Origin of the sequence: Pseudalkalibacillus sp. SCS-8 (assembly GCF_040126055.1) — a bacterium.
GTDB lineage: Bacteria > Bacillota > Bacilli > Bacillales > Fictibacillaceae > Pseudalkalibacillus > Pseudalkalibacillus nanhaiensis.
In genome coordinates, this window is sequence record NZ_CP143541.1 from 2,823,034 (window position 1) to 2,880,704 (window position 57,671).

The following is a 57,671-nucleotide window of genomic DNA, read 5'->3' on the forward strand; positions in this document are numbered from 1 at the left end:
AGCAAGAACAGACATCGGGAGGCATAACGCGCTTGATAAACTATATGGTCATTGCTTGAAGCATCGGATAAATGTCCAAGATAAAATTCTCGTATTCAGTGGACGCATTTCTTCAGAAATATTATTGAAAGCAGCCAAAATAGGTGTTGGCATCCTCCTATCCAAATCAGCTCCTACTGAGCTTGCCCTTCAAGCAGCCGAGGAATTGAACATAACGACAGTCGGTTTCATCAGAGGAGACCGCCTGAACGTCTATACACATCCAGATCGTATCATTCTTTAAGCAATCTTATTAAGGAGGTGAACCCCATGAATGTCTATGATGTTCATCAACGCCCTCTTCGTGATCTAAGAATATCTGTGACGGACCGTTGCAATTTCCGTTGTCACTATTGTATGCCTGCGGAGATATTCGGGCCAGATTACGAGTTTTTAAAGAAAAACATGCTCTTAAGCTTTGAAGAGATCACGAGATTGGCTCGCCTTTTTCGTCAAACGTCAGGGATTAAGAAACTGAGAATTACTGGTGGCGAACCTCTTATGCGAAGAGACCTGCCTACCTTGATTCAAATGCTTTCTACTATTGATGGCATTGATGACATTGCCATGACGACAAATGGTTCGCTCTTGCCTAAATTTGCAGAAGAATTAAAGGAAGCTGGATTGAACCGTGTCACCATCAGTCTAGATACACTGGATAATGATCGTTTCAAGAAAATAAACGGAAGAAATGTTTCAGTAGAGACCGTTCTTAAAGGTGTACAAGCTGCAAGTGATGCAGGCTTATCCATTAAAATGAACATGGTCGTCCAAAGGGGTGTAAATGAAGAGGATATCATTCCGATGGCGAAATATTTCAGAGAACAAGGTCACATTCTCCGATTCATCGAATATATGGATGTCGGAAATTCGAATGGTTGGAAAATGGATGATGTGTTTTCAAAGAAAGAAATTATTGATCATATCCATCAGGTTATGCCGATTGAGCCCATAGAGCCGAATTATCCAGGTGAGGTCGCGACCAGGTATCGTTACATTGGCTCGAATGAGGAAATCGGAATCATCTCTTCCGTTACAGATGCCTTTTGTTCAACGTGTAATCGAGCGCGATTATCTGCTGAAGGAAAGTTATTTACGTGCTTATTCTCAGCTAAAGGACATGACTTGCGGGGACCATTACGGAACGACTTAACGGATAAGGAAATGATTGAATATATCGAGCGGATATGGACGAATCGTAGAGATCGGTATTCTGAGGAAAGAACAAACCATACGAAGAAGTCTTCAAAAGTTGAAATGTCTCATATAGGCGGATAAAAAAATGGGATGACTAAGAAATGTCACCCCATTTTTTATATTTTAATAGAAAATCATGTTCAGAAGGGATAAAATACGTTACCATTGTACTATAATCAATCGGAATATTTCGATTTAATTACATGTAATCATGTAAAATTAAAGGAATGTGATAGCAATGAACCTTACAGAAACGCGCACGTATCGGACAATTGAAGAGGCTTCAAAGGATGTATTAGAAGTCATCAGTAAGTTTGTTGATGTTAACACATTTTTTGTTGCGAAGAATGATAAGAAAGATGTGGATATCATTCAAACGTTCAACCGAGATGAGGTCATTTTGGAATCCGGGTTTGAAACCCTGTATAAGGATTCCTACTGACAATTCATTGTCAGAGCAGGTCGTGAACCTCTCATCATAGAAGATCTATTGTCGCATGAGTTTACAAAGGACATGGAAGTTACGAAAGCATTAGGTGGCGGGTCGTTGATTGGTATACCAATCTACTACAGTGATGGTGAAAATTACGGTACTCTATGCGGGATGGATCTTAGACCGCATAAATTCACTGAAGAACATATTGAACTTTTTAAAGCCATGGCTAGTTTACTAGGGAATGTGCTTGATTTAGATAAAGCAAACTCGAAGGTTCAAACGTTATCTGTTCCATTGGTACCAATCTCACAAGAAATTGCCATACTTCCGATCATTGGGGATGTTGATGAAGAACGTACGGACAGAATTATGGAAATTACCTTAGCTGAAAGCACGGATAGGCAGTTAGAGTACCTTATTCTCGATTTGTCCGGCCTTGTGAATATTGATTCGAACAGTACAATCAATCTTATGAAGATTGGAAAAACATTGAAACTATTAGGTGTACAAGCCATCATCACCGGTATCCGTCCGGAACTTGCCATAAAAACCATTCAAGGAAATAGTGATTTTGAGCAACTCATCGTTAAAGCAAATCTTGAACAAGCATTAAATTATATCGGATACAGTCTTGTAAAAGATTAAAAATGAAAAGGGTGCCCATTTGGCACCCTTTTTTACTCGCTAATCATTATTTCATTTGAATCAATTCAATTTGTTCACCGCTTGGTGCATGCACAAATGCTGTCCTCCAACCGTTTTCCAGAAGAAATGGACCCTCTTCCACAACGATGTCATCGTTTTGTTGAATAAATTCTTCTAGGTTACCTACCTGTAGGGCGATATGCATGTTAGAAGACTGTGTCAAATCTTTATCAACCGCAACCAGTTCGATACACAAATCTCCTATGGTGAGAAAGACGAGCATTTCTCCAAGCAGTTCCATCTCGTCGGTAACCTTAAAACCGAGCCTTTCATAGAACGTGATCGATTGTTCCAGGCAATTTGTTTCAATCCCGATATGATGAATCTGCATCCCATTCATTCATTGTCCCTCTCCAAAATCAAATTGATATCACCAAATTCATGCCAAAGATACTTATGATCGATAGCCTTTTGATATGCAGCTTTCAATAAATGGGGCTTGATGAAGGCGGACAGCATATCAAGATGACTAGCCTTCGGTTCATGAAATCCTGTCAGGAGGCCATTGACTACATTCAGTGAGAATGTTTCATCAATATGCAAATTCGTCCATCCCTTCTTCTCTACAGGTACACCTTGGGTATCAACCGCTGATTCAACCGCTCTCACCACCGTCGTCCCTACAGCAATGACTTTACCTCCCCTTAGCTTCGTTTCCTTGATAGCTTCAATCGTATTTGCGGGAACTTCATACTCTTCAAGACTATCAGCTGGTCCGACATGCCATTGATCATTCCCATAATAGCTGAGTCCTGTATGAAGCGTAATGGTTGCAAGACCTACCCCTCTTTTTTTCAATCGTAATAACAACTCCCAGCTGAAGGCTCGACCAGCCGATACCATTTCCACTGAACCAGGAACGGTTCCATAAACCGTTTGGTAAGCAGTTAAAGGCCAATCATGCTGAATATACTCATACCGGATCGGTTCACCCAGGAGATAGAGCTGATTATACAACTCCTTTCCCCTCAGGGAAAAACAGATGGTGACCAATGGAGTGCTCTTATTTTTAGACCGAACCACGGCTTTCAAAATCCGAGAGAAAATGATTTCATCGCCCTTTTGCACGGTAAAATGGATGAACAAGACCTTCCAGACAGAATTGCTTTTCCTTTGTCCTAATCGAACTTCGACCTCAGAAGCAATGATTTGGTTGCCCCTTCGTATATTCACCTTAAAAGAAGCCGGGAGAGTCCTGCTGATGTTCAAAATCAATAGATCCCCAGGTTTAAAATGTTCATCTATATTGTTAAATCGATCATGATGGATCCCTCCCGTTTTCCGGTCAAGAATGAGAAGCTTCACGTCATCCCTTCGTCCCCCCATCGATTCTGGAGGCCCTACCGCATTCAACTCCGTTGGCAAGTGGAATTCAATTGGATTCTTCGCAGCGAGCGCCATTACACTCACCCCTTTTGAGCGACAAACCGTTTGGCTTCTAATCGCTCGCCATTCTCTTTTGATTCATTTGAGGCAAGATAGACGAATACATCAGTCAAATCTTCAGGCTCGGCTAATTCATAATCACAATCCGGCACTGCGAGCTCGTGCATTTCCGTGTTCATTTCACCCGGGTCGACCATATTGATCCGTACTCCTGTATCCGAAACTTCGTCAGCCCAGATTCCTGTCATTCCTTCAAGAGCAAACTTTGATATCCCATAAGCCCCCCATCCAGCATATCCGACATTGCCAGCTTCTGAAGTGACATTAATGATGGAACCAATTCTTCGCTGCAGCATTCCCGGTAGTACACGTTTAATCAGCTGGAAAGGTCCTCCGGCATTAACTCGAATGACTTCCATGAAAGCATCAGTAGGATAATCAGATAGAAATGGCATTGGGCTTGGTCCAAGCTTAGAAGCATTATTAATAAGGACATCAATTTTTCCATAATGAGTTTCCGTCAATGAAACAAAACGCTCGATATCTCTTGCATCCGAAGCATCTGCTGTCACAGCTAAAACTTCTGCTCCTAATGCTTTCAGCTCCTTTTCAACCTCCAGGAGCTTCACCTCTCCTCTAGCACAAATGGCAAGATCGGCACCATTCATTGCAAAAGCTCTGGCCACTGCTCTTCCCAACCCTTTAGACGCACCCGTGATCATGACAACTTGTTTTTCATTCATTTATAAAACAACTCCTTATAATGTGTAGTAGATTTACTATCAGTTTATTGGAGTTGATGGTCTGAATCATCGGAACGTGGATTGAACTTTACATACAAAAATGGACTTACCATAAGTCTTAGACCTCATCCGACTATTGATGTAGACGTTTGAATCGTTCTATGAGAACTAAAAAAGCACTAGAAAAATCTAGTGCCTTCAAAACGTTCTATTATATCTCCTCTAATGCCCCGCTCACCGGATAATCCTCCAAATCAATTTCAAGCTGTTCCCCTAAAGCAAGTCTTGCAAGCTGGAATCCTAGATACGGTCCACTTGTCAGACCTGACGCTCCAAGACCATTTGCAATCAAGAGTCCATCCACTCCAGGAACTGTTCCAATGATCGGCAGAAATCCTGGTGTGTAGGGTCTGAAGCCTACTTTCGTTTCTAAAAATGTACTGTCTGACAACCCTGGGGCAATCTCAATCGCTTTACTCAATATCTCCTGCATACCTCCTGCAGTCGCTCTATAGTCAAATCCGACATCATCCTCATGAGTAGCTCCAACCACCACTCTTCCACCTTCAAAACTGAGGAGATACTGGTTATTCGGTGGCATGACGACAGGCCACGTACTCGTATCCAATCCAGGCATTTCTAAATGAATGATTTGCGCACGCTGAGAATGGAGATTATACCTGTAGCCAAATGGCTTCAGCAACTCTTTAGACCAAGCCCCAGTCGTTAACATAACGCTATCTGCAAGGATTTCCTGCCCTTCAACTTGTACACCCGTCACTCGAGCCCCTTCGTATGACAGACATGCATCCCCTCTCATAATAGTTGTACCATGCTTTTCTGCAGCACGAATTAAAGCATCACGTAAGGCACGCCCGTTGACTCGAGCTGCACCACTTACATGTACCGATCCAATCCCTTCTGATAAAGGTGGAAAGAGAGCTTTCGTCTCTTCTGGTGTCAATCGAGTAACTTCCCCGATTTCAGGCGCGTCCTCTCTTCGAGCCAAAGCCCTTTCCACAATCTTATCTAACTTTTTCTCATCGGTATGAAGGCTTATCGCGCCAACACGCTTATAACCCGTATCTGATTCGCCATCTCGTTCTAGTTGATCGATTAATTGTGGGTAATACCTCGCTCCGCCTTTGACGAGCCGATACCAAGCCTTGTTTCGCCTCTGGGAAAGCCATGGACAGACGATTCCTGCTGCAGCTTCGGTCGCTTGCCCTTGGTCTTTTCGATCAACTAACGTAACATCCATACCCGACTTTGCTAGATGGTAAGCTGTGGAAGCTCCTAAAATTCCTGATCCAATGACGACATATTTTTTCATAGAATTACACCTTTTTCGAATTGTTCTTGATCTCTTTAGCCATTTTACAAGAGTCTTTCATCAAACTCAATCTGAGGGAAATGCAAATAAAAAAGGCGATCCAATAATGGATCACCCTTTCAGCTTCCTGTATGCCGTACTCTGGCTTTTTGATCTGCCAAATGTTCACGGTGTTCATTCATTTTTTTCTTCGACCAATAGGTTGCCAGGACCGGTCCTGAGATGTTGTGCCATACGGCAGCGATGACATTCGGCAGGGCAGCCAAAGGACCGAAGTGCGCAGCAGCTAAAGCAACGCCTAACCCAGAGTTTTGCATACCAACTTCGATGGAAATCGCCCTTCTCTTACTTTCATCAAGCTTCATAAGACCAGCTACCGAATAACCCAATAGTAGACCGAGCAAATTATGCAGCATGACTGCTGAGAAAATCAAAAGCCCGGATGTTGTAATGCTTTCCACATTCGCACTCACGACAGCCGAAACAATCACAATGATCGCAATGACTGAAATCATCGGTACGATTGTTGCACCCTTTTCCACCGTCCGAGGAAAGAACCTTCGGAGGATGATCCCCAATGTTATCGGAAGGATGATGACTTGAATAATCGACATAAATAAAGCAATAGGATCGATTGGAAGCCATTGTCCCGCTAGCGCTAATAAAATCAATGGTGTGAAAATGGGTGCAAGCATCGTGGACAAAGAGGTCATGGATACCGAAAGTGCAAGATCTCCTTTTGCAAGATAAACCATGACGTTGGAGGCTGTCCCACCTGGTACTGAACCTAACAGCACCAATCCTGCAGCCAATGCAGGCGGAAGTCCCATCAAGTACGCAATGCCCCATGCAATCAAAGGCATGATGATGTATTGGGCTGCTACACCGATAAAAACAGGAACTGGTTTTTTGAGAATCAGTTTAAAGTCTACAGGTTTCAACGTTAATCCCATACCGAACATGACGACACCAAGTAAAATCGTAATATAGCTCCCTAACCCGATGAATGGACCGGGCATGATATATGCAAGGAGTGCTACTGCAATGACCCAGACTGCAAAATATTTACCTGCTATACGACTGATGCGCTCCAGTACCTTCATCGTTGCTCCTTTTTCGTATGGATGAGTTTATGAGGATTCATGATCTCCTTAGGGTCAATCGTCATTTTTATTTTTTCCATCACATGAAGGGCTTTGCCATGTTCCCGCTGTTGGTATTTCATTTTTCCAACCCCTACACCATGCTCACCTGTACACGTACCACCTCGTTGTAACGCATACTCGACAATCGCTTCATTCAACTGCTCAGACTTCACTACTTCTGGATCATCTCGATCAATCATGACGATCGCATGATAATTTCCATCTCCAACATGGCCCAGTAGACCACCAAAAAGTCCTAATTCATCTATTGTCTTTCTAGCATGCTTGATTGCTCCAGCTAATTCGGTAATGGGTACACAGACATCCGTGACCATTTGTTTTTTACCTGGATGGCCATGAATGAAAGCATAGGCAAGGTTATGTCTGGCATCCCACAATTTGTTACGCGCCGCATTATCCTCTTCAAATTCAATTTCCTTACACCCATGATCTGCAACGATTTCCTTTGTGAACGCAACATCATGTTGGAGCCCGGGTTCATTTCCATGGAATTCGAGAAACAATGTCGGCTTCTCCTGATACGTGGTTTCACTGTATAGATTGGTTTGTTTGATAGACGCTTCATCGACAAGCTCTACCCTCGCGATTGGAACGCCCGCCTGTAAGATGGAGACCACAGCTTCGACTGCGTTATCCACAGTAGGGAATGTCGCCCTTCCAGCTACAATGTGTTCAGGTATCCCGTACACCCGCAGTGTCAATTCCGTAATACAGCCAAGTGTACCTTCCGATCCAACGAAAAGGCTGTTCAAGTTATACCCGGAGGAAGATTTTTGCGCCATATTTCCAGTATGTATCACTTCTCCATCAGGAAGGACGACTTCCAAATCGCGCACTTGGTCACGCATCACACCATATTTGACAGATGTCGTCCCGCTGGCATTCGTTGCTGCCATTCCACCGAGTGTTGCATCTGCTCCAGGATCCACTGAGAAGAACAGCCCGTATTTCTTCAACTCTTTATTCAGCTGCATCCGTGTCACACCGGGTTGTACTTTAACAAGGAAGTCCCTCTCTCTTATTTCAAGCACCTTGTTCATTAGAGAAAAATCGATTGTGATGCCCTTATCGTAAGGAATGACATGTCCTTCCAAGCTGGAACCAATTCCGAAGGGAACGATCGGCGTTTCATACTTGTCAGCCATTTTCACAATGTCTCTTACTTCTTCAGTCGATTCCGGAAAAACGACGATGTCAGGAGTATGGGGATCGTGATAAGACTCATCCCGACTATGCTGCTCCAAAACCGTTTCATTCTTCGAAACTTGATCCTCTCGTAAAAAGCCTTTCAATTCTTCAACTAGCATATCCGTTGTCGCGTTCATGGCAATCCTCCTCATTCTGGTAAAAGGTAGCGATGAAATGATAAGTTGAAACGAATTATACATAATAATCAGAATTTTTCCAACCGTTGATTTATATCAAACACCGGGCTATGATACTACTACCAATTAGGGTGGCGCTTTCGTACCCCAAACACGCAGAATTGGCAAGATTGCACCTCGAAAGAAGATTCTTTCAAAAATAAAGACTGCCGAATCATTCTCGACAGCCTCATGAACTCTGTAAGTGCACTTCATCATGATCTTCACTCTTCTTCATTTGCAGCTTTTTTAAGGAAAAAGTGTTCTCCAGCAAAGATGGCAATAATGAATACAATCGAAACGCCGACAATAAGCAGGTCGTTTATGGCCTTTACCCATAAGAAGGCTCCTAATACTACGGCATCCAAAAGTAAGGCCGTCAAGACGATGCCTTTATTCGCCTTCACCTTTCCACGCAATTTCTTGAATACTCCCCAATGGATGATCATGTCCATGACGAGGTATAGGATGGCTCCGACCGAGGCGATTCGACTCAAGTCAAACACTACCGTCAATACCATAGCCAACACGATCGTATATACTAGCGTGTGCTTTTGAATCGATCCCGGCATGCCGAAATGACTGTGGGGAATGAGCTTCATATCTGTCAGCATCGCAAGCATACGTGAAACGGCAAACACACTTGCTATGATCCCGCTAATCGTTGCAATAATCGCGATTGCTACCGTGAACCATACACCATAGTCTCCAAAAGCAGGCCTTGCTGCTTCCGCTAAAGAATAGTTCTTCGCTTCAATAATTTGGCTCAAAGGAAGGTTCGTGGAAACAGCCCATGCAAGAATCAAGTAAACGACTAGACTGATCAAAATCGAAAATACGATAGCACGACCCACGTTTTTCTTTGGTTCGACGATTTCAGAACCACTGTTGGTAATCGTCGTGAAACCTTTAAAGGACAAGATTGTCAAAGCAACCGCAGCTATGATACTTGCAATTGAGGCATCAGGGGCATTTCCGCCTCCTTCAGCTGGAGTAAAGGAAAATCCAGCGACCCATAAACCACCGATCGCAAAAATCATTAATCCGACAATTTTTAAGAGGGAGACGATGGATGTAAAGGTCTGGATGAAGCTGTTCCCGGAAATGTTTATTAAGAAAGCAATCGCCAGTAATCCAACACCTAGCAATGGAACTAAAAAGTCAGGTTGATTTCCATCAAAAATTTGCAACGTATATGTGCCGAATGTACGAGCAACAAGACTCTGATTGATGACCATCGAAATCGCCATCATCATCGCCGCTGATGCGGTAATCGTCCCTTTCCCATATGCTTTTACGAGGAACATTCCGATGCCGCCTGCAGAAGGATATTCGTTACTCATTTTCACATACGAATAAGCGCTGAATCCTGTAACAATTCCACCAACAATAAAAATAAGCGGAAACCAAACTCCCGCAAGTTCGGCAACTTGTCCAAGCAACGCAAAGATACCTGCACTGATCATAACTCCTGTACCTAAGCCGATTGCTCCAATTAACGTGATACTATTCTTTTTGTAATCTTCCATAGACTCACCTCGTTAGCACTTCTCCCTATTATCCCCTTAACGTGCGTAAGTCTATAACGCACTATAACCTCAAAAACCCGATAGTTTACCTATACCCAGTTTGGTATAAATAAAAAACAGAGAATGACCGAAATTCATCAAGTCATTCTCTGCCAAACGTTTATTCCTTAATTTCTCCGTTCCAACCGACCACTTTCCATTCGCCAGCGACCTTTTCCGTATAGAGCACAACATACTTGGAGTCAATATGATTTCCATTGTTCGGATCAAAGGTATCACAAGTTATGAAGTGATTCATGTGGTCATCCTTGAAGTTGGTTTCCATTACATTACGGGTCGCTTTACCAGTATTATAGTTCAACGTTTTAGATGGACCTTCGCATTCATTTATAAATTCTTTGAAAGCCTTCCAGTCTAATGTTTTTCTAGCATTAGCGAAGACGGATTCATCTTTAATCGTATTCCATTTCTTTTCTGAAATTACATACTCACTGTTCTCACTATCCACTTTTGCATCATATACGACTGAATCAATCATTTCATAGGGCTTCGTATATAGATTTTTTATGTAGAAATACCGGCCAAACCAAATGGTTAATCCGATGAAAACGATAACAATGAATACGATACTGATTTTCTTAAACATACCTTCTCCTTCTGTTCAATTGGAATGAATCAGACCTTCTCTTACCCCAAAGGCAATCAGTTCTTCATAAGGATCGCCTGCTAGACCTAAAACTTCACAAAATGCAGGCTCAGTTTTATATCCCCTTTCCTTAAAATCAATTATCATTGATTTCAACTGAGTATCTCTTTTCATCAATTCATGTTCAATGATCATATGTAAATATGCATACTGTTTATGTACAGGTTGAGCTTGACCGAAAAGCTCGAATTCAAAACCTTTGAAGAAAAAGTTCGCCTTTATGATTTCCCTGTTACGAATCGAAAGCCGTTTTATCGTAAAATCCTTTTTGTCTCCATAAAGATGAATCATTTGTTCTTCACATGTTTTCAGGTCATATACTTCCAAAATGATGTCTAGATCCGATCCCTTTACATTGATACCAATCGGCAACGTACCGCACAATACCGGGGAATATGCCTTCATATCCTTCATGATATTCAGCTCTCGAATGGCTTCATACGCTTTTCGCTGGTGCTCATTACCGTTTTTCAAGATTTCGAGAGATGGAAATAAACGTTCATTTGAAGTCTCATCTGATGTGACGTTGCTTAACGGAATCCATCCCTCTTCGCCAGTATCCTCTCTTCGACTCCAGCCCCAACCGTTCAACTCTTTTAGAATGAACAGTTTTTCACCAGCTTCTATTTCAAGTTCTTTTGCTGTATAATCCGCCAGAACCGTCCCGAATTCATCTTCATCTGAACGATGGATGACTTGTTCGGGTACCCATCCCTCTTGTTCATGATCAAGCTTTTTACAAAAAATCCAGTGGTCCCAATCCTCAGGTCCAACATATTTCTTACCGATTCGGACCCGCTCCCCTTTAGAGACAGTTATTGGAACAGGATAATTCGTTTTATGTCCGATTTTTGCTGTAACCCTACGTTTCATAGTCTCACCTCCACATCCATAATAAGTAATATGTGGTAAAATATGAAGGTCTTTCCGAGTATTTTTGGTTGAGTTTTGATCTTCATCACTCTTATGAAAGTCTTTTCATTTTTATTTTGAGAGAGTTTTGATCTTCATCCCCCTTATGAAGGTCTTTTCACCTTTATTTTGATAACGTTTTGATCTTCATCGCCCTTATAAAGATCTTTTCACCTTCGTTTAAGCAGAATTTTGTCTTCATCCATCCACTGTAATAAAAAGTGAATTTTTCAAGGAGATTTATATGCATTTCATCGGCATTCTCTTAACGATTTTCAGTATTTTCGGCGTATTTGAATAAGGAAAAAGGGCTTTCCAGCGAGTCAGGTGTTTACTGACTTCCTGGCAGCCCTTTTCACATTCTTATTGAGTTAATAGTTATTGAAGAAGCGGGTCATTGCAACGGCAAAGTCTCCTCGTGTTACTTCTTTAGTCGGGTTGAAGGATGCCTGGATTGTAGGTTCCTTATCATAAGGTCCCTGGGTCGATGTATAATAAGCATTCAAAATTCCAAGATCAAGAGCAAGCTGAACATACCCTTTCAGATCATTTGGAATGCTTTCCCCATCGGTAATTGTGAGCCGCTCTCCTTTATAGGCGACAGAAACTTCACCTTCGAAGCCTTGAGCTTCATCCTGCATCCCTAAGCTTTGTACAAGGGAATAAGCAAGCTCTGCACGCGTTACGTCCCCTGAACCGTTGAACGTGTTCGATTCATCCAACTTCATGACACCATCCTTCGTGTATTCACCTTTCAACGCTGCCCCTTTTGTAACTACGGCTTCCACATATGCTTCATCCGTTTTCTTCTCTACCTGTCGGATTCCAGCTCCCATTACGAGATAGTTGGCGAGATCCTTTCGTGTTAGTAAATCGTCCGCGTAAAATAATCCATCTGATTTCGCGTCAAAGAGTCTTTCGTTTATGCCTAGCTTGATGGCATCCTCAGCTGGATGTCCTTCAATATCACCCAAACCTGTTATCGTACTTGCCGTTCGCTGGGTGAGTGTACCGACAACTTTTTCCGGAACAGCAGCCCCTGGATACGCACTGACTTTCAGCGTCCATTCCCCAGCAACAGGTTGATCGACTGTGATCGTGTTAACAAGATCGATACTGTACGTAGGGTTGAAGCCTGATTCATATTCTTCACCATTCGGATCCGTTATCGTGAAAACGAGCGGATTTCCTCCTTCTTCAGTGAAGGTATCACCATCTGCATACATTTTCGCAACCAATTGTGCTTGGTTTTCTTGGACGGTAAATGTTGTCTCATTTGATTCTGTTGGACCGTAATCCATTTCATAGTTTTCACGGATAACATCAATCGTGCTAAACGCATGGAAGGTGTTATCCTTATTAATTGTTGACCCGTAATCCTTCATTGGATCCAATGCCAAGTTCACTGCATTATACGCATTCACATAGCCTGCCCCGACTTCATATGCTTCTCTTCCAGGTATATTGGTAGCTGTTTTATTGAGTATGTCTTTAATCTCTGCAGGTGATAAGCTTGGATTAACTTCCAGCATCAAAGCAACGATTCCTGCAACGTGAGGCGTCGCCATCGATGTACCATTCAACATTGTATAGTACGGAAGATATGCGGCCGGGATATTGTCGATGTCTTTATTCGTTCTTATGACTCCAACTGGTGATAGCGTACGAGCAGAAATGATATCTACTCCTGGTGCTGTTACAGTCGGCTGATCTTTCCACGTCCACGTCTCACCATCGACTTCAAAGGTTTCACTGACCCCTCTTGTTCCGCGAGAAGAGAAATCAGCGAGTGTTCCGTCTTTCACACCTGCAGCCACTGAAATCACCCATGGTGCTTTTGCATAAGGGTTATGGGTATCTTCATCAGGTCCTGCATTCCCAGCAGCAAACAAAACGGTTATGCCACGGTCGAAGCAATCCTTTGTGGCGACATTGACCGGATCATCAACGAAGAAATCATCATTTGATCCCCATGAGTTCGTGATTACTCGAATGTTATATTGACTTTGATTCGTTATGGCATAGTCAAATCCACCGACTAGATCCAGAATCAATACACCGCCTCCGGATCCGTATCCAATGAGATCAGCACCTGGTGCGACACCTTCATATAATCCAGAAGAAGCTGCTCCCGTTCCACCGACCGTTCCAGCAACGTGCGTTCCATGACCTGAATTTGTATCGGTATTCACAACATCTTCCTGATAGACAATTGGTGTTAGTCCAGTTGTTTTTGCCATATTGGTCGTTGCTAATACATTCTGAACAAGATTCTTCCCTAGCTTCAAGTCTGGATGAGTCCCATCAACCCCGCTGTCATTCACAACGACCCCTACTCCTTTACCTGAAACAGGAAAGCCCCCATTTTCTTTTTGCATGTCTTTATCTTTACGTGCCTTCTTTACACCCGTTAGCTCTGTAGCGTCGCCATTGTAAAATTCCACTTTTCGGTTCAAATATAAAGAACGGACGTCTGAATCCTTTGATAACGTATTGATTTGATCAGAAGTTGCTAGCACTCCAGCAATCGGTAAGGATTGCATGGTGATGCCCGTCTCAATACCGACCGACTTCAGAAGGTTCACATTTTCGTCAGTAGGCGCACCTTCCCCATGGAACGTGACAATAACATTAATTAATCCAGTATTGTGTTTCATTTCCTCTAATAGATGTTGATCCATTGTGGTAGGCCCTTGCGCCGTTGTTGTTTCCGCCCCAACGATATTGGCAGGTAATGAGAGGCCGATCATCAAGACTACCACCATGAGTATGGAATAGATCTGTCTACATGATTTCAATATGAAGCACTCCTTTTATGAGAAATTTCAGACAAATAACTATCTTAAATTATCCCATCGAACTAGCTTCATATCTATCAGCAGAACGGTATATTTCATGGAGAAAGAAAGTAGTAGGTGTGCTTAGTACATTAGATGTAAAACAATAAACCGACCTTATAAGGTCGGTTTATTGTTTTGAATATCGCTCCATATGTTGTCGATATAATTTCCATCCATCGTTTTCATTTTTAAATATTTCAATTGCCAACGCACTTGCTACTTTCTTTCCTGATAAATAAAAATCAATAATAGATGAAAGGATAATTTCTGTTTCTGATCGTAGATTATGATTCAAATCATTATACGCCCAATGTGGTTGTTTGTCTTTATATGAACGAAGGGTTTCAACATTCGATTTCCTATACGATTCACAATTATAAACCTCGTAATCTCTATTGTTGTAATAACCAAAATATCCTATGAAATCATCCGATATCCACTGATTTATTTCTTCCACCTTACCTTTGTTTAGAACAAACCGATATTTTTCAACCGCTTTAAGAGCTTCATTTGTCATTGTTTCACCTCACAACTTAATGAAAGAACTCCAACAGCCATTGATAATCGTATTGCCCTTCTGATATTTGGAAGAACGTACCCATGAATCCTAGGTGAACAATGCCATAATGATCATGAGGCGTTTTAGGTGCATAGGTCGAGAAAACAAAAAAGTCCAATCGTTCAATTTCAATGTCAGAAGGTGTTTGAATTCCCGTCGTTTCCTCTGAATATTGGAGATATTCCTCAGTGGTCGGGTTTAAGAAAAAGGTTACAAAAAGAAGAAGGATCAATACGCTAATTACAAGGTGCTTTCTCTTTAGCATCATTCTATAGTCTCCTAGAATATGTCGTAGTCTCCTATCCTTTCTCTAAAATGTAAGATTTTCCTTTTTGCTTATCCATATAAATTCGTTCTCACATAATGAATCACGTTCTCTTGAATGAACAGGAATATCATCCATCCGCCTAATCCTAATAGGATGGCTGTATAAAGGTGGAGGGAATGCTTAAGAGAAAAATAGACGATAACTAATAGAACAGCTGTTGCAGGAAATCCCCATAGAACACTTAGGGCAAACTTACTTAAATTCATGTTCCCCTCCCCTTGTATGGATAACCAGATAATGCTTAACAAGCTTACAAGAGGCAAAGCTGCAAGAATTCCTCCATAGGTTGGAAAACGTCTAGCTATCTCTGTAACGAGACCAATAACTAAAGCTGATACGAGTATCTTAACGATGATGTACATGATCTGCTCGATCCTTTAATAATTTAAAAGCCGCTTCCACCATTGCTTCTTCCTCTGAGGTCATTCGATTCAATATCGTCTGCAATTTATCCTTATCAAGACTTGTATTCCGCTCTAGAACTTCTTTTCCCAATTCTGTTAACTTCAAAATGACTCTTCTTTCATCAGCAGGATCTCTTTCCTTAATGAGGTATTTCTTTTCAATGTTACGCTTTACATGTTCTGACGCGGTATTATGTGAGACCTTCAAGTAAGTTGAAATGTCATTTATACCGATCCTCTGCTTCTTTTCTACTAATTGAAGAATCCGGATGGCTTGGTGCGTGATTTTGTCTTCATGAGCATAATGCAAACAAAAATAGATATCCGTCCAATACTTGTTCAAGTCCTCTGCTTTCATAGCTCCGTTCCCCTTCTTTTATATCGCTTTAATAGATTATATCTTATTATACGATATATAACAACTAAAAAAGAGAGCTTTTTCAAATGAAAAGCTCATAAATTCAGCAAGTAGCTTTATTTGCTTCATGATAGATTTCATGTAAGAAGTCGATGACTCGTTCATCTGCGGAGTGGTGTTCGGAACGATCAGGTAGGTCCTTTCCAGCGATGACATACAGGTAAGGACTTTCGGTGAATTGACCGAGAATCCCTGTATCCAATAGAAGGTCCGGTAATCCTCCACTCATATGGGAATAGTGTTCTTTCGGGATATCTCCGAGTCCCTCCGATTGTCTCACCAGTCCGTTTACGATAGGTTCATACAGTTCAGGCTTGAGCTTATATCCATTATAAATTTTCAACATAGCCGAAAAAACATCCTTCAAGGATCCTCGATTATCGTATTCAAAAGGATCGGATGTAAGATTAACACTCTGATAGACGGATGTAATCTTGTTATTGAATGCTTTCCACCCGCCTAATTGGTCAACCATATTCTTTGCTAAATAATTGTCGTGACAAGCGAGCATAACTTCAACGACGGTCCTTAAAGGTAGACTCGTCCGCTTTTGTAAGTGTGGATAAAGGATATCGCTGTTTTCCTTTGGGTCAAATGCGATGTTATTCAGCATCTGTTCCCAAGCGATTCTTCCCTCCTCTACCCGTTCGGCAATTACCAATCCGATGAAAATCTTTCCCGCTGAAGCGAGCGGTACACACAAATCTTCGTTATAGGAGCAGACTTCTTCTTCTTTTCCAAGTGAATAAACGATGGTACCAAATTGTCCATCTGCCTTTTCAAATCGATCCTTATGTATCATGAACGGCCCCCTTAAACCTCTATATATTACCAAATGATACAGGTTCTTCAAATCTCTGTCCAATTCAGGATTAGAACTTCCATTTACGGGTATTACCATATAAAGACTTAAAAAGGAGGATGATGATCGATTATGCATAAGAAAATTGTTGGAGGCGTATTCTCTCGTGTAGAAGATACGGAAAGAGCAATCAGAGAATTAAGAGAACACGGATTTGGAGCTGATGAAATATCCGTCTTTGCGAAGGATAAACATAAAGTGAACGTCATAGAAGATGAAACGGACATTAACACGACATCACATAAAGGTGGACGCGGTAAAAATGCTGGTAAAGGAGCTGGATTAGGTGCAGTATCTGGCGGTGCGCTCGGGGGCATTGCAGGATTAGTGACAGGTCTAGGACTGTTAGCGATACCTGGTATTGGACAGTTGGCCGCTGCAGGGCCTCTAGCAGCCGCTCTTTCCGGTGCAGGTATTGGAGCCGGTGGTGGCGGTATTGTCGGTGCCTTTGTAGGGGCTGGAATGCCAGAAAAGGAAGCAAAGCAGTACGAACAGTATTTGAAAGACGGCAAAACGATTGTAGCCGTAGAAGCAGATGAAGAGCGAGAGGAAAAAGTTTATCAGACCTTCTTATCAAATAAGACAGAAAACCGTTCCATGTATCCAAACACAGTCACAAATCGTGAAAGCAGCTATAGCAGTCGATCATAATAAGAGGAACCTAAAAGCACCTCTACTATACCCAGAAAAAACGCACCCATAATAGGGTGCGTTCTCTTTATCATGATTTTCTTTTGATACCAATCGTTCTTCCCGCTTGTTTGGGCATTTCCTCATCACGGTCTTTGGAATATAACTTGTCCAATACCGAGGCTACACCTTCAGGAAAAGGTGCTGGTCGTCCTGCATTTGTGTCTATTCCCATCAACATTTGTTCACTTGTCGAAATGACTTCACCATGTTCATTTTTCATTGTGAAAAAGAGATGGATCCGTTTTTCATCCAAATCAAGGAGTTGATTCGTTATCGTCAGCTTCTCAGCTTCATGGGCTTCCTTCAGATAACAGACATGCGTTTCAAGTGTAAAAATCGTATACTGGAGGCTTTCTCTTCCTTCTACATCCAAACCGATCTGCTCAATGAAATGGTCGACTGCAAGACTGAATACCTTCGCATATTCAGCATCGTTCATATGACCATTGTAATCCACCCATTCTTTACGCACACATTGCTCAAATTGAAAAGTGGACATCCATATCCCTCCTATACGTGCTCTTTTTCAGCTTTCTTCGCTTCTGGCCAATGATCCTTTACAAGCTCCAATAGTTTAACAAGGAATTCATTCCGATTTTTATCAAGGTCTGATAAGCTGCACGCTCCTGATTGCTCTTCACATCCTGCTACAACACGGTCATGCAATTCATCCGTCAGTTCTGGAGCTTCAAGCTTTGTCCACGGCTTCTTCAACGCTGGACCGAATTGCTTGAGCATATGACGCATACCACCCTCGCCTCCTGCCAAATGGAAGGTTAGGAATGGACCGTATTGTGCATAACGTAATCCTGCTCCATAAATGAACGCTTGGTCGACTTCCTCAGTGGTCGCAATTCCTTCATTTACAATGTGAAGAGATTCACGCCAGATCGCTTCAATCAGCCGGTCAGCGATATGCCCCTCAATTTCATGGCGGACAAGCAACGCTTTCATCTTCATTCCTTCAAAAAATTCAACGGCGGAATCGGTGTTTTCTTTTGTGGTCGATTGACCTGGTACAACCTCTACCAATGGCAGAATATAAACAGGATGAAATGGATGAGCCACTACAAACCGTTCAGGATGCTGGAGACCACGTTGCAAGTACGACGGCTTGATACCAGAAGTACTGGATGCAATAATCGCATCCGGTTTTGCATGTTGATCAATCTGTTGAAGGACGGACTCTTTCAAATCCTCAACTTCAGGTACATTTTCTTGAATGAAATCAGCCTCTGCTACGGCGGTTGCCAGATCTTTTTCAAAAGTCAGTCGATCCTTGGAAGCTCCTTCTGCAAGTCCAAGCTCTTCCACATAGGGCCACGCACTTTCAATTGCTCTACGCATTCGGTCCTCTGCCCCTTCAGCAGGGTCTGTCGCGACCACATCATAACCGTTTGCAAGAAATCGCGTGATCCACCCGTTACCGATGACGCCTGTACCGACGACTGTAATCTTCTTGATATCTTTGGTCATGTTTATTTCCCTCCAGATGGATTTCGTAGTTGTAAATACTCTCTTACTTCATCCGGTGTCATTGGTTCAATCCCATGTCCTTCAAGCATTGTCACAGCTTTATCGACAAGCTGCTCGTTTGTTGCAGGTACACCTTTACGCAGATAGATGTTGTCTTCTAATCCGACACGTACATTACCGCCTAAGAGAGCTGATTGAGCCGCGATCGGCATTTGCATACGTCCAATTCCAAAAGCAGACCAATGTGCATTTTCAGGTAAGCGATTCTTCATATACAGCATCGTTTCAGCATCCGCCTCTGCTCCCCAAGGGATACCAAGGCAGAATTGGAAGATCGGATCTCCATCGATAAATCCTTCATTAATCAATTGCTTCGCAAAACGCAAATGTCCTGTATCGAAACATTCTAATTCTGGTTTCACACCGCTTTGTTGGATTAGCTTTGCTTGTTCACGTAACCAATCTGTCGGACTCACATAAATCATGTTGCCAAAGTTCGTACTTCCGCAGTCAAGTGTACACATTTCTGGTAGCAACTCACCCACCGGCCGATGTCTTTCTTCTGGTGTCTGGATATCTGTTCCTTCCCCACCAGCTGCAGGAGTTGCAAGACTTGGGATGAAGTCTCCCCCTCCGCCAGATGTAATGTTAATGACGACATCCGTCTCTGATTCACGGATACGATCGACAATTTCTCTATAATGGTCAATATCGTGACTGATTCCACCTGTTTTCGGATCACGAGCGTGGATATGAGCTACCGTTGCACCTGCCTTCGCACTTTCAATCGCTGAGTCGGCAATTTCTTTCGGTGTTACCGGCACATTCGGGTTCTTTTCCGTTGTATCTCCCGCTCCAGTTACAGCTGCAGTCAATATAACTTTTCCTTTCACAATAACGTCCTCCTTCAAAAGAAAATTTGTTTTGTTCGGTTCATTTCAATTCAGTTGAAACTATACCATCCAGACTGTTTAGTTTCAACCCATACCACTATATTTTTTCGTAAATTTTAGGAAGAAATCGTTTAATCATGCGATTTTATTGCACAAATTGAAAAGGGAGTATTGGCGTGATAAGATAAACAGAAGAATCAAAACTTGACTGAGAGGTATAGATTCATGCCAAGAGAATCGAAACGAGATAAAATTTTAGAAGCAGCAGCTTTAATTGTGCACAATCGTGGTATTGATGCATTGACTCTTGATGCTGTAGCAGAAGAAGCTGAAGTGAGTAAAGGTGGGCTTCTTTATCATTTCAGAAGTAAGGAAGCATTAGTTGAAGGACTTGTCCTGCATATGAATAACATTTATCGGACAAATGTTGAAAATGCTGTGTACGAAGACATCAATCGTGACGGAAAATGGACTAGGGCCTTCATTAAAGCTACCTACGACCAAAGCTTAAAAAATACGGAAACAAGTGCGGGGATGCTTGCAGCACAGGGCATTAATCCAGATCTATTGAAGCCCTTACAGCAAACCTACGCCAATTGGCAAGAAAACATTTCAAGTGATGGTATTGATCCCGTGCAGGCGACGATTTTACGATTAGCAGCGGACGGATTATGGTTTTCAGAGATTTTCGGCCTTGCTCCACTGGATGACGAGTTGCGAAAGAAGGTATTGGATACTTTATTGGAAAAGACCTACCCAGACCATGAAGAAACGGATAAATGATTTTTTAGTCAAAAGAGGCTGACCATTTGGTCAGCCTCTTTGTTATTCAATCTTTCAATTTTCTATAACTTTCATAATCATGGATGGCCTGTCCATGATAACCTTTTTGACCTTTGAAATGATTTTCAACGACTTGCAGCTGTTCAATCATATAGGTCTCACCTTCCTGGAAGAATGTCACCTTCTCCTCTGACTTTAGTTCTTTGGTTTCCACTCCTATGATTACTTTATAGTCATGTTCTGTTGCATAATCGACCTCATGTTGGACGTGACGGATGATGGAATCACTTCCTTCTGCAAAGTCCCGATAAGCCATCATCACTACTGAACCTACGATGTCCATGATGTGCTCTGCCAAAGGTTTTCCTACGTCCTTATATGTCAACTCGTATTCCTTATGATCAAACCAAAATGGAATCGCCACCATCCATTCGAAGTCCTTTACATCAGAGTAGGAGCGCATTTCCTCTTTCCATACATGTAACCCTCTTACATACTCATTCATTACACGTTTGGGCTCTTTTTCCCATTCATCCAACAGATAAGGCTCGATATCAAACTGGATCCCTGAAAACTTTTCATCCTCTGCCGAGTTTTCATTGTATGTAAACACGTTCGATAATTGGTCTGTCGCTTCGGAATGGTTTTCGATTTTAGCCCATTCAGGTGAGCCGACTAATGCGTATACTTGAATCTCACTTTCTGAAGCTGCTTTTATGAAGGTTTGGTAGTGTTTCGTTTGCTCCTTCAACAATTCTTCACCAGTATACAAATAAATAACGTTTATCTTTTTCCTTTTAGAAAACGATAGAAGATCTCCACGCGCTTCTTCCGTGGTAATGGATTCCGTAGGATGCCATACCCACATTCCCTTCTCCCATGTGGGGGGAGATTCTACCGGAACACAAGCTGTTAGGACAAGCACGGATAGCATCATTATAAAAGTTACCTTTTTCCCCTGATCGTTTTTCATCTGGATATCCCATTTCGTCTCTTTTTCTACATTGTACTATGAATGTCTACTTTCTGGATACGCTTACAACTGTATCCATAGTAATCCCCCACACCTTATTCTCTGTAGTCCATAATGGACTGCAGTGGTTTCATCGGGTTGAGGTTTTGAACAAAACGATAGATCGGAAGTCGTGTATGCAGCTTAGTTGGAACAAGATTGAAGGTTACGTAGCTGTCCTCAGATTCCGGTTCAAGCGCAATTGCTGCTATATTCGAGGCTGGTTGTGCGGTCAGAACGACATATGTACCACGTTTGAATACAAGATTCTGGTCCGTTACCTTTGTTTTCACATGGGTCAACCGGTGATCTTCGTAGTCTCCCCCGTCTTTCTTTTCTGTCACAATAAACGATTCAACTGGCAGCCTCACATCATAAGGGTGCTGATAAACTTTAACACCATTTTGTTTCAATTTCTCTACAACCACTATTTGGTCAGAATCAATTAGATAAGCCGTAGGCCTCTCTCTGATTAATACCGGTTCGGCATCCGTTGAACTGAAATACTGGACGGGAATACGTATGACCTCCCCACGCTTCACATCAATGACTTCTAGTCTTCGACCGTCAAGCTCTTTCCTTTCATCTTGAATCACAATCCAATCTTCGTCGTTGACATGGAGACCTTTATTTACAATTTTGGCCCGCTCAGACCAGACGAGCCTTTTAATTTTCCTGGCATCGCCAGCTGTTATTTTGATTAACTCCGTAATCGCTTCAACTTGAACCGTTACTCTTCTTTTAAACTGTTCACGACCAATTCCAATCCCCCTGGATTCTACAAGGACTGAAATGGAAGGCGTTAGGCCGAGTGCGTTTCGTCCGATTCTCGGCGTCGTTCCACCTTCTTTCACAATCACTTTTTCATCCTCAACATCCGCAACATAATAGTTACTCACAGAGAAACCTGACTCGGTCAATTTGTTATGTGTTCTTTTGATGAACAAATCATCAGAGAGATCACGAATCCTCTTTGGTATATTGAGGTTCTTACCCGAAAGGAGCAAAAGATCATGATACTTGAGGTAGCCCGCTTCACCGAAGGTACTGAATAATTGTTCTCCAATTGTATATTCATGGGCATCAATCACGACTTCAGGCTGATACTTGTTAAATAGTGTGCGGATTGCCTTGGTCTCAGGGAGATCTAATTTAAGATAATCCCGGTTCCCATCCAAGTCATTGTCCATCCCGCGTTGAAAACGGTATGAGCCATCGGGATTGACTCTTGGAACGATAATGATATTCACATGATCGAGTACTTTTTCACCAAGCTCCTCCGTCAGTCTTTTTGCGATGACAAGTACACCTTCTCCACCTGCAGGCTCGTTCCCATGAATTTGACCTTGCAGCCAGATGGTGGGTTTCAATAGATTGTCACCGCCCCTTTTAAAAAAGAACAGTGCCGGTATCGCTCGTCCTTCACTTGACTGTCCAATTGTCTTTACTGTTAGGTGATTGCTGCTGTCATCTAGTCTCACGATGAACCGTATTAGTTCTTCTTGCGTTGTAAAGGCCTCCCTCTCTTTTTGAAAGGCAGGCGTTCCAAAATCCATTTCAGGCTCAGAATATAAAATCTGAACTTGGTCCGGCTGGGAAAACGTCTTCCCATAATAAGGCATGCCTTCTGCAGACATGGTTGTTTTTGGGAAAAGCAACATCATTACAATAAGAATGGTCATGCTTGTAAGGATTAAGATAGACCTATAGAAAATCATGATTTCGCCCCTTACTTTTTCTATTGCCTATATTATGCAGCACCTCAACAAAACCATGCTTGGTGTATAACAAAAGAAAATATATCATTTACGATTAAAGAATTTGCTAAAATACAACTATTAACATCTACTATTTGCATCATACTTTCTTTATGACGGCACAAAATAAGAAGAGATTGATGTAGTGTGTATAGAGAAAATTTGAGAGGAGTGTACTGATGACGAACGAAGATCGCACTTCGAAACGAAAATCCGAGCACATCGATATCGTTCTAAATGAAGAAGTTACAGCCCAAACCGTCACGACGGGATTTGACGATTATCAATTTCGTCACCTTGCTTTACCAGAAATTGATTTTTCGGAAATCAGCTTAGAAACAGAATTTCTCGGCAAGCGTATGCGTACCCCTTTTCTAATCAGCTCGATGACTGGTGGAACGGAAATTGCTTGGAAGATCAATCGTACACTCGCAATCGTTGCGGAGGCTAAAGGATGGGCTATGGGAACTGGTTCTGTCCGCTCAGCCATCGAAAACCCTGACACAGCCTACACGTTTAATGTACGTGATTACGCTCCTACAGTTCCAATCATTGCAAATCTTGGAGCTGTCCAATTCAACTATGGATATGGAAGTGAGCAATGTCTTAGAGCGGTAAAAATTACTGAAGCTGATGCCCTTGTCTTGCACGTAAACAGTTTACAGGAAATCTTCCAGCCTGAAGGTGATACCAACTTTAAAGAGCTTCTAGCGAAAATTGAGCAAGTTTGTAAAGACTTATCCGTCCCTGTAGGTGTTAAAGAGGTTGGTTGGGGAATCAGTCATGAGCTCGCCAAAGAATTGTATGAGCGTGGCGTGGCGTTTGTCGATGTGGCTGGTGCAGGAGGCACGACTTGGAGTCAGGTTGAGAAATATCGGAACAAAACGGATTCCTTGAAACGACGCGCAGCTGAAACGTTCCGAGAATGGGGAATTCCCACCTCGCGATGCATTCGTGAAATCAATGAAAAAGTCCCTGAGTGCCCTTTGATCGGTAGTGGAGGAATGCGAAACGGACTTGATGCCGCTAAAGCGATTGCGTTAGGTGCTGATATCGTCGGGTTTGGTCGCTCGGTCCTTCAGCCTGCGATCGAATCTGAAGATCTTTTAGTAGAGGTGTTAGAACAAATCGAGCTTGAATGTAAAATCGCCATGTTTGGAACCGGTGCACAATCGATTAATAATCTAAAAACAACAGACCGCCTGGAGCTAAGGTTAAAAGGGTGATATTTGCGGAAGAGGCATGCTCATAAATGAGTGTGCCTTTTTTACCGCTTTTTTCTAATTAAACAACATTTTTTGACAATTTAATGTTAAAATCGATCTAGATTGTTAATTTAAGGAATGCAGAAAGGGGGGTATGTTTTACTAGCTTTAACTCGTATATTTAAGGGGGAAAAAGGAATATGTACATAATTGATCTTCTACAACGATTAGTAAAAAAGCAAAACATCGGTATCATCGTTTTTCTTATTTTAAACACTTTTTTAGTTATTGCTCTATTTGGCGATCCAATTACAGGCATTGTTCTTTATACGGCCTCTCTATTAATCGCCTTATCTCCAATTGGTGAATGGATTCTACGCGTTCAACAAGGATGTAAGAAGCTTGCCCGGAAAGAACATATCGAACGTCTTGAGCCCCTTTTCAATGAAGTCTATGAAAAAGCGAAGAAGCTCGATCCGACCATTCCTGACAATGTTCAGTTATTCATCAGCAATGATTCAAGTCCAAATGCTTTCGCCACTGGCCGGAAAACCATTTGTTTAACGAAAGGCTTATTGGAGTATAGTGATGAGGAAATTAAAGCAACACTTGCCCATGAATTCGGACACCTTTCCAATAAAGACACGGATTTAATCCTCCTTGTCACGGTTGGAAATATGATTGTAACTGCCATGTTCGTCCTTTATCGAGTCATTGTGTCTGCCATCGGTATAGGTGTTAGCATAGCCAACCGCAGTTTCGGCTCTCTCATCGTCACCTTCCTCATCGATGTCGTATTGGTTGGTCTCATGTGGTTATGGACGAAGTTCGGAACCGTATTGGTTATGAACTCTGTTCGGAAAAATGAATATGAAGCAGATAAGTTTGCTTACGATTGTGGATATGGAAATGAACTAATTGTTGTCCTGGATAAATTCAATGCCATGGATACAGGTGCTACAAAAGGTTTATGGGCGAATCTATCCTCAACTCACCCTGATCCTGACCAACGTATCGGTAACCTTCAAAAACTCGATGATGTTGCATAAAGATAAACGATCAAAGCCGAAACTCCAATTGAGAGTTTCGGCTTTTTATTTCTTTTGATGTTCTTTTTTCTTCTCTAAAGTTGTCCTTTCTTCTGCTAAACGGTTTGCACCGGTTGACGGGCATCAAGTTCAAATGCTTCATGCAAGCATTCAATTGCAGAAATCATCGTTATACTCTCCACAATCGTTGAAACCTTAATCTCAGATGTGCTGACCATTTTGACTTTAATCTGATTTTCCGCAAGCACGTCGAACATTTTAGCAGCGACTCCTGGGTTGGAAATCATCCCTGACCCTACAATCGAAACCTTGGCAAGGTTTTCTTCATAAGAGATATGATCGAATTTCAACTGATCCTGATATTGACTCAACACTTCAAGTGTATACGTCAATATCTCTGAATCAACCGAAAAAGAGATATCTGTTGTTTCGTTCCCATTTGTATTCTGGATAATGATATCTACGTTGATCTGGCTGTTTGATAAGGTTGTAAAGAGGGCCGATAGTGTCGTCATTTCATCAGGCAAACCATGTACCGTCACCTTCGTTACATTATCCTCGAACGCAATTCCTCTCACCATCAAATTTCCTTCCATTGCTACTTCCTCCTCTATCCTCGTACCTGTGACTTTTTCTATACTGGATCGCACCTCTAACGGCACATCATAATTCTTTGCAAATTCAACAGACCTCGGGTGTAGGACCCCTGCTCCTAAATTCGCCATTTCAAGCATTTCATCGTACGAGATTGCCTCTAGTTTGCGAGCACCTTTCACAACCCGTGGATCCGTCGTGAAGACGCCGGTAACATCCGTATATATCTCACACTTTTCAGCATTTAACCTAGCGGCTAAAGCCACAGCTGTTGTGTCAGAACCACCTCTACCGAGAGTAGCAATCTCCTTCTCTTCTGTAAGCCCTTGGAACCCAGCAACTATGACAATCTTTCCAGTTGCTAGGTGCGCGGTGATGCGTTTCGGATCGATGTCCATAACTCTTGCATTACCGTGTACCGATTCCGTAGCAATACCGGCCTGCCACCCCGTAAGCGATATCGAATCATAGCCTTTTTCCTGAAGTGCCATTGCAAGCAATGACATAGAGACTTGTTCACCTGTTGAGACAAGCATATCCATCTCTCTTTTAGAAGGCTGGTCAGAAATGCATTTGGCTAAATGGATTAACTCATCCGTACTTTTCCCCATTGCTGAAACGACGACAACAACCTCGTTTCCTTGCTGAGCTGTTTCTATGATCCGATCAGCTACATTTTTGATTCTTTCCACTGATTCTACAGATGTGCCACCATATTTTTGAACGATTAACGCCATGATTCCATTCCTTTCATCTCTTTAAGTATCTGTTCAAGGCTGTTTTTGATGTTGAACAGCTTCAGGCGGACGCTTTCCGCGGGCAACGCTTCAGCCTCACTTCCACAGGATGTGGTGACTTCGACGTTCACCATAGGACGTGGTGGGTTTTTAGTCGAAGAACCTTAATTCCTTGGTCTGCGGGGTCTTCAGCTGTTGCTTTTCCCGCTGGAGTCGCCGCCTTACGCTTCTGTTTTCTTTAATATCAACGATAAAAGCTAACAGAGCCTAAAAAAAGGATTGACATCTCAACGTGTGACGGGCTTTCCAAACAACCATAAAAAATGGTGGATTGAAAAAACGATACGTCAGACTTGAGCGTCAATCCTCAACGTCTGCCACACTTATTCCCTTGCGTGAGATAGTCCTCCATACGACTTCAGGGATGGGTCGTATGACAGCCCTGCATTTCTTCAATACAGGTCCAGCTGGATCATGGTTGAGGCACCACCCAGCTTCGGCGAATTCCCCTTTCCTTTTGCACTCGTCAGAGCTCAATCTCTTCATGCAAAGTACTGATGGTTTCCGCGCCTCTACCATCACTTCATTTACATACGAAGTGTGGCCAAAAATTTAATTGCTTGTATTTTATCAAAAACCTGAAGGGTATACAAGATAATTCTTTTGATTGGAATTTGTTTCTTCTCACATATGTATAGGGAAGAAGCAAATAATAACGTTATCTTCATCGGCAAAAGGAGACCTGATCGACATGATCCTTCGTTTTGGATATGTATCAACAGCTTTGAATTTATGGGAATCCACCCCTGCACATACATTGACATTCACGAATTGGAAGAAGCTTGATAAGAATGATAGGAAGGAAAAACTCCTTCGTGTGACTGCTAAAAACATTGAAAATACCAAACGAGCGGTTTACTACAACATTGCTCAAGGAATCCATGTATATCGGCTGTCTTCATCCATCGTGCCGCTTGCAACCCATCCAGAGGTTCTGTGGGATTACATCACCCCTTTCCGAGACAAATTCAAAGAGATCGGGGAGCTCATCCAAAAGTATTCAATGCGGGTCAGTTTTCACCCTAATCAATATACCCTCTTCACAAGTCCGAACAATCGGGTTACAGAAAATGCAATCAGAGACATGGAATATCATTATGAGATGCTCAAAATGATGGGTGTACATAAACAGGCAAATATGAATATTCATGTTGGTGGGGTCTATGGCGACAAATCGACAGCCATTGAACGCTTTCATGAAAATATTGAAAAGCTGGATAGGACGATTAAGCATCAAATCACTCTTGAGAATGATGATAAAACTTATACTTCTCGGGAAACATTGGACGTTTGTAAGGCACATTCCCTACCATTTGTGTTTGATTATCATCACCACTGGGCAAATCCGGGTGAGGATAAAGTAGACGAACTGCTACCTGAGATATTTTCAACCTGGGATAAGGTCGACTATCCTCCGAAATTCCATTTGTCTTCGCCGAAGACGGATAAGGAATACCGTGCACATGCAGAATACGTTGATATTCAATTTGCCCTACCATTCATAAAAAGCTTGATCCAATACGGCGAGGATGCAGACATTATGATTGAGGCCAAAAGGAAGGATAAAGCGGCACTCCAGCTTGTTGAAGAGTTGGCCTCCATCAGGGGATTTAAACGAATTGATGGTGCAGTAATAAAAATAAAGTAAAAAGCTGGTATGGTTATGCCATAAATTACCGCTTTAATAGTTTGCTAGAATTTGTAATACTTTTAGTATGAAAACACTTACAAAACTACTCACACTATTGTTGTCTGTCACTCTAGTCGCGGGTATTCATAATGAATCTTCAGCTGCTTCATCCCATACAGTCAAATCTGGTGATACGATGTGGAAGATTGCTTCATACTATCAGATTGGTACATCTGAAATCATTCAAGCGAATCCACAAGTCGAAAATCCAGATCGAATTTATCCTGGGCAAAAATTGAACATTCCCGATAATAGCGGCGTAAGATCCATTGAAAAGCAAGTTGTGCAGCTTGTTAATAATGAACGAGCGAAACATGGTCTTCAACCGCTAAAAGAGAATTGGGAGCTTTCAAGAGTTGCCCGGTATAAATCAAAGGATATGATTGAACAAAATTACTTCAGTCATACTTCTCCTACTTACGGAAGTCCATTTAAGATGATCAGAGACTTCGGTATTTCTTATCGTACAGCAGGAGAAAACATTGCAGCTGGACAACGTACAGCTGAAGCAGTAGTGGATGCATGGATGAACAGTGAGGGTCATCGTAAAAACATCCTATCAAGCAACTACAAAGAAATCGGTGTAGGATATGCTAAAGGAGGGAGCTACGGACATTACTGGACTCAAATGTTCATCAGCCGATAAAACGAATTAAGCCACCCGTTTGGGTGGCTTTTTTACATAAAGGCTCTGTCTGTTGAACAGCTTCAGGCGGACGCTTTCTGCGGGCAACGCTTCAGCCTCACAGACCTCGTTCCTCGCTCAGCGGGGTCTTCAGCTGTTGCTTCCCCCTGGAGTCGCCGCCTTACGCTTTTGTTTTCTTATCAACAATAAAAGCTAACAGAGCCTACATAAAAGACTTACATTCTAAGCTGGATCGGAATGATTGGATTCACAGCATCATTCTCCACTTGTTCATCCAGTAACTGCAATTGCAGCCTCAAATCCTCTTCGTCAAATGGGAGGAATTCCATGGCATCCAACTGCTCTAACAACTTCCGATGTAATTTCTTATATCCTGTCCACTTCTTCTTTTGTGCTTGTTCCATCAATGCAGACAATGTAGCAAGACACTTCGCAAGTTGAGGATCGTCACCATCCAATAGCATTTCACGACTGATATGGTGACATTCTACATAGTCTTGCTTTACATTAAAGGTCTGTATGTAGTTATTTATTCTTTCCTTTTGTGCATTCATTTGACCAGCCTCCCCGTTCCTTACGTTTATGCAATACCCGCATTTCATATCTTGTAAATCATAAAATCGATAATTTATCATTTTTTATTCTACAACAGTACCTATTTAAAAAAAGCCGGTCAATAGATGACCGGCTTTTCAGGAGAAAAGGAATTATTCACTTGAAGCTTTTTGTCGGTATTCCCTTTCTTCGTCCCACACTTCTGTATTGTGAAGACCGACTGTTCGTGGGTCGAACAGTGGATCTTTACCTTCACGCTTCTGCGCAAGATAATCCTTCAATGTGGCAAATGCAATCTTTCCAAGCATGGTGATTGCAATCAAGTTGACGAGTGCCATTAACGCCATGAATAGGTCAGCTAGACTCCAGACAATCGCAATTTTCGCGACAGAACCGAAAAATACCATTCCGATTACTGCAAGACGATAGAGGAACATCCAGCTTTTGTTTCCTGAACGCATAAATCCGATGTTGGACTCACCATAGTAGTAGTTTCCGACCACTGAACTAAATGCAAACATGAAGATGAACACAGCAATTGTTATGCCGGCCCAATCACCAAGATGTGTATTCATTGCTTGTTGCGTCAACTGGATTCCATCATTCGAACCTGTGTAGACGCCAGAAAGTATAATCATGAATGCTGTTGCAGAACAAATCAAAATTGTATCTGTAAAGACACTCAATGTTTGAATGAGACCTTGCTTGGCTGGGTGGGATACGTTTGCAGTTGCAGCCGCATTAGGCGCACTACCCATACCAGCTTCGTTAGAGAATAGACCACGCTTGATACCATTCATTAGCGCAGCCCCGACTCCTCCACCTACTGCTTCTTCAAATCCGAACGCACTCTTTACAATAAGAGCAATGACGGATGGAAGTTCAGTGATATTGACGACTAAAATATAAAGTGCAATCAACAGGTAGACAATGGCCATGAATGGAACGATCGTCTCGGCTACACGTGCAATTCGTTTGATTCCACCAAAGATGATAACAGCAACAATTGCACTTATGACGATTGCAAAAACAAATCGATTCAACCCAAACGATTGTTCAAACGCAAGAGAGATCGTATTTGCTTGTACAGCATTGAACACCAGACCGAACGTGAATGTGATCAAGACCGAAAACAGGATCCCCAACCACCGTTTGTTCAATCCTTTTTCCATATAATACGCTGGTCCACCACGGAAACCGAAGTCATCTTTGACTTTATAGATCTGTGCTAGTGTACTTTCAACAAATGCTGTTGCTGCTCCAATCAGGGCGATGATCCACATCCAGAAGACCGCTCCTGGTCCACCGAGGGAAATCGCTAGAGCAACACCTGCAAGGTTACCTGTTCCGACACGGGAAGCCGTACTTATACTGAAAGCCTGGAACGACGAAACCCCACGTCTTTTTTTGTCCTTTGAAACAGTCGCTCCCTCACCGAGAAGCTTCACCATTTCTTTTATCATTCGAAATTGTACGAAATTTGTTCGGATAGAAAAATAAACCCCTAAAATTAATAGAAGTGCAATTAACACATAAGTCCATAAGAGCTCATTTCCCCATCCGACGATTGATTCTAACCACGACACAATAATTCACCTCAATAAAGTAGTATTAAGCATACCACGCTTTATTGTATTACATCATTAAACAGTTGTCATTGGGGATTCCTGGTAATACGATTTATGTATGCTTACAATCTCTATTTCCACATAACAAATTGAGATAAACTTCCAATTATCGTTATAAAATGACAAAAACCAGGAAACCATTTTAATAATATGGTATCCTGGTTCCTGCAAACTTATTTAGCACGGTTCAGAAAGGCTTCAATCCGTTGTTTATGCTCGATTGTCTTCCTCATCTTACCCTGTGCTTCACTTTCTAAGTCTAATATTTTCGTCAATTCCAATACTTCAGTTGCGTTCAGAATCAGCTTCGATTCGATTTGAGCCTGGAAAGGTTGGTTCAGATGTTTTCCTGCAAGCTCAAATGCTGCCTCTAACGGGTCGTCCTCAACAAAATAATCAATAATTCCTAGCTCCTTTGATTCTGAAGCGCTGAAAGTCTTTCCTTGCCAAATCGCGTGCTTCGCTCGTTGATAACCGATTCTCTTCTTTAGTAGATAGTGGCATCCACCATCCGGAACGAGACCGACCTTGATGAAGTTCAATCCGAAACTCGCTTGTTGGGATGCAACGATGTAATCCGAGGCGAGTGCAAGACTGAACCCAAGACCAGCAGCAGGACCCTGGACAGCGGATATAACAATTTGGGGTAGGGTAAACACTTTCAATATCATTTCATTCACTTTTCCCATGATCTCTTTGAATAACGGATCGGATATTCCAGCACTCATGGATTGAATGTCACCACCTGATGAAAAGCCTGTTCCAGCACCAGAAAGGATGACAACCTTCTTTTCGCTTTTAATGATTTCTTCTAATCGTTCAATTAAACAATCTACCATTTCTACATTCATCGCATTCAACCGCTCAGGTCGATTCAATTCTATGTGGACAATTTCATCCTTAACACTCATTCTTACGGGTTCCATTGCTAAATTCATACAAGTCCTCCTTTTAAATACGCTCAATAATAGATGCTGTCGCCATTCCATGTCCGATACAGATGGTCAGTAGTCCATACCTTCCTCCTGTTCGTTCCAACTCATGTAACAAAGTGGTCATCAGCTTTGCTCCAGTCGCACCTAAAGGATGTCCTAATGCTATCGCACCTCCATTTACATTGACCCTTTCCAGTGGATAACCGATTGCTTTTTGCCAGGCAAGAACCACTGGTGCGAAGGCTTCGTTAATTTCAACGAGATCGATATCCTGAATCGACATCCCCGCTTTCTTCAATACTTTTCTTGTAGCTGGAATGACACCATCAAGCATCATCGTGGGATCGGAGCCGACTACGACACGTTGGAGGATCCTGGCTCGTGGCTTCAACCCTAATGATGCAGCTTTTTCTGAACTCATAAGTAGAACAGCTGCAGCACCGTCGCTCATTTGACTTGCATTTCCAGCTGTTACGACACCGTCAGGCTTGAATACAGGTTTTAAATTCGTCAATGCATCGAATGAGGTATCCTTCCTTGGTCCTTCATCCATCGTCACTTCAATAGCATTACCATCAGCATCTTGTCCCATCATCGGGACAATTTCCCGCTCAAATCTGCCTTCAGCTTGGGCTTTCAACGCCCTTTTGTGACTTTCAAGAGCGTATTGATCAAGCTCTTCTCTTTTTAACCCATACTGATCTGCAATCAGTTCAGCCGATACTCCTTGGTGTATGAAATTGTATTTATCCTTTAATGAGTCGGGGATGGTATGCTCATTTCCATCGCTTAAGATCGGTACCATCGTCATATTCTCGACACCTGCTGCAATGGTGATATCCATATCTCCTGCCAAAATTTCTTGGGAGGCAAAATGAAGTGCCTGTTGACCGGAGCCACACATCCGATTGATTTGGACAGATGGAACCTCCACTGGAAAGCCCGAATCGAGTGCAGCCAGACGCCCGATGTTGAAGCCTTGTTCGGAGTGAGGGGTTACGCATCCCATGACGATGTCTTCAATTAAAGCTTTATCAACTTTCGCTCTCTTCGTCACTTCATCCAATACTTTGCCTGCCAAATGAACAGGATGTGTATTCCGAAAAGCCCCTTTTCTTTTTCCAATTGCTGTCCTGACCGCTTCAACAATCACCACGTCCCTGTTCATGTCGATCCCTCCAATACTTCTTGATCATTCATATGAATAAAATCCTCTTCCTGTTTTCACTCCATAATGACCCGCTTCGACGAGCTTCCTTAAGATTTGTGGCGGACGGAAACGGTCCCCAAACGCTTCAACCAGTCCCTCACTCGCAAACAGCATCGTATCGAGTCCTACGTAATCAGCAAGCTGGAGTGGACCCATCGGATAGTTCAAACCGAGACGGATCGCCTTGTCTACATCCTCCAGGGATGCAACACCTTCTTCATAAATCCTCATACATTCAAGCATATGCGCAGAAAGTGCCCTTGTCGTGACAAATCCTTGTGTATCTTTGACTAGGACCGTTTCTTTTCCAACATCTTCAGAAACTTGTTCAATTGCCTTCACTGTATTGTCTGAGGTATCAATCCCTTTTACGATTTCAATCAATTTCATGATTGGAGCGGGATTGAACCAATGCATTCCGATGACTCGATCTGTACGACCAGTCGAAGCAGCAATGGAAGTTACACTTAATTCTGACGTGTTCGTTGCTAGGATCGTATGATTAGGCGCATATTGATCAAGCTTTTCAAAAATTGATTTTTTTAATTCGAGATTTTCAGGAACCGCTTCAATAATCAAGTCACGATCCTGGCACGCCTGCTCAAGCTCTTTCGTCGTCGTGATGTTGGAAAGTGTTCGCTTGGCCTCGTCATGGTTGATGTGACCTGCTTTTTCAAGACGTGCCAGGCTTTTCTCAATTTTATGACGGGCTTTAGATAAAGCGTCCTCTGTGATATCTTGTAAAATCACTTGTTTGTCTTTCATCGCCATAGCTTGAGCAATCCCATTTCCCATCAAGCCAGCACCGATGACTCCGATTTTCTTCATTTATTACCGTCTCCTTTATGAACCTATGTACAATGTTTAGGAATGATGGGCTGACCGTTATTGATTCATTCGATCAGCCCAATTGTTTTCTATAATCCTAATTCCTTTACTATAATCGTCTTCATTATGTCATTTGTACCTGCATAGATGGATGCAACCGGAATATCCCTGTAGCGTCTTGCAATCTCATATTCTTCCATGTAGCCATAACCACCATGAAGCTGCATGCATTCCGTTGCAACCTTCCGGGCCATTTCTGTCGTCCAGTATTTAGCCATAGACACTTTTTTGACCACATTTCTGCCTTGGATGTGATGATCAATTAAGTCATCCAAAAACGTCCTGCCAATTTCAACTTCAGTAGCCATTTCCGCAATTCGAAATTGAATGCTCTGGAAGTCGCTGATTTTCTTACCGAACGCTTCTCGATTTTTCACATATTCGATCGTCTGCTTCAGCATTTCTTCAGCAGCTGTCACCGCTTCAATCGCTACAATGAGCCTTTCTTGTTGGAGTTGCTGCATCAAGTAATAGAATCCTTTCCCTTCATCACCAAGGAGGTTTTCAGCAGGGACACGAGCATCCTCAAAAATAAGCTCTGCAGTATCCTGACTATGCAGTCCTACCTTATCCAGCTTTTTCCCTCTGGAAAATCCAGGAGTGCCCCTTTCGACAACCATCAAACTGATACCTTTATAGGCTGGTGACGCTTTTGGATCCGTTTTGCAGACAACCACAATCAAATCAGCATGAATCCCATTCGTAATGAAGGTCTTTTCACCATTTAAAATGTAATGGTCTCCATTTTTTCGAGCGGTCATACGGATGCCTGCAAGGTCGGAACCAGCGCCCGGTTCAGTCATCGCAATTGCAGTAATGAATTCACCACTAATGCATTTTGGAAGCCAACGCTGTTTTAGTTCTTCTGTTCCATATTCTGAAATATAGGGAGTTACAATATCGTTGTGCAAACCGATTCCGACCAAGCTCGAACCAACTCGCTCCATCTCTTCCAACAAAACGACGGAATATGCAAAGTCAGCATTCAAGCCCCCATACGATTCATCAACCCATGGACAAAGGAACCCGTTATCCCCCATCTTTTTCCAAAACGATCGGGGTATGAGCCGATCCTTCTCCCATTGGTCGTAATTTGGATAGGCCTCTTTTTGAAGAAATTTACGAAAGGCCTCCCGGAAGATTTGATGTTCTTCTTGCAAATATCTAGCTGTCATAAGACCCTCCTCTTCCCTGACTTCTATGGCATTTGTGTTTCACGGTCACGTTTGAATTGTTTTTTGAGTAAGAATTTTTGGATTTTACCACTTGCGTTCCTCGGTAGATCATCTACGAAAATGTACTGTCGGGGACGTTTGTAATCTGCTAATGCAGTACTTGATTTACAAAATTCCTCTAAAACTTCTTCATTCAGTTCCTTGTCTTTCTTCACGATGACAGCAGTGACTTTTTCGCCCCACTTCTCATCTGGCGTACCGAGAACGGCCACATCAAGCACACCATCATGTTCATAAAGCAAATCTTCCACCTCACGAGGATACACATTCTCTCCCCCTGATATAATCATGTCATCCACTCGATCAGAAACATAGAGGTACCCCTCTTCATCCATGTATCCAAGGTCTCCGGTATGATACCAGCCTTTATACATTGCTGACTTGGATGCCTCCTCACGGTTATAATAACCAACCATCATACTCGGTCCTTGTACAATGATTTCACCGATTTCACCTGGTGCAAGAATATCTTCAGGATCTGATGGGCCATGTTCATTCGTTTGGACGACGCGGATCTCATGGTTTAAGAATGCTTTGCCCGCTGATCCTGCTTTTGAGAGTTGTTCATCCTTGGATAGGAAGGTGATTGCAGGTCCCATTTCCGTCATACCATAAGCTTGAATTAGGTCGACTCCAAGTTTTTCCTTACATGCCCTTACGAGTGCAGGTGCCATAGGAGCAGCTCCATATAGCCCGTACTTCAAACTACTCCTGTTATAGGAAGAAAGATCTTGCTGTAGAATCATATTCCACATCGTCGGAGCTCCAAAGAAAACCGTGATTTTCTCTCGATCAATCACTTCCAATACCTGTTGAGGATCGAAGTGATGAATGATGACATTCGTCGCTCCCACATGGACCCTTGGCAGGAAGCAACAATGTAATTCCGCACAATGGAACAGCGGTGCACCAACCAAGCCTCGATCGTTCTCCGTAATATCAATCATGGCAATACATGCTAAACTTTGTTCAACCATGTCTCTGTGACGATGCATGACCCCTTTCGGCCTACCAGTCGTTCCACTTGTATACATGATGGCGTACAGGTCGTTTTCACTTACTTCGATCTTGGGTTCATCATCGGAACAGTTGTTGATTCGTTCATGATAATCCACTGCATAAGAAGGACATTTTTCACTAATGCACCAGAAAGACGTATCCTCTGCTTTCTCCTGAATCGCAGCAACATAAGGCTCGAGCATCGATTCGAACAAGAATACGGTCGGTTTTGCATCTTCTAAAATATAGGCGACTTCTTGTGCTTTTAGCCGGAAGTTTATCGGGTTGAGAACAGCTCCAATCTTGGCACATGCAAAAAATGTCGTTGCAAATTCCATATTGTTAAATAAGTAAGTAGATACCCGGTCTCCCTTCCTTACGCCTGACTCAACCAGTGCATTGGCAAGCTGATTAACTTTCATATTCCATTCTGAATAAGTCCAACGTTGATTCGTTCCTGCATCCACTAGTGCCTCTTTGTTGGGAAACTTCTGTACGGTTTGACTAAACAACTTTCCAATCGTTACATACATACTTGTTCCTCCTTCTAATAGAGAGAATATGTTTTTCATTTTATCCTCGAGCACTGATGCTAATTGACTACGAATCCTCCTTATCTCTAGCAATCTATTTAGTTAATTCTTTATGAGCGGTATTAAATCCTACTAATTTTAGAATTTTCGTACAATTAATGAAATTAAATGGTTGTTTTATAGATTTTTGATATAAATAGGGTTAATTGTCGAAAAAACGGGGTAATAACCTAGTAAACAAATCACAAGATAAAAATAAAAAAGTATAGACTTCACAGGCTTTTGGACTATGTAAAAACCATACAAATACCAAATGGATAGGAGGAATTCGAAATGAGTAGCCTAAAGCTACCGATTTTCCAGAATGGAGATTGGGTCAGGGGGAAAACAATTAATGACGAGATTTTACAAGGATTTATTCATTCGATTCATCCTGCTAACGGTACTGTCAAAATTGTTGTGACACAGTCTGATCATCACAAGATCGTAGGGAAAACGGTTGAAACGTTCATCCACCGAATCCAACCTTTGACAGAATCGATTGATGACCAGGAGACTTTCCTTGAAAATCTTATTGATGTCGCTCTACTGACCAAAGATAAAGATTGGTTTATGGAAATTTGGGATCGCCTCGATGAACTACGCAAGCAAAAAGAAACGACGATGCCATGTTAAACAGGAAGGATAGACAGACCTGAACTGAAAGGGCTGTCTATTTTTTGTGCATGAAATCATGTCTTTTTTATGGTCACGTCGGGCATTAGTTCTGAAGATGGATTCATGAAGACATCGAAATACTCAATTGGCAGGGACTCTCTATCTAGCTGGTTCTTTCTCCAAATTTGATTGCAAAATTGCCGAGCAACGAGCAGTTTTCGTTCTCCCCCCATCTCAGCCTCTTTCATTGCCGAAACACTCAAATATAGATCAGCCATGAGGTTGGCTATCCGTTTAGAATGATAGGTCTGATGATCCGGCTCAAGCCTTTGTACATGTGTAAGGGTCTCATGTAAATGCTCTAAGCCTGACTCGATATCATCTGTATAAGGTGTAATATGATCTGGGAGTCCAGTCATTAGCTTACGCAAATACGTTACGAAGATTTGATCAGCTTTGTAACGATTTGTTAATTTTAGAACTTCTAATCCAAGAATATTTGCTGTCCCTTCCCAAACCGTTAATACTTGAGCATCCCTGAGCAGCCTTGGGGTCACGAAATCTTCTATATAACCGTTACCACCGTGCATTTCTATTGCTTCGTGGGAAAATGTAACAGCTTCTTCTGCCGTTCTCAATTTCATTAAAGCAATCAAGAGTCGATGAAGAACCTTTTCTTCTTCAGATACACGATTGTTTTCTTTCTGCATCACACGATCAAATAGGGAAATGAGACGAAACAAAGCCCCTAACTGTACCTCTTGCCTACTCGTCAGATTGACGAGGTTTTCCTGAATCATTGGATATTCTATAAGATTCTTTCCGAATGCCTCACGTTGCTCGGCATACTTTTTAGCTTCAATGTATGCTCTTCTCATAATTCCTACGGATGCAATGGCATTACATACTCTTGATAAGTTCAAGGCTTCCATCATGTAATAAAAACCTTTTGATGCATCTCCAATCAAATATGCTTTGGAACCTTCAAATTCGACTTCGGCTGAAGGGACGGCTCTAACACCAAGTTTATCCTTTAATCTTCTGACCTTGATATTGTTCAGCGAACCATCATCTTTCTTCCAAGGGACGAGAAACAAGCTCAACCCTTTTGTTCCTTTGGGTGCTCCTTCCATCCTTGCCAACACCGTTGCCACTCCACATGCCCCTGCATTGCTTGCAAAATACTTTTCACCTGTCAGTCGAAAATGATCTCCATCCTTTACTGCAATCGTCTCGTTCGCACCAACATCAGAACCCCCTTGACGTTCAGTAAGGAAGGTCGCTCCTTCATAGAGCTCTGTTTCACCTGTAGAAAGAACGTGTGGCAGGAATTTATCTTTCAGCTTTTGATCCGCGTAATGATCCAACAAATAGGCCGTCGCCATGGTTAGCGTAACAGGGCAATAGAAGCCTGGCTCCGTTTGGGAAAGCAAATAACCTTGTGCATAGGAATAAACATAATTCCCTTTTTGATTCAGTTCTGGAATTTCTTTGTGGATATAGCCAACAATACCTGTTTTGTACGTCTCCTCCACGGTCTTTTTGTATCCCTCATTCAACCACACCTGTGAAATATCGTTTCCGAATCGATCATATTTGATTAATTTCGGCTGTCCTTCCCGATCAGTGTGGCGCGCTCGTTCGTCAAATTCTGTTCCACACTTCTTTCCAAGCTCATTGAGTTGATTATAAGCCCATTCCTGCATCGGACCTTCCAAATATTGCTTCAGGACAAATGTAAGATTTGAATCTTCCAAGAAGAAATTCACTTAAACACCAGCCTCTCTTCATATGTTTGTTTCTATTATATAGGACTGCATCTGTAAATCTAACATTTTTTTACATTACAAAGTTAAAAAAAGAGCTGCGTAACATGTTGTACGCAGCAAAGAAGTGTGTTTATGCAGATTAGGGGGTATCACAATTACGATTATACCGAACGTATGTTCTATTGTAAAGAAAAAAATGAGGCTGATCAATCTTGTCAGCCTCATTTGTTAAGAATATTAGCTTCCGTACCAATATTCGTTTTGTTCAATCTGGTCATCGTGGTGTTGAGCCCAATAATCGACGCTATACGAATAATCGTAATTCATAATGCATTTGATTCCACTACCTTGCGGATCATGGCCGAGTCCGAAGTTATGTGAAAACTCATGCTGAGCAGCATGCCAGGTATTGGTTGTACCCTGGTCCAAGTTTACACTGAATGCACTTCCGCTTGGTGCAGAAGAGTAAACGTAAGCGATTCCTCCAGCATCGAAATTCGCATCACGGGTGAAACCTACAACAAAGTCATAGCTGTATCCGCTCCAGTCGTTACTAAGATCGGATAAGATTTGAGATGCATTGCTACCTTCTGAGTACCAATTCCCTACAGCTTGCACTTGGAAATCGATGTCATGATCACGATAGAAAGCGTTATCTGCACTCTCAACAGCGTTCTGGATACGAGTTTGCCAGTCACTGTACTGTGCTCTATATTCCTCATCTGCAACCGCCAATACGGTTACGACCCTGGTTGCAGCTGCTGCTTGCACCATTGATTTGTTGTTCAAGGTATTGCTTTTGAATGTTCGTTTTCCAATTTCTTTCCCTTGAGCATTCAGGATCTTTGCAGTGGAGCTTGATTCCACTTTAGCAGGCTTCATACTTCGTTCATTCGTATTTTCTTTCGCTTTCGGTAATACTTCCACCTTAGGTGTTTCAGAAGCTGATGCATTTTTAGCTTCAGTTAGTCCTGGGACAAGTGCGACAGAAAGTGCTAATGACATAGAAAGAAATGCTTTTGATACTTTCAAAAAACTACCTCCCCAAAAATTTCATTGCGCGCGCTTTAATATAGGAATTGTCCATCCACATGCTGATTTCCTTCCATGTCATATTGGGAAAGAACCCCCTGATTTTCGTCAAGAATATCGTAATTTCTACTTCTTCTTTCCCAATGAATCTTTCTATCCACTTTATTATTCAAACTATTGAAAGCTATTTTACTAGTTAATGTTGATTCCAAAGAAAAGAAATATCTTATTGATATAGCTTTTCTTCTTTTAATAAGAGATCATGTTCGTCTCTCCTAAAGGTAGCCCTTTTGAGATGTTGACTAACCTCATCGTTTCGGTAGGTCTAAAATAACTTAACGAAATAGTTACTTTATTACTACATAAATTACATTTAAAAGAAGTTATTTATTTCATTTCATCCTTTTATGGTTATTTCTTACCATTTAATCGCTATGTGAAAACGCTTCCAAATTTTATAATTTTCGAATAAATAAAATATAAATTTTACATTCGACAGGATTCGTGTAAAATTATAAATCGTGAAAAAAAATATCAAGGGAGAGATTTGGTGGATAAGAAAAGAATAATAGATTGGCCAACGTTCATAGGAGCTTTTGTCTTATTACTTGCCGTAACCGTACCTTTGATTCTTTATCCTGAACAAGGGGAAGCTGTTGTACTGGCAATGAATTCATTCATAACAGGTAATTTTGGGGTTTTATACTTAGTATTCGGTTTAGGAGTTCTTATTTTCCTCCTCTATATCGCATTCAGTCGATTTGGGAAAATACAAATGGGGAAAGATATCAAACCGGAGTTTTCCAACTTCTCATGGGCAGCTATGCTATTCTGTGCAGGAATTGGATCAAGTGTCCTTTATTGGGGAACAATCGAATGGGCTTATTATTATACAAGTCCTCCACTCGGAGTAGAGCCGAATTCCACTGAAGCGATTCAATGGGCATCATCTTATGGAATCTTTCATTGGGGTCCGGTCGCATGGGCAATTTATTGCTTACCGGCATTACCGATTTCCTACTTCTATTATGTTCGTAAGAAACCTGTACTTAAAATCAGTGAAGCATGCCGTCCATTAATCGGTAAACTTGCTGATGGTCCATTAGGAAAAGTCATTGATGTCCTGTTCATTTTCGGACTATTGGGAGGCGCAGGTACTACACTTGCTCTCGGTACGCCTCTAATCGCAGCAGGATTGAACAACATGTTTGGATGGGAAGAATCCCTTTCCCTTAAAACTTATATTCTAGTCATATGTACGACGATCTTTGCAATCAGTGCTTACTCTGGACTGAAAAAAGGAATCAAGGTCTTAAGTGATATCAACTTATGGCTTTCCTTCTTACTATTAGGATTCGTCTTTATCGTCGGACCTACTGTTTTCTTAGCAGAAACGACGGTAAACAGCCTTGGATTGATTGCGGACAACTTCTTCCATATGGCGACATGGACAGAACCATTCAATAACTTTGGCCCGTTTGAAAAGACGAGTTTCCCAGAATACTGGACTGTGTTCTATTGGGCTTGGTGGCTTGTTTACGCACCATTCATCGGATTGTTCATCGCTAAAATTTCAAGAGGACGAACAGTGAAGCAAATTATCCTTGGTACCATCCTTTACGGTACACTCGGCTGTGTATTATATTTCGGCCTACTCGGAAACTATGGTCTATACCTTGAGCTTAGCGGTAAGTTCTCTGTCGTTGATGTGTTGAATAACCAAGGTGCACCAGCAGCTATCATGGGCACACTTGAACAATTACCTTTAGACTGGATTGTGATCCCGGTATTCCTTATTCTTGCAGTCATTTTCCTATCAACGACGTTCGACTCTGGTTCATATATCCTGGCTGCAGTCGTTCAGAACTATGTGGAAGATGAGCCTGTAAAATGGAACCGCCTATTTTGGGCTTTTGCACTATCCTTGCTACCATTGATCTTAATGTACATCGGCGGACTTTCCAGCCTACAGACAGCTAGTATACTCGGTGCATTCCCATTACTAATCATTATGTCAATGTTGGGTGCCTCGTTCATTAAAGCTGCTGATCACGACTTAATCATGGAAGAAAAGAAAAAGAAAGAACAGAGAAAAGCAAGCTAACCTATCTAACAATTTCCTATTTTGAAAGCTGTTAAACATGAAACCTCTGCCATCCATCAATTGGCAGAGGTTTTTTTACTCTTTTTAGAATAATGGTATACTTCTACCGTAAAGGGGGTGTTGGATATGTCATCGGTACATATTAAAGGTGATAAGGTCATATTAAGAGATTTACAGGATGATGATCTAGATGATCTCTATTACTGGAATTATGAAGCAGCAGACCGGGAACATCTTAAATGGAATGGACCCTATTACAAGAGACCTGCAATGGAAAAGGAAGAATTTAAGAAAACGCTAGATGATGACTTTCATAGAATTGCAACAGACCAAACTAGAAAGCTTTTAGTAATCGAGGTTGATCGTAGACTTATTGGTACCGTGAATTGGTATTGGGAAGATGAAGTGACCAATTGGCTCAGTAATGGAATCGTGATTTTTGATTCCAGATACTGGTCAGGAGGATACGGTACAGAAGCATTTACGCTCTGGACAGACTATATCTTTAAGAATATGGATGTTGTAAGGGTTGGCATTTCAACTTGGTCAGGGAATGACCGAATGATAAGATTAGCTCGAAAAATCGGAATGGTTGAAGAAGGGTGTATTCGAAAAGCTCGCATTGTAGATGGTGAATATTTCGATGCTATCAAGATGGGCGTACTCCGTGAAGAGTGGAATAGCGCTGTCATCAAATAAAGATTACCCTATTCAGTTACCTTAAGAAAGACAAGAACCAATATCGAAACAAACAGAAGGACTGTGAGCATCGGGATTCCAATATGGACTGCGAAATAACCTTGCAGTTCTATAGCTTCAGCGGTTTTGGTCCAATAGGATCCATAATCAAAAAGATTGGTCAAACTCCTTCCAGAAACACCGATGATGATGCCAATCAGAAAAATGATACTAAAAATGACAACCATTAAAAATCTCATTCCAATCCCTCCCCTTACTATCCGTGTACGTTTTTTTCTGCGTTTGGTTTCAGTTTTACACGTTTAAAATGAAATTGAATCGGTTATGGAATAGTACACTCGATATTCACTATAAATAAGGAGGCAATAGGAATGAGATTCTCCGAAAAACTAAGCAACCTAGAAAACAAAAAAGCTGAAGGTTCTCAGAAGATTTTATCCGTATACTTGAATACAGATCGAAGCCGACCGGATCAGCAAGGCGGCGAATGGAAAATTAAGTTGAAAAATGGATTGAACAAATTTGAGGAATATATTGAAGAAATGGGTGACCATGATGAATTGAAAGGTTACCGCGAATTAAAAGATAAAGTATACAACAAAATCACTGGGAGAGAGCGTGACTTGAAGCGAAGTGTCGTTCTCTTTGCGACCCCGGATGAAAGCATTTGGGTCATGGAAGATCTGCAAATCCCAATTGAAACGTCTTTCCACTGGGAAGACAAACCGGTATTGGACCAATTGAAAGAGCTACAATCCAACTATCCATACAGTGGAATCATCGTCATTCATAAAGAGGATGCAACTGTACTTGAGACGGAAATGGGTGTGTTAGTGGATGAATATCATTATTCATTCGACCCGGATATTGATGACTGGCGCGAGCATCAAGGACCATTAGCTGCTTCGATCTCCGCGTCAGAAACGAATAAAAAGGATGAATTCCAGGATCGTTTTGAAGAAAACCAAAAGCGCTGGTTAAAAGACTTAAGCTCTAAAATTACCAAGAAAGCAAAGAAAAACAAGTGGAAGGAAACCTATTTGATGGGTGAAAAAGGGTACTTGAATGAATTTGAGCGCCATCTTCCAATAAAAGAAACGAAGAAAACAGGTAAAAACCCTAGTCGTATGGATGCATCTAAAATCATTGACCAGGTGATTGCTGGATAATTCTATTAATTCTTTTGATCTCCCCATTTTATAAATAAATGTGAGGAGGGTGACCCGTCACCCTCCTCTTTTTTGTAGGGCTTTTTTAAAGAATTTTGCTTCACGAACCGCTTCAGGCGGACGCTTTCCGCGGGCAACGCTTCTATTTTTAAAACTTTTATAAAACTAATCGTGTATCCAGACGTTCGTACCGATTGGGACTAGGCTTGCGAGTTCGTTCACATCTTTGTTGTACATACGAATGCATCCCTTCGATACATTTTTCCCGATAGAGCTTGGGTTGTTTGTGCCATGGATACCGTAATGCGGCCTGGATAACCCCATCCACATCGTCCCATATGGTCCTCCAGGATTCGGCTGCTTATTGATAATTGTATATTCTCCAGTCGGTGTCGGCGTCAGCATTTTCCCTACTGCGATCGGGTAGGTTTTTAAAAGTTTCGTATGATCGAACAGTTTCAGCTGATGCTTTTTCAATGAAACATCGATTCAAAGCGGCATAAGAGATCGCCCTCTCTTTTTGATTCAACTATATGCCTGGATGGCTGTTTTTATTTTGCAGAAAGTTTAGGACATTATATTTAAGGAGTTTTCTTTTCATCTTGTGGAAATTTCGCTCCGACTTGTGGAAACTTAGCTAAAACTTGTGGGAAATTCACCCTTACTTGTGTAATTCTCACTCCGACTTGTGGAATTTAGCACTTTATTACTAGCAAATATAAAAGCACGTGCCGCAGCACGTGCTTACAAATCAATTAAAGTTCTGTTCGAATGTCCCAAAGCTCAGGGAAGAAACGGTGATCGAGAACGCGCTTAAGATAAGATACCCCTGAAGAACCGCCTGTGCCCATCTTATGGCCGATGATACGCTCCACTGTTTTCATATGACGGAATCGCCATTGTTGGAGCCAATCCTCGATATCAACGAGTTTTTCTGCTAACTGATACAGATTCCAATATTGATCAACGTTTCGATAAACCTCTACCCATGCAGCTTTTACTGATGGATCGCCTTCATACGTTTCAGAGAAATCCCGACTTAAAAGCTTCGGGTTAATTTCAAATCCAGCATTGGAGAGTTCTTGGATCGCTACATCATAAATACTTGGTGCTTCATAAGCCTTTTTTAACTTTGCATGAAGCTCTGGATCTTTTTTATAGATTTCCAATACGTGAGGCGTCTTGTATCCGAGTGCGAATTCAATCATGCGGTATTGATAGGATTGAAAACCCGATGCTTGTCCAAGGCTATCTCGAAATTCAAGGTACTCTGAAGGTGTAAGTGTCGATAAGACATCCCAAGCTTGGATGATTTGTGATTGGACCTTGGATACGCGTGCAAGCATTTTAAAGGCAGGCTGTAATTCACTCTTCTGGATTGAATCAATTGCAGCATTCAATTCATGTAAAATCATCTTCATCCAAAGTTCACTCACTTGATGAATGACAATAAAGAGCATTTCATCATGATGGCCTGATAGTCTCGTCTGACTAGAGAGGAGCCGATCAAGCTGCAAGTATTCTCCATAGGTCATGTTTTTCGTAAAATCCGTGTGGATTCCTTTTTCTGTCACATACTTCTCTTTTCCTTCTCCGTTATGGTTCTCCATCATCTCACTCACTTTCTAAAAAATGGTTTATGCGACCACGCCACGTTTATTTTCGTATTGCTTATATTGTTCTTCTTCCATGATTTTTTTCAATGTTTGAATGGCATGCCATACGTCCTCAAACGAATTATATAACGCTGCTGGGGTTAGACGGATTCCATTCGGATTCCTGAAGTCAGGTATTACCTTGTTCGCTTTCAGGGCTTTGCAGATCCGTGCTGCTTCAGGATGCTCCAAGTAAACATGCCCGCCTCGGCGATGATCTTCACGTGGATTTCCGATTTCAAATCCGTAATCCTTCAGTTCCTGATCAACAAGATCCATCATGTATTGGGTGAGCCGCAGCGATTTCTTACGTAGACGGTCGATACCGGCTTCGGCAAAAATCTCAAGTGATCCCCTTAAGGGGGCAAGACTCAACATGTGAGGGGTACCGATTTGAAATGCTCCTGCAGTATCAGCAGGTGTCAATTGATGGTCCATATCGAACTGTCTCGTTTTGTCTGAACTGAACCATCCCGCCAGTCCCGGGGCTTTTCCAAGATGCCTTTCATTGACGTAAATTCCAGCAACTGATCCCGGACCTGCGTTCACATATTTATAATTGCACCAGAATGCAAAGTCCACGCCCCACTCACTCAATGCATGTGGTAAAGCCCCGATTGAATGACAGAGATCGAATCCGACAATGATATTCCGTTTTTTCGCTTCTTCCGTCAATCTCTTCATATCGAGAACCTGTCCACTTCGGTACATGACACTTGGAAGCATGATCAAGGCAATATCATCCTTCATCGCAGCAATGATATCGTCTTCTTCTATTATTCTACCGTCCTTGCTTTTCACTTGAATGAGGTGTTCTTCAGGATCATATCCTTTCAGCTTTAATTGACTCTGGAGAGCGAAAATGTCAGAAGGAAACGTCAGTTCATCAGCCAGTATTTTTGTCCGCTTCCCTTCAGGTTTATAGAACGTAGCAATCAGCTGGTGCAAATTCACAGTCGTAGACCCTGTTGCAATTACCTCTTCAGGCTTCGCACCAACGAGAGGGGCTGATTTCTCCCCTAACTTTTCAGAAAGATAAAACCAAGGCTCTTCCCCTTCTGTCCAACCGTCAATTCCGAATTCTTTCCATGATTCTTTAATCGCTTCAAGCGCTTCCTCTGACCGTTTAGATAACAATCCGAGAGAATTACCGATCAAATAGATCGAGTCTTGTTTCGTATAAAATTCATCTCTGAAAAAGGCGAGTTCATCCTGCTGATCCAGATTGGATGCATACTCTTTAGAAGCACCAAACGCTTGCGTACCCATCAAATCGACTCCTTTAGTATGTATTAATTTCACTATACAGTTGGATCTGACAGGGTGTCAATGACATCGTGTCATTGACATATTCAAGATCGCTTTTATAAAATATACGTTATTAGCAGATAAAGGATTGAATACCTATGCCAGATAAAAATCAATCGTTATCAAGCCGACAGAAGAAATCCATTCAAACACGTGAAAACCTCCTGCATGCAGCAAAGCTCACGTTCATGGAATACGGCTTTCAAAAAACGACCATCACCCAAATCATCAAACAAGCGGATACTGGATATGGAACAGCGTACGTACATTTTAAGAATAAGGACGAAATCCTGATTGAACTGATTGAAGACGTGATGGAACAATTTTATAAAATTGCGGAATTACCTTTTCGACCTGAAACAGGTGAAGAAGCTGCACGGAAGATTCAAAAACAAGTCCGTATGTTTCTTGAAATGGCAAGGAAAGAACAGCGGATGTTATCAATCGTTGAAGAAGCAATTGGGCAATCTGAAGATGTTCATAATAAATGGAAGGAGATCCGTGAAAAGTTTATTGATCGAATTTCAGATGACATTCGTTATTCGCAACAATGTGGACTTGCGTACCAGGATGTGGATGCCGAGATGGTCAGCCGAGGATGGTTCTACTCGAATGAAATGTATTTATGGGAGATTGTCCGAAATACCCCTGTTTCGATTGATAAGGTTGTACATAACCTAACAACAATGTACGTAAGGGGATTATACCGTTAATTCATGAAGGTGACAGATTAAATGTCATCTTCTTTTTAATTTCATAGATTTATTGCATAGATTTGAAAAAAGACGGGTAGACAATTAAGAAGAATTCAATAGCAAAGCAGGTGTTCCCCATCGAAGTCAAAATGCCGAAATCTATGAAAAAATATTTTAAAATGTCCAAGAGACAACGCTGGGAAGAAATCAATGCAACCTTATGGTTCACCCCTGGTATTTATATCTTTTTATCCATTATTTTAGCGGTCTTCACCTTACTGCTCGATTTAAAAATCGACCTTAGCCAGTATGTAAATGTGAAATTCACTTCTGAAGCACGACTGACTCGTATTCTTGTCAGTACGTTGATTGGCGGTATTTTAACGTTAAGTGCATTTACCTTCAACTCCTTGCTAGTCGTCCTCACGACGTTCAGCGGTCAATTCTCGCCGAGAATGCTTCTTAACTTCGTGTCCGATAAAAAGACTCAGCACGTACTCGGGATTTTCAACGGTAGCTTCATTTATGTATTGACCGTTTTCTTGTTCATCAGCAACACGGATGAGGAGCGTTATATTGCCATCCCTCTCGTCACCGTGTTTCTTGCGTTCTTGACAGCAATTACGTTCATTTACTTCATCAATCATGCTACCACCTGGATGCAAGTCCACAATATCACTGACAACATGAAAGAGATCACAAAACGGATCATCAATTTTTCCATATTAAAAGAAGTAGAACCGTATCGAAGCACCAAAGATACGAAGATGGATGACAAGGAATATCCGAAGGATGGACATCCAATCGATTCAAAGGAATCAGGTTATATCCAGCTCGTCAACTATGTCAAACTGATTGAAATTGCATCAAGGGATAATGTCATCGTTCGTTTTGAATATGGCGTCGGGGAATATGTGTTAGAAGGAGCTCCGGTGCTCACGTATTGGAAAGAAAAAGAAACGGCAATCAATGAACTTGAATATTTGAAAACCCTCGAAATCGGGCATAAACAAACCGAAATCCAAGACTTGGAGTTTGGCGTGAATAAACTGTCTGAGATTGCAATTAAAGCCTTGGGGAATAACGATCCGAAAACCGCTCTGAATACAATACACCAAATGTCCGATCTCTTGACCATCATTGCCCGATACACGCATTTTTCTCCATTTCTTATTGATAAGGATGAAAATATCCGTGTCATTCTGAAAGAGGAGGATTTCGAATACTACCTATATCGTGGCTTTGCCCATATCCGACACTACGCAGACAGGAATTGGGTAATCATAACAGAAATCTTAGCTTCATTGAAATCAATGGCGAGATCGATGGATAAAGTCTTCCATAAGGACTTATGGAACTTTGCCGTCCAAACCGTTAAAGGGATCGAAAAGTATGAAATCTATCACTTGGACCGAAAATATTTGCTTCAGGAACTCTCACAACTCTCCATTGAAACCGACAGAGAGAATGAGTACCGTGAGTTGGAAAGAGCATTTGATAACAAGTAAACGATAAAAAGAGGCTGATTAAGGATCAGCCTCTTTTTATTTGAATTTAATATCGCATGCGATTGATTAAAACTGTTTGAATTTGTCAGCATCGAAATTCTGGAAAACATGTTTGTCATACATCGGGAAGATCTCTTCGCCTGTAAGATGGTTGATGATCACTTTATTCCGATGAACGGCTAATCCTAAATTGGTTGAGCCGACACCATGAGAATGTGAAATTCCGCTATGAACATAAACTTGATTTGGAACAGTCATTCGTAAACGGTAATCGGATTCTACTTCATATCTTCCTTTTTCATCCCATGAAATATAGTCTTTCAAACCATTGATGAACGACGGGACATTTGGTCGATACCCTGTTCCGATGATGACGACTTCACTATCAATCGAGAAATCCTTGTCCTGCTGCCATTGATGACATTGCAACTCATAGGATCCACTCTTCTCTTCAATAGCCGTCACTTCTGTCATCGCTTGCAAACGTACTTTCATTTTTCTGCGAGAAACAGTATTTTCATAAAGCAGGTTATAAATATCCGTTACCGTATGTGAGCTGATTCCCTTATACAAAAGGTCCTGCGTCGCAAAGATTTCGTCTTTCTCTTGCTGTGGAAACTCATAAAAGTAATTCACATAGTCCGGCGAAAATTGCTCGACACTCAGCTTCGATTCTTCCATCGTCAGAAAGCTTTGAGACCGAGTAATCCAGTTCAGGGTATACTCGTGTTCCATATGATCTTTCAGCAGCTCCCGAAACACCTCTGCTGCACTTTGACCAGATCCGATGACGGTAATGGAATTGGCTTCTTTACAACGATCTTGTCGGTTAAGGTATTCTGCCGTATGAAAAACATCCTGGTTTGAAAAACCGCGAAACGTCTTTGGAATTGCTGGTACTCCTCCTGTACCTAACACGAGGTTTTTACCTTTATAAACCGTTGTTTCCTCCGTATGTATATCAAGTACCTTCACTAAGTAGAGCTCTTCGGCTTCATCAAAATCCAATTCCACCACTCTTTTTCCAAAACGGCAATTGTCCAGTTCACGTGCAACCCATTGACAATAGTCATTGTATTCACGTCTTGGAATATCTAATCTTTGTAAGAAATAAAAAGGATACAAGCGATTTTCATTCGCCAGATAGTTCAAAAAGCTATATTTACTTGTCGGATCCGCCAATGTAACAAGATCAGCCATGAACGGTACTTGAAGCCTCGTTCCGACAATCAACATGCCGGGATGCCAATCAAACTCTGACTTTTGTTCGAAAAAAAGCGAATCAATCTCAGTGCGATCTTCAAGTAAAGCAGCGAGACTCAAATTGAATGGTCCTATTCCTACTCCTAATAAATCATATACATGGTCCTCCATAAAACCCCCACCTTTAACTTTATCTTATATAAAAACTCTCCCTTAAAGTATGCCAAATAAAAGCATTCTAATCAAAAAAAGGACTGGGCTAACTTTTTCAAGCCCAGTCCTTCTCTCTTATTTTGTAAGATCATTCAACGCATTTGTTACTGTCTGGATGATGAAATCGAGGTCTTCCTCTTCAAGATTCAATGGTGGAGAAAGTGCGAGCACATTGTTATATCCGTCGACCGTAGCACCATTTTTACCAATTAGAAGCTTGTTTTTCTTACAAGCGGCCATCACTTCATTCAAACGATTCGCTTCAAGTGGTTCTTTCGTCTTCTTGTCTTTTACAAGCTCGATTCCGACAAGAAGACCTTTTCCTCTTACATCTCCCACAAATGGATGATTCTGAAGTCGAGTACTCAATTCATTAAGCAGCCGTTCACCTAACTCCTTCGATCGATCGAAAAGATTCTCATTTTCCATGATTTCAATGTTCTTCAATGCGAGGGCACAAGCAGCAGGATTCCCTCCAAATGTGTTGATATGACGTAAATAATCGTATTCTTCGGATCCTTTAAATGCTTCATAGATTTCCTTCTTCACTGCAGTCGCTGACAACGGAAGGTAACCGGAGGTAATCCCTTTCGCCATTGTAATGATATCTGGTTGGACATCATAATTCATGAAGCCAAAAGGCTTTCCAGTCCTTCCAAATCCACAGATCACCTCATCGACGATCATAAGTGCGCCGTGTTTTTCACAGATCTCCTTTACCGCCTTCATGTAGCCCTCGGGTGGCATGAGAATGCCGCCTCCAGTAATAATCGGCTCCATGATCATCGCTGCAATCGTGTCACTCAATTCCCACGTCATCGTTCGATCGACTTCTTGGACACATGCCATTTCATGGGCATTTTCCAAATCTGCATCCTTCATCCGATACGAATCTGGTGGTGAGACATGGATGAATCCCGGTGCAAGAGGCTCGTATTTGAATTTTCGTTGAGCTTGCCCTGTTGCCGCAAGCGATCCCATCGTATTTCCATGATACGCACGGTAACGTGAAATGAACTTATATCGGTTCTGTTCCCCACGTTGTTGATGATATTGACGTGCAATCTTAAAGGCAGTTTCATTTGCTTCCGAACCACTGTTGGAAAAGAAGATTACATAGTCCCCGCCGAGCATCTCATTTAACTTCTCAGCTAGATCGACTGCTGGAACATGACTATGAGTTAGAGGAAAATAAGCCATTTCCTTCAACTGCTCATATGCAGCATCCGCTAATTCTGTCCGGCCATATCCGACATTGACACACCATAAACCAGCCATCGCATCTAAATATTTTTCGCCGTTGATATCCGTCACCCAAGCTCCTTTTGAGCTCGATACAACCATCGTAGCTTCAGGATTGTACGGTTTCATAGAATGCCAGACATACTGATCATCCTTTTTTAAGATATCCTTCGATTGATCGACTTGATGAACCATAGTTGGACCTCCTTTTAATACTCGAAACGAGAAGTGATCATTTTCTTACGAGTGTAGAAGTTGATGCCGTCTTTTCCATTCACATGGAGATCTCCATAAAAGGAATCCTTCCACCCAGAGAATGGGAAGAATGCCATAGTCGCCGGAACACCGATATTGATGCCAAGCATGCCCGCATCTGCCTCTTCTCTGAACTTTCGTACAGCAGAAGCATCTTTCGTGTAGAGGGTCGCACCATTTCCGAAGCGTGATTTCCGGATGTACTCAAGACCTCCATCTAGATCATCAGCCCGCAAGAGACTGAGGACGGGTGCGAAGATTTCTTCTTTTGCAATCGTCATCTCCGGTGTGACGTGATCAAAAATTGTCGGACCGAGAAAGTTCCCTTCCTTCAATTCACTCATTTCCCTCCGGCCATCTCTGATCAGATCCGCTCCTTCTTCAACTCCCTTTTCAATATATCCAAGTACTTTCTGACGATGAGCCTCCCGAATCACAGGGGTTAAAAGAACGGTATCATCCAAACCATTTCCAATCGTTAATTCATCCGCTTTCTTTCTTAAAGCTTCAACGAATTTATCGTTATCTCCTACAACAACAACGGCACTACAAGCCATACATCGTTGACCTGCGCTTCCAAATGTTGAAGTGATAATGTTCTGGACCGCTTTTTCCATATCTGCATCCGGCATGACGATATGATGATTCTTAGCTCCAGACAAGGCTTGAACACGCTTTCCTTCTGCAGCTGTTCGCTCATATACATATTTCGCGACAGGCTGTGAACCGACGAATGAAACCGCTTTAACATCAGGGTGTTCAATCAAACCGTTCACAACATCGTGTGCCCCATGGACGATATTGAATACGCCATCTGGAACACCTGCTTCCGTCAGCAGCTCACCTAATCGGTTAGCAAGTATCGGTGTCCGTTCTGACGGCTTTAACACAAACGTGTTTCCACATACAATCGCTAACGGGAACATCCACAACGGCACCATCATCGGGAAGTTGAACGGTGTGATTCCACCAACGACACCTAAAGGATATCGGAACATTTCAGAGTCGATTTCTTCAGCAATATTGGATAACGTCTCACCCATCAAGTGGGTCGGAGCACCTGCGGCGAATTCTACACATTCAATTCCACGTTGGATTTCTCCATATGCTTCCTTAAATGCTTTCCCGTTTTCCTGGACGATTAATCGAGCAAGTTCTTCGTGGTGCTCGTTTAAGAGATGATGAAATTTATACATATACCGAGCTCGTTTTGGTACAGGAACATTCTTCCACGTTTGAAAAGCAGATTGAGCTGATTGGACAGCACGATCGACATCCTGCTTGTTGGAAATCGGTACTCGAGCTAATACTTCACCTGTTGCCGGATTCGGTACTTCCAAATCCTCTGTGCTTGCAGAAGCTACCCATTCACCATTGATATAATTCTTCAACATCTTCGTATCACTCTTTGTAACTGTCATTCCACTCGCGCCTCCTTCTATTGATCGTTCTTTCTTCATTATCTGTGATTATGTCTTGGGTTACATTAGACATTCTGTAAAAATGTAGCCGGCACCTTCATCACATTTTGCCTATCTTTTAAGTAAATACACGATTTGCAGATTTTACACTTTGAACATTTTCTGGGCAATTAAGGTACTCATGGGCAAAAAGCATTAGTTCAATGGCGAGACGTTTATCAGGGTTCGATATGAAATCATCCCCTAGCAGTTTGGCAAGCTTTTCAATGCGGTAATAAAGCGTTTGTCGGACGACGAACAGCCGGTTGGCTGTTTCCTTCTTGGAGCCATTACAAGCAAGATATACCTTCAAGGTTTGTAAAAGCTTACCGTTATACTTCCGGTCATGATCGATGACAGGGTCGAGATATTCATGAATCATCTTCTGAAATTCACTTTGTGTCTTGAATAAGCTGATGACTCGATACATATGTAGGTCTTCATAATAAATACAAAATCGCTCAGGCTCGATTTTCTTCTGTAGCTTGATTGCATCTACAGCTGTTTGATAGCTGTAGCCAATGTCACTCAAGTTTTCGGTATATTTCCCTACTGCAATCCGTGAAATCTTCAAGGCATGTCTCTTCAGGAATTCCGTATTGAATACACGTTCCATGCCTCGACTTAATCGCTCTTTCCAGCACTCTCCAGAACGAAGGTTCAGTAAGAGATAGACGGTGTACCCATGTCTTTCCGTTGTTATTAAATAGAAGCCTTCCTGCTCGAATATCGATCGGATAAAAAGATTCAAGTATGTCTGATCTGAACTCGAGGTATTTTCAGGGAGCTTGCATGTTGCAACAGTGCCACCTTGCACCTTCAATTTCCCTTCATAGTAGGTCAGATTTTCAGTTGCTTCCTGTTCTCCAAATTCTCCATCAAGCCATTTACTGATCCATTCATGTTTTTCAGTGCGTCTTCTTTCCTCAACATACAATTCTCTTAAGAAGAGTTGAGCAAGAGCAGTAGTCGTCCGATCCAGCACAAGTAAATCAAATTCATTGATTTCACGTTCTTCGGACAAGATGAACAATCTTCCAAACTGTTTTTCCATCACAATAACGGGACGACTTGCAATGAAGGGTGAATCCTGAGAAAGAGCAGGTTCCATTTGAGCCTGTCTGGTTTCAGGGACATAAAGGTCTTTTCCATCTGATGTTTGCATGATGACTTGGAGTCCAGTGTTTTCATGCATCAGCCTCAGCATTTCTTGACTATTTTCTATGGTCAAAAGCTTCTGATTAAGCATTTGCGAGTAGTTCTCCAGGTCTTGGATCGTCTGATAATGCTGGTTGATCAGCTGAGCATGGATATCCTGAGTGATATTGACGAATTGGACTTCTTCCATAAAAAGAATGATCGGAAAACGATTTTGGTCAGCCAAATGAATCACACTCTTCGGTATGTTGGATGTGTAGGTCCCTATTTCAATACACAAACCAGCCGCTCCACAATCAATCAATTGCTGTAAGAAATCCAACAGTAACGTATCGTTATCCTTCCAAACGACCCCTGTCGATAAAATCAACTCATTTCCATTCAATAGCTTTTTAATCTTCGGCACTTCAACAACGTGAACCCACTTCACCTGTCGAGTAAGCCCCTCATACCCTGCAATCACATTCGTATTTTCAAAGTGCTTTCTCTTCAAGATATCTTTGACTGCTAGACTCGATTGGTGATGCACGGTCGACCACTCCGATCTCAAGCTAGAGTTTGAGGATAAGAGGGTTGGTTTCCCAACCCTCCCCTCTCTCAAGAGCTATTCATAGGTAAGTACTTTTCTAAATTATTCAGCATCTTCTGGAAGGAGTCCTGCTCATGAAAGTCTTCCGGCCCCCAATTTTTGAAGATCCACGTTGCCAATTCTTGAGGGGTGTTGAAAAATTCCCCACTGGAATCAGCTTTTCTTAACATGTAACGACCATTATCCTCATCAACGACAACCTCACAAGGAAATTCACTTTCCTTACACTTCAATGAATATTCCATTTTTTTAATCTCCTCCTCTCCTATAAAAAGCTACACTTGATGACTCAGGTGGAAGATCTTATTTGAGAAATACTTTCGTCCATCGGCTGTTTTGACATGAAGCGTTTGGCTATCTTCTTTCTGTTTCTTGAATGTCACGAATGCGCCACTTAAATTTTCAGTAACGCTACTAATCTTGTAACCCTTATCCAACAATAAATCGATTTGTTCCCGTTCAAGAAGATACGCATTATAATCTGACATGGTTGTATCGCCCCAATCTCTATTTGGCATCCTTCAGTTTCATAGGTGCCTTTTCATCATCCAGATTCCAATTACGCCCGACTGTAATCCCCAGATATTGTTCATCATTAGGATTTTCAATCTCCGCCTGCTTATATTTTTGGAAATACCAATACTTGCACAGGACGTAATAACAAGCCGCTCCAAGACCGAACCCGATCAGGAAAGAATAACTCGGGAAGAAGTAGGATACGGCAGCTCCTACAATCCAGGAGATGAAGCCGGCAATGTTCACTCCTCCTGCATACTTGAATTGACCATCAGCCTTGTATAAGTCATATACGTTCACCCGGCGTTTTCGAAGTAAATAATAATCAGCGAATAGGATACCTACGATAGCGGATAGGATACCTCCAACCACGAGAAGAACGGGGATGATGACACCGAATAAACTCCATGGTTGAACAATGGTCCCTACAACCCCAGCAGTGAATACGCCCGCCCAGAACGGAAATTTAGGGCCTCCTACATTTGAGAAGATGGTGGCAGCAGGCACGATGTTAGCGGAAATATTCGTAGACCATTGAGCAAGCACAATCATTAGAAGCAGAATTCCCAAAACAAAACCTGTTGCCGTTTCTTGCAGGGCAATGACGGGATCATAGTTTCGTACAGCAATATAGGCGACGCCACCGATAATGATCATGAAGGTTTGAGTCAGCGGAAGAGCCACGAGACTCCCAATAATTGCACCTTTGTTACGTTTAAACCAGTTCCGCTCAAAGCTTGGTGCTTTAATGAAACGTGAAATGGACGGAATATCCGCTGATAATGTAGCCCAGAAGCCCATGTTACTGAAAATGACAACTAGAAATGCAGTAAAGGCTTCTGCTCCCGTTACAGGATTCTCTGCCCACGTCCAAATGTTTCTACCTTCTGAAGCTGCAGTGCCAGAAAGCTCGAGGAACATCCAGATTGAAATC

The 57,671-nt window shown here is 42.0% G+C and carries 57 protein-coding genes, 1 pseudogene and 1 riboswitch (2 of these 59 only partly in view); of the genes and pseudogenes, 16 read left to right on the forward strand and 42 right to left on the reverse strand.

The genetic code is table 11. The annotated features are described in order from the left end of the window. The 4 genes from fdhD to V1497_RS14690 form a co-directional block, all read left to right on the forward strand. Nucleotides 1–283: the 3' portion of a formate dehydrogenase accessory sulfurtransferase FdhD gene (gene fdhD, locus V1497_RS14675; RefSeq protein ID WP_349410837.1), read on the forward strand. It extends 512 nt beyond the left edge of the window; 283 of the gene's 795 nt are visible here — the last part of the coding sequence; its start codon lies off the left edge, out of view; the stop codon is at nucleotides 281–283. A gap of 26 nt (nucleotides 284–309) precedes the next feature. Further along, the gene (moaA, locus tag V1497_RS14680; protein ID WP_349408274.1) at nucleotides 310–1,317 is read left to right on the forward strand and encodes a GTP 3',8-cyclase MoaA; all 1,008 of its coding nucleotides are present in this window, start codon (nucleotides 310–312) and stop codon (nucleotides 1,315–1,317) included. Between the two features lie 157 nt (nucleotides 1,318–1,474). After that, complete coding sequence (locus tag V1497_RS14685) at nucleotides 1,475–1,678, forward strand: hypothetical protein (RefSeq protein ID WP_349408275.1); 204 nt, start codon at nucleotides 1,475–1,477, stop codon at nucleotides 1,676–1,678. Nucleotides 1,679–1,726: 48 nt separating this feature from the next. Beyond that, complete coding sequence (locus tag V1497_RS14690) at nucleotides 1,727–2,317, forward strand: STAS domain-containing protein (RefSeq protein ID WP_349408276.1); 591 nt, start codon at nucleotides 1,727–1,729, stop codon at nucleotides 2,315–2,317. Nucleotides 2,318–2,363: 46 nt separating this feature from the next. Here V1497_RS14690 and V1497_RS14695 read toward each other — a convergent pair whose 3' ends face one another. The 16 genes and pseudogenes from V1497_RS14695 to V1497_RS14765 all read right to left on the reverse strand — a co-directional run bounded on the left by V1497_RS14695 (nucleotide 2,364) and on the right by V1497_RS14765 (nucleotide 16,867). Further along, nucleotides 2,364–2,717: a VOC family protein gene (locus V1497_RS14695; RefSeq protein ID WP_349408277.1), complete on the reverse strand. Its 354-nt coding sequence runs from the start codon at nucleotides 2,715–2,717 to the stop codon at nucleotides 2,364–2,366. Further along, nucleotides 2,714–3,778 carry an S-adenosylmethionine:tRNA ribosyltransferase-isomerase gene (locus tag V1497_RS14700; protein WP_349408278.1) on the reverse strand — a complete coding sequence of 355 codons (1,065 nt, stop codon included), beginning with the start codon at nucleotides 3,776–3,778 and terminating at the stop codon, nucleotides 2,714–2,716. Before V1497_RS14700 ends, V1497_RS14695 begins: the two co-directional genes overlap by 4 nt. Nucleotides 3,779–3,783: 5 nt before the next feature. Beyond that, nucleotides 3,784–4,506 (reverse strand): SDR family oxidoreductase, encoded by a 723-nt coding sequence (locus V1497_RS14705; RefSeq protein WP_349408279.1) that lies wholly within the window; start codon nucleotides 4,504–4,506, stop codon nucleotides 3,784–3,786. Between the two features lie 211 nt (nucleotides 4,507–4,717). After that, nucleotides 4,718–5,839, reverse strand: coding sequence for an FAD-binding oxidoreductase (locus V1497_RS14710; protein WP_349408280.1), 1,122 nt, complete (start codon nucleotides 5,837–5,839; stop codon nucleotides 4,718–4,720). Nucleotides 5,840–5,958: 119 nt separating this feature from the next. After that, a complete protein-coding gene (locus V1497_RS14715) occupies nucleotides 5,959–6,942 on the reverse strand; it encodes a bile acid:sodium symporter family protein (RefSeq protein WP_349408281.1) in 984 nt (327 codons plus the stop codon). After that, on the reverse strand, nucleotides 6,939–8,330 hold the full coding sequence (locus V1497_RS14720) for an FAD-binding oxidoreductase (RefSeq protein ID WP_349408282.1): 1,392 nt from the start codon (nucleotides 8,328–8,330) through the stop codon (nucleotides 6,939–6,941). Before V1497_RS14720 ends, V1497_RS14715 begins: the two co-directional genes overlap by 4 nt. A gap of 263 nt (nucleotides 8,331–8,593) precedes the next feature. After that, nucleotides 8,594–9,898: an APC family permease gene (locus tag V1497_RS14725; protein WP_349408283.1), complete on the reverse strand. Its 1,305-nt coding sequence runs from the start codon at nucleotides 9,896–9,898 to the stop codon at nucleotides 8,594–8,596. Between the two features lie 160 nt (nucleotides 9,899–10,058). After that, complete coding sequence (locus V1497_RS14730) at nucleotides 10,059–10,544, reverse strand: hypothetical protein (protein ID WP_349408284.1); 486 nt, start codon at nucleotides 10,542–10,544, stop codon at nucleotides 10,059–10,061. A gap of 15 nt (nucleotides 10,545–10,559) precedes the next feature. Next, nucleotides 10,560–11,078 (reverse strand): DUF4269 domain-containing protein, encoded by a 519-nt coding sequence (locus V1497_RS14735; RefSeq protein ID WP_349410838.1) that lies wholly within the window; start codon nucleotides 11,076–11,078, stop codon nucleotides 10,560–10,562. Nucleotides 11,079–11,192: 114 nt separating this feature from the next. Continuing rightward, a pseudogene (locus V1497_RS18715) lies at nucleotides 11,193–11,477 on the reverse strand (SH3 domain-containing protein); the annotation flags it as partial. Nucleotides 11,478–11,887: 410 nt separating this feature from the next. Further along, nucleotides 11,888–14,314, reverse strand: coding sequence for a S8 family serine peptidase (locus V1497_RS14740; RefSeq protein WP_349408285.1), 2,427 nt, complete (start codon nucleotides 14,312–14,314; stop codon nucleotides 11,888–11,890). Nucleotides 14,315–14,483: 169 nt separating this feature from the next. Next, nucleotides 14,484–14,873: a DUF4440 domain-containing protein gene (locus tag V1497_RS14745; protein ID WP_349408286.1), complete on the reverse strand. Its 390-nt coding sequence runs from the start codon at nucleotides 14,871–14,873 to the stop codon at nucleotides 14,484–14,486. A 16-nt stretch (nucleotides 14,874–14,889) separates the two neighbouring features. Continuing rightward, a complete protein-coding gene (locus tag V1497_RS14750; RefSeq protein ID WP_349408287.1) occupies nucleotides 14,890–15,183 on the reverse strand; it encodes a hypothetical protein in 294 nt (97 codons plus the stop codon). A 68-nt stretch (nucleotides 15,184–15,251) separates the two neighbouring features. Beyond that, on the reverse strand, nucleotides 15,252–15,605 hold the full coding sequence (locus tag V1497_RS14755) for a DUF3147 family protein (protein ID WP_349408288.1): 354 nt from the start codon (nucleotides 15,603–15,605) through the stop codon (nucleotides 15,252–15,254). Further along, nucleotides 15,589–16,005, reverse strand: a complete 417-nt coding sequence (locus V1497_RS14760; protein ID WP_349408289.1) for a MarR family winged helix-turn-helix transcriptional regulator — start codon at nucleotides 16,003–16,005, stop codon at nucleotides 15,589–15,591. The genes V1497_RS14755 and V1497_RS14760 overlap by 17 nt, the downstream gene beginning before the upstream one ends. 103 nt (nucleotides 16,006–16,108) lie before the next feature. Then, the gene (locus V1497_RS14765) at nucleotides 16,109–16,867 is read right to left on the reverse strand and encodes a serine hydrolase (RefSeq protein ID WP_349408290.1); all 759 of its coding nucleotides are present in this window, start codon (nucleotides 16,865–16,867) and stop codon (nucleotides 16,109–16,111) included. A gap of 132 nt (nucleotides 16,868–16,999) precedes the next feature. Here V1497_RS14765 and V1497_RS14770 point away from each other — a divergent pair, with 132 nt between their 5' ends. After that, nucleotides 17,000–17,578 carry a general stress protein gene (locus tag V1497_RS14770; protein WP_349408291.1) on the forward strand — a complete coding sequence of 193 codons (579 nt, stop codon included), beginning with the start codon at nucleotides 17,000–17,002 and terminating at the stop codon, nucleotides 17,576–17,578. A gap of 70 nt (nucleotides 17,579–17,648) precedes the next feature. On the opposite strand, the gene V1497_RS14775 is transcribed toward V1497_RS14770, so the two are convergent. Genes V1497_RS14775 through V1497_RS14785 form a run of 3 tightly spaced genes read right to left on the reverse strand, consistent with a single transcriptional unit; the run spans nucleotide 17,649 to nucleotide 19,989 of the window. Further along, nucleotides 17,649–18,119 carry a thioesterase family protein gene (locus V1497_RS14775; protein WP_349408292.1) on the reverse strand — a complete coding sequence of 157 codons (471 nt, stop codon included), beginning with the start codon at nucleotides 18,117–18,119 and terminating at the stop codon, nucleotides 17,649–17,651. An 11-nt stretch (nucleotides 18,120–18,130) separates the two neighbouring features. After that, entirely contained in the window at nucleotides 18,131–19,096 is a 966-nt protein-coding gene (locus V1497_RS14780; RefSeq protein WP_349408293.1) for a 3-hydroxyacyl-CoA dehydrogenase NAD-binding domain-containing protein, read from the reverse strand. Between the two features lie 2 nt (nucleotides 19,097–19,098). After that, a complete protein-coding gene (locus V1497_RS14785) occupies nucleotides 19,099–19,989 on the reverse strand; it encodes a 3-keto-5-aminohexanoate cleavage protein (protein WP_349408294.1) in 891 nt (296 codons plus the stop codon). Between the two features lie 225 nt (nucleotides 19,990–20,214). On the opposite strand from V1497_RS14785, the gene V1497_RS14790 reads away from it, so the two are divergent. After that, nucleotides 20,215–20,772, forward strand: coding sequence for a TetR/AcrR family transcriptional regulator (locus tag V1497_RS14790; protein WP_349408295.1), 558 nt, complete (start codon nucleotides 20,215–20,217; stop codon nucleotides 20,770–20,772). A gap of 46 nt (nucleotides 20,773–20,818) precedes the next feature. Here V1497_RS14790 and V1497_RS14795 read toward each other — a convergent pair whose 3' ends face one another. Together V1497_RS14795 and V1497_RS14800 are read right to left on the reverse strand one after the other, a co-directional pair. Then, nucleotides 20,819–21,640, reverse strand: a complete 822-nt coding sequence (locus V1497_RS14795; RefSeq protein ID WP_349408296.1) for a hypothetical protein — start codon at nucleotides 21,638–21,640, stop codon at nucleotides 20,819–20,821. Between the two features lie 200 nt (nucleotides 21,641–21,840). After that, nucleotides 21,841–23,502: a M14 family metallocarboxypeptidase gene (locus V1497_RS14800; protein WP_349408297.1), complete on the reverse strand. Its 1,662-nt coding sequence runs from the start codon at nucleotides 23,500–23,502 to the stop codon at nucleotides 21,841–21,843. A gap of 218 nt (nucleotides 23,503–23,720) precedes the next feature. Here V1497_RS14800 and fni point away from each other — a divergent pair, with 218 nt between their 5' ends. Further along, nucleotides 23,721–24,767, forward strand: a complete 1,047-nt coding sequence (gene fni / locus V1497_RS14805) for a type 2 isopentenyl-diphosphate Delta-isomerase (protein ID WP_349408298.1) — start codon at nucleotides 23,721–23,723, stop codon at nucleotides 24,765–24,767. 179 nt (nucleotides 24,768–24,946) lie between these two features. Continuing rightward, complete coding sequence (locus V1497_RS14810; protein WP_349408299.1) at nucleotides 24,947–25,795, forward strand: zinc metalloprotease HtpX; 849 nt, start codon at nucleotides 24,947–24,949, stop codon at nucleotides 25,793–25,795. Between the two features lie 95 nt (nucleotides 25,796–25,890). Here the strand turns inward: V1497_RS14810 and V1497_RS14815 are convergent, their stop codons facing one another. After that, on the reverse strand, nucleotides 25,891–27,126 hold the full coding sequence (locus V1497_RS14815; protein WP_349408300.1) for an aspartate kinase: 1,236 nt from the start codon (nucleotides 27,124–27,126) through the stop codon (nucleotides 25,891–25,893). 393 nt (nucleotides 27,127–27,519) lie between these two features. Further along, nucleotides 27,520–27,709: riboswitch (Lysine riboswitch) on the reverse strand. Between the two features lie 168 nt (nucleotides 27,710–27,877). Here V1497_RS14815 and uvsE point away from each other — a divergent pair. Together uvsE and safA are read left to right on the forward strand one after the other, a co-directional pair. After that, entirely contained in the window at nucleotides 27,878–28,834 is a 957-nt protein-coding gene (gene uvsE / locus V1497_RS14820; RefSeq protein ID WP_349408301.1) for a UV DNA damage repair endonuclease UvsE, read from the forward strand. A gap of 67 nt (nucleotides 28,835–28,901) precedes the next feature. Next, nucleotides 28,902–29,522, forward strand: a complete 621-nt coding sequence (gene safA / locus V1497_RS14825; RefSeq protein WP_349408302.1) for a SafA/ExsA family spore coat assembly protein — start codon at nucleotides 28,902–28,904, stop codon at nucleotides 29,520–29,522. Nucleotides 29,523–29,737: 215 nt separating this feature from the next. Here safA and V1497_RS14830 read toward each other — a convergent pair whose 3' ends face one another. The 7 genes from V1497_RS14830 to V1497_RS14860 all read right to left on the reverse strand — a co-directional run bounded on the left by V1497_RS14830 (nucleotide 29,738) and on the right by V1497_RS14860 (nucleotide 37,505). Further along, entirely contained in the window at nucleotides 29,738–30,076 is a 339-nt protein-coding gene (locus V1497_RS14830) for a hypothetical protein (RefSeq protein WP_349408303.1), read from the reverse strand. A gap of 153 nt (nucleotides 30,077–30,229) precedes the next feature. After that, entirely contained in the window at nucleotides 30,230–31,663 is a 1,434-nt protein-coding gene (locus tag V1497_RS14835; protein ID WP_349408304.1) for an alanine/glycine:cation symporter family protein, read from the reverse strand. 215 nt (nucleotides 31,664–31,878) lie between these two features. Continuing rightward, nucleotides 31,879–32,643 carry an enoyl-CoA hydratase-related protein gene (locus V1497_RS14840; RefSeq protein WP_349408305.1) on the reverse strand — a complete coding sequence of 255 codons (765 nt, stop codon included), beginning with the start codon at nucleotides 32,641–32,643 and terminating at the stop codon, nucleotides 31,879–31,881. 13 nt (nucleotides 32,644–32,656) lie between these two features. Then, the gene (locus V1497_RS14845; RefSeq protein ID WP_349408306.1) at nucleotides 32,657–33,808 is read right to left on the reverse strand and encodes a thiolase family protein; all 1,152 of its coding nucleotides are present in this window, start codon (nucleotides 33,806–33,808) and stop codon (nucleotides 32,657–32,659) included. A gap of 24 nt (nucleotides 33,809–33,832) precedes the next feature. Then, complete coding sequence (locus V1497_RS14850) at nucleotides 33,833–34,678, reverse strand: 3-hydroxyacyl-CoA dehydrogenase family protein (protein ID WP_349408307.1); 846 nt, start codon at nucleotides 34,676–34,678, stop codon at nucleotides 33,833–33,835. 89 nt (nucleotides 34,679–34,767) lie between these two features. After that, the gene (locus tag V1497_RS14855) at nucleotides 34,768–35,913 is read right to left on the reverse strand and encodes an acyl-CoA dehydrogenase family protein (RefSeq protein ID WP_349408308.1); all 1,146 of its coding nucleotides are present in this window, start codon (nucleotides 35,911–35,913) and stop codon (nucleotides 34,768–34,770) included. A 23-nt stretch (nucleotides 35,914–35,936) separates the two neighbouring features. Beyond that, nucleotides 35,937–37,505, reverse strand: coding sequence for a fatty acid--CoA ligase (locus V1497_RS14860; protein ID WP_349408309.1), 1,569 nt, complete (start codon nucleotides 37,503–37,505; stop codon nucleotides 35,937–35,939). Nucleotides 37,506–37,838: 333 nt separating this feature from the next. Between V1497_RS14860 and V1497_RS14865 the strand changes: the two genes are divergently transcribed. Further along, nucleotides 37,839–38,180: a hypothetical protein gene (locus tag V1497_RS14865; RefSeq protein ID WP_349408310.1), complete on the forward strand. Its 342-nt coding sequence runs from the start codon at nucleotides 37,839–37,841 to the stop codon at nucleotides 38,178–38,180. 56 nt (nucleotides 38,181–38,236) lie between these two features. Here the strand turns inward: V1497_RS14865 and V1497_RS14870 are convergent, their stop codons facing one another. Both V1497_RS14870 and V1497_RS14875 read right to left on the reverse strand, forming a co-directional pair. Next, a complete protein-coding gene (locus tag V1497_RS14870) occupies nucleotides 38,237–39,868 on the reverse strand; it encodes an acyl-CoA dehydrogenase family protein (RefSeq protein ID WP_349410839.1) in 1,632 nt (543 codons plus the stop codon). A 300-nt stretch (nucleotides 39,869–40,168) separates the two neighbouring features. Beyond that, a complete protein-coding gene (locus V1497_RS14875) occupies nucleotides 40,169–40,963 on the reverse strand; it encodes a zinc-dependent metalloprotease (RefSeq protein ID WP_414703569.1) in 795 nt (264 codons plus the stop codon). Between the two features lie 550 nt (nucleotides 40,964–41,513). On the opposite strand from V1497_RS14875, the gene V1497_RS14880 reads away from it, so the two are divergent. Both V1497_RS14880 and V1497_RS14885 read left to right on the forward strand, forming a co-directional pair. Then, the gene (locus V1497_RS14880) at nucleotides 41,514–43,067 is read left to right on the forward strand and encodes a BCCT family transporter (RefSeq protein ID WP_349408311.1); all 1,554 of its coding nucleotides are present in this window, start codon (nucleotides 41,514–41,516) and stop codon (nucleotides 43,065–43,067) included. Between the two features lie 126 nt (nucleotides 43,068–43,193). Continuing rightward, entirely contained in the window at nucleotides 43,194–43,766 is a 573-nt protein-coding gene (locus tag V1497_RS14885) for a GNAT family protein (protein ID WP_349408312.1), read from the forward strand. 8 nt (nucleotides 43,767–43,774) lie between these two features. Here V1497_RS14885 and V1497_RS14890 read toward each other — a convergent pair whose 3' ends face one another. Next, nucleotides 43,775–44,005, reverse strand: coding sequence for a hypothetical protein (locus tag V1497_RS14890; protein WP_349408313.1), 231 nt, complete (start codon nucleotides 44,003–44,005; stop codon nucleotides 43,775–43,777). Nucleotides 44,006–44,137: 132 nt separating this feature from the next. On the opposite strand from V1497_RS14890, the gene V1497_RS14895 reads away from it, so the two are divergent. Continuing rightward, a complete protein-coding gene (locus V1497_RS14895; RefSeq protein WP_349408314.1) occupies nucleotides 44,138–44,935 on the forward strand; it encodes a VLRF1 family aeRF1-type release factor in 798 nt (265 codons plus the stop codon). A gap of 165 nt (nucleotides 44,936–45,100) precedes the next feature. Here V1497_RS14895 and V1497_RS14900 read toward each other — a convergent pair whose 3' ends face one another. The 3 genes from V1497_RS14900 to kynU form a co-directional block, all read right to left on the reverse strand. Beyond that, the gene (locus V1497_RS14900; protein WP_414703570.1) at nucleotides 45,101–45,412 is read right to left on the reverse strand and encodes a L,D-transpeptidase; all 312 of its coding nucleotides are present in this window, start codon (nucleotides 45,410–45,412) and stop codon (nucleotides 45,101–45,103) included. A 278-nt stretch (nucleotides 45,413–45,690) separates the two neighbouring features. Beyond that, nucleotides 45,691–46,545 (reverse strand): tryptophan 2,3-dioxygenase, encoded by an 855-nt coding sequence (kynA, locus tag V1497_RS14905; protein WP_349410842.1) that lies wholly within the window; start codon nucleotides 46,543–46,545, stop codon nucleotides 45,691–45,693. Nucleotides 46,546–46,572: 27 nt separating this feature from the next. Continuing rightward, a complete protein-coding gene (kynU, locus tag V1497_RS14910) occupies nucleotides 46,573–47,859 on the reverse strand; it encodes a kynureninase (RefSeq protein WP_349408315.1) in 1,287 nt (428 codons plus the stop codon). A gap of 137 nt (nucleotides 47,860–47,996) precedes the next feature. Between kynU and V1497_RS14915 the strand changes: the two genes are divergently transcribed. Together V1497_RS14915 and V1497_RS14920 are read left to right on the forward strand one after the other, a co-directional pair. Beyond that, nucleotides 47,997–48,611, forward strand: a complete 615-nt coding sequence (locus V1497_RS14915) for a TetR/AcrR family transcriptional regulator (protein WP_349408316.1) — start codon at nucleotides 47,997–47,999, stop codon at nucleotides 48,609–48,611. A gap of 143 nt (nucleotides 48,612–48,754) precedes the next feature. After that, nucleotides 48,755–50,101 (forward strand): DUF2254 domain-containing protein, encoded by a 1,347-nt coding sequence (locus tag V1497_RS14920; RefSeq protein ID WP_349408317.1) that lies wholly within the window; start codon nucleotides 48,755–48,757, stop codon nucleotides 50,099–50,101. Between the two features lie 66 nt (nucleotides 50,102–50,167). Here V1497_RS14920 and V1497_RS14925 read toward each other — a convergent pair whose 3' ends face one another. The 7 genes from V1497_RS14925 to V1497_RS14955 form a co-directional block, all read right to left on the reverse strand. Next, complete coding sequence (locus V1497_RS14925; RefSeq protein ID WP_349408318.1) at nucleotides 50,168–51,475, reverse strand: lysine N(6)-hydroxylase/L-ornithine N(5)-oxygenase family protein; 1,308 nt, start codon at nucleotides 51,473–51,475, stop codon at nucleotides 50,168–50,170. A 117-nt stretch (nucleotides 51,476–51,592) separates the two neighbouring features. After that, complete coding sequence (locus V1497_RS14930) at nucleotides 51,593–52,954, reverse strand: aspartate aminotransferase family protein (RefSeq protein WP_349408319.1); 1,362 nt, start codon at nucleotides 52,952–52,954, stop codon at nucleotides 51,593–51,595. Nucleotides 52,955–52,968: 14 nt separating this feature from the next. Next, nucleotides 52,969–54,435, reverse strand: a complete 1,467-nt coding sequence (locus V1497_RS14935; RefSeq protein ID WP_349408320.1) for a CoA-acylating methylmalonate-semialdehyde dehydrogenase — start codon at nucleotides 54,433–54,435, stop codon at nucleotides 52,969–52,971. A 118-nt stretch (nucleotides 54,436–54,553) separates the two neighbouring features. Next, the gene (locus tag V1497_RS14940; RefSeq protein WP_349408321.1) at nucleotides 54,554–56,161 is read right to left on the reverse strand and encodes a PucR family transcriptional regulator; all 1,608 of its coding nucleotides are present in this window, start codon (nucleotides 56,159–56,161) and stop codon (nucleotides 54,554–54,556) included. A gap of 68 nt (nucleotides 56,162–56,229) precedes the next feature. Beyond that, on the reverse strand, nucleotides 56,230–56,466 hold the full coding sequence (locus V1497_RS14945; protein WP_349408322.1) for a hypothetical protein: 237 nt from the start codon (nucleotides 56,464–56,466) through the stop codon (nucleotides 56,230–56,232). A gap of 30 nt (nucleotides 56,467–56,496) precedes the next feature. Beyond that, on the reverse strand, nucleotides 56,497–56,709 hold the full coding sequence (locus V1497_RS14950; protein ID WP_349408323.1) for a hypothetical protein: 213 nt from the start codon (nucleotides 56,707–56,709) through the stop codon (nucleotides 56,497–56,499). A gap of 19 nt (nucleotides 56,710–56,728) precedes the next feature. Beyond that, on the reverse strand, nucleotides 56,729–57,671 hold the 3' portion of the coding sequence (locus V1497_RS14955; RefSeq protein ID WP_349408324.1) for an NCS1 family transporter. Its footprint extends 518 nt past the window's final position; only the last 943 of its 1,461 coding nucleotides appear in the window; the start codon falls outside the window, past its right edge; it ends in the stop codon at nucleotides 56,729–56,731.

What these genes read in the sequence shown, in the direction of transcription:
- moaA (WP_349408274.1), top strand. Translation starts at nt 310, where the DNA reads ATGAATGTCTATGATGTTCATCAACGCCCTCTTCGTGATCTAAGAATA.
- V1497_RS14685 (WP_349408275.1), top strand. Translation starts at nt 1,475, where the DNA reads ATGAACCTTACAGAAACGCGCACGTATCGGACAATTGAAGAGGCTTCA.
- V1497_RS14695 (WP_349408277.1), bottom strand. Translation starts at nt 2,717, where the DNA reads ATGAATGGGATGCAGATTCATCATATCGGGATTGAAACAAATTGCCTG.
- V1497_RS14700 (WP_349408278.1), bottom strand. Translation starts at nt 3,778, where the DNA reads ATGGCGCTCGCTGCGAAGAATCCAATTGAATTCCACTTGCCAACGGAG.
- V1497_RS14705 (WP_349408279.1), bottom strand. Translation starts at nt 4,506, where the DNA reads ATGAATGAAAAACAAGTTGTCATGATCACGGGTGCGTCTAAAGGGTTG.
- V1497_RS14710 (WP_349408280.1), bottom strand. Translation starts at nt 5,839, where the DNA reads ATGAAAAAATATGTCGTCATTGGATCAGGAATTTTAGGAGCTTCCACA.
- V1497_RS14715 (WP_349408281.1), bottom strand. Translation starts at nt 6,942, where the DNA reads ATGAAGGTACTGGAGCGCATCAGTCGTATAGCAGGTAAATATTTTGCA.
- V1497_RS14720 (WP_349408282.1), bottom strand. Translation starts at nt 8,330, where the DNA reads ATGAACGCGACAACGGATATGCTAGTTGAAGAATTGAAAGGCTTTTTA.
- V1497_RS14725 (WP_349408283.1), bottom strand. Translation starts at nt 9,898, where the DNA reads ATGGAAGATTACAAAAAGAATAGTATCACGTTAATTGGAGCAATCGGC.
- V1497_RS14730 (WP_349408284.1), bottom strand. Translation starts at nt 10,544, where the DNA reads ATGTTTAAGAAAATCAGTATCGTATTCATTGTTATCGTTTTCATCGGA.
- V1497_RS14745 (WP_349408286.1), bottom strand. Translation starts at nt 14,873, where the DNA reads ATGACAAATGAAGCTCTTAAAGCGGTTGAAAAATATCGGTTTGTTCTA.
- V1497_RS14750 (WP_349408287.1), bottom strand. Translation starts at nt 15,183, where the DNA reads ATGATGCTAAAGAGAAAGCACCTTGTAATTAGCGTATTGATCCTTCTT.
- V1497_RS14755 (WP_349408288.1), bottom strand. Translation starts at nt 15,605, where the DNA reads ATGTACATCATCGTTAAGATACTCGTATCAGCTTTAGTTATTGGTCTC.
- V1497_RS14760 (WP_349408289.1), bottom strand. Translation starts at nt 16,005, where the DNA reads ATGAAAGCAGAGGACTTGAACAAGTATTGGACGGATATCTATTTTTGT.
- V1497_RS14765 (WP_349408290.1), bottom strand. Translation starts at nt 16,867, where the DNA reads ATGATACATAAGGATCGATTTGAAAAGGCAGATGGACAATTTGGTACC.
- V1497_RS14770 (WP_349408291.1), top strand. Translation starts at nt 17,000, where the DNA reads ATGCATAAGAAAATTGTTGGAGGCGTATTCTCTCGTGTAGAAGATACG.
- V1497_RS14775 (WP_349408292.1), bottom strand. Translation starts at nt 18,119, where the DNA reads ATGTCCACTTTTCAATTTGAGCAATGTGTGCGTAAAGAATGGGTGGAT.
- V1497_RS14780 (WP_349408293.1), bottom strand. Translation starts at nt 19,096, where the DNA reads ATGACCAAAGATATCAAGAAGATTACAGTCGTCGGTACAGGCGTCATC.
- V1497_RS14790 (WP_349408295.1), top strand. Translation starts at nt 20,215, where the DNA reads ATGCCAAGAGAATCGAAACGAGATAAAATTTTAGAAGCAGCAGCTTTA.
- V1497_RS14795 (WP_349408296.1), bottom strand. Translation starts at nt 21,640, where the DNA reads ATGTGGGTATGGCATCCTACGGAATCCATTACCACGGAAGAAGCGCGT.
- V1497_RS14800 (WP_349408297.1), bottom strand. Translation starts at nt 23,502, where the DNA reads ATGATTTTCTATAGGTCTATCTTAATCCTTACAAGCATGACCATTCTT.
- fni (WP_349408298.1), top strand. Translation starts at nt 23,721, where the DNA reads ATGACGAACGAAGATCGCACTTCGAAACGAAAATCCGAGCACATCGAT.
- V1497_RS14810 (WP_349408299.1), top strand. Translation starts at nt 24,947, where the DNA reads ATGTACATAATTGATCTTCTACAACGATTAGTAAAAAAGCAAAACATC.
- V1497_RS14815 (WP_349408300.1), bottom strand. Translation starts at nt 27,126, where the DNA reads ATGGCGTTAATCGTTCAAAAATATGGTGGCACATCTGTAGAATCAGTG.
- uvsE (WP_349408301.1), top strand. Translation starts at nt 27,878, where the DNA reads ATGATCCTTCGTTTTGGATATGTATCAACAGCTTTGAATTTATGGGAA.
- safA (WP_349408302.1), top strand. Translation starts at nt 28,902, where the DNA reads ATGAAAACACTTACAAAACTACTCACACTATTGTTGTCTGTCACTCTA.
- V1497_RS14830 (WP_349408303.1), bottom strand. Translation starts at nt 30,076, where the DNA reads ATGAATGCACAAAAGGAAAGAATAAATAACTACATACAGACCTTTAAT.
- V1497_RS14840 (WP_349408305.1), bottom strand. Translation starts at nt 32,643, where the DNA reads ATGAATTTAGCAATGGAACCCGTAAGAATGAGTGTTAAGGATGAAATT.
- V1497_RS14845 (WP_349408306.1), bottom strand. Translation starts at nt 33,808, where the DNA reads ATGAACAGGGACGTGGTGATTGTTGAAGCGGTCAGGACAGCAATTGGA.
- V1497_RS14850 (WP_349408307.1), bottom strand. Translation starts at nt 34,678, where the DNA reads ATGAAGAAAATCGGAGTCATCGGTGCTGGCTTGATGGGAAATGGGATT.
- V1497_RS14855 (WP_349408308.1), bottom strand. Translation starts at nt 35,913, where the DNA reads ATGACAGCTAGATATTTGCAAGAAGAACATCAAATCTTCCGGGAGGCC.
- V1497_RS14860 (WP_349408309.1), bottom strand. Translation starts at nt 37,505, where the DNA reads ATGTATGTAACGATTGGAAAGTTGTTTAGTCAAACCGTACAGAAGTTT.
- V1497_RS14865 (WP_349408310.1), top strand. Translation starts at nt 37,839, where the DNA reads ATGAGTAGCCTAAAGCTACCGATTTTCCAGAATGGAGATTGGGTCAGG.
- V1497_RS14870 (WP_349410839.1), bottom strand. Translation starts at nt 39,868, where the DNA reads ATGCAGGAATGGGCTTATAATCAACTCAATGAGCTTGGAAAGAAGTGT.
- V1497_RS14885 (WP_349408312.1), top strand. Translation starts at nt 43,194, where the DNA reads ATGTCATCGGTACATATTAAAGGTGATAAGGTCATATTAAGAGATTTA.
- V1497_RS14890 (WP_349408313.1), bottom strand. Translation starts at nt 44,005, where the DNA reads ATGAGATTTTTAATGGTTGTCATTTTTAGTATCATTTTTCTGATTGGC.
- V1497_RS14895 (WP_349408314.1), top strand. Translation starts at nt 44,138, where the DNA reads ATGAGATTCTCCGAAAAACTAAGCAACCTAGAAAACAAAAAAGCTGAA.
- kynA (WP_349410842.1), bottom strand. Translation starts at nt 46,545, where the DNA reads ATGGAGAACCATAACGGAGAAGGAAAAGAGAAGTATGTGACAGAAAAA.
- kynU (WP_349408315.1), bottom strand. Translation starts at nt 47,859, where the DNA reads ATGGGTACGCAAGCGTTTGGTGCTTCTAAAGAGTATGCATCCAATCTG.
- V1497_RS14915 (WP_349408316.1), top strand. Translation starts at nt 47,997, where the DNA reads ATGCCAGATAAAAATCAATCGTTATCAAGCCGACAGAAGAAATCCATT.
- V1497_RS14920 (WP_349408317.1), top strand. Translation starts at nt 48,755, where the DNA reads ATGAAAAAATATTTTAAAATGTCCAAGAGACAACGCTGGGAAGAAATC.
- V1497_RS14925 (WP_349408318.1), bottom strand. Translation starts at nt 51,475, where the DNA reads ATGGAGGACCATGTATATGATTTATTAGGAGTAGGAATAGGACCATTC.
- V1497_RS14930 (WP_349408319.1), bottom strand. Translation starts at nt 52,954, where the DNA reads ATGGTTCATCAAGTCGATCAATCGAAGGATATCTTAAAAAAGGATGAT.
- V1497_RS14935 (WP_349408320.1), bottom strand. Translation starts at nt 54,435, where the DNA reads ATGACAGTTACAAAGAGTGATACGAAGATGTTGAAGAATTATATCAAT.
- V1497_RS14945 (WP_349408322.1), bottom strand. Translation starts at nt 56,466, where the DNA reads ATGGAATATTCATTGAAGTGTAAGGAAAGTGAATTTCCTTGTGAGGTT.
- V1497_RS14950 (WP_349408323.1), bottom strand. Translation starts at nt 56,709, where the DNA reads ATGTCAGATTATAATGCGTATCTTCTTGAACGGGAACAAATCGATTTA.